Consider the following 57,671-nt stretch of genomic DNA (forward strand, 5'->3'; position numbering starts at 1 on the left):
CAGATGCAACGTGTGCAAGCGCCTGGCCTTTTACGATGTCGCCAATTGCGTAAACGCCTTCAACATTGGTTTTGTAGAAATCGTCGACCAGTACTTTGCCTTTATCGGTCTTTACTCCGTTCTCTTCCAAACCAATGCCTTCAAGGTTGGTAGAAATGCCAATAGCGGATAGTACAATATCAGCTTCTAACACAACGTTACCGTTGGTTGTTTTTACATTTACACGGCAGCCTTCACCATTAGTATCGACAGATTCAACAGTAGAACCCGTCATGATGTTAATGCCTTGTTTCTTAAGGCTGCGTAATAGTCCTTTTGATACTTCTTCATCCTCCAGCGGAACAATGTTATCAAGGTACTCTACAACAGTAACCTTAGTTCCTAAAGCGTTGTAGAAGTAAGCAAATTCAATACCTATGGCGCCCGAACCTACTACTACCATTGATTTTGGCTGCTGAGGCAACACCATGGCCTGACGATAGCCAATCACTTTCTTACCATCCTGTTTAAGGTTAGGTAACTCACGTGAGCGGCCACCTGTAGCTAATATTATGTGCTTAGCTGTAAAGTCTTTAGCTGTGCCGTCATTCATCTTAACGGTTACTGTACCTTTGCTTTTAAGCAAGCCGTGACCCATTAAAACGTCTATCTTATTCTTTTTCATCAGGAACTGCACGCCTTTGCTCATACCATCAGCAACGCCGCGACTCCGTTTAATAACTGCTTCAAAATTTACTTCGCCGCCCTGTGTGGTGATGCCATAATCGGCAGCGTGGTTAAGGTATTCAAATACCTGCGCGCTTTTAAGCAGCGCTTTGGTAGGTATACAGCCCCAGTTTAGGCATATCCCGCCCAGTGATTCTTTCTCAACGATAGCGGTTTTTAAACCCAGTTGCGATGCACGTATAGCTGCAACGTAGCCACCCGGGCCCGAACCTATAACAATCAGATCGTAGTCCATATACTTGATTTATTTTATGATTAGGAAAGCCAAAGCTAAGTAAAAAGCGGAGAATTGAAAAGTGCCCTTGTTTTTAGGAAGGTTAAATGATAAACAAGGCCTTAATAAAAAAGTAACAACTGCAAGTTGTATAAACTCAAGTTTGATGTAAATATTATAAGTAAATTTCATCGACATTTCATTATTGCCTAAATAAGCTGTAAAATGTTGATAAATATATAATTATTGTTAACACAAACTTAACATTGGCCATCAGCCGAATACCTATATTTGTGCCAAATTTTAATCACTTAACGTTTAAACTAAAAAACAGAGTATGAGGAAGCATTTACTTCTATTTATCTTCTCCCTGTTTGCTGCGGTTGCTGCATTTGCACAAACCACAACCAGTAGCATGTCAGGGGTTGTAGTTGACGAGAAGGGTTTGCCGCTGCCGGGCGTTACTATTACGGCGCTGCACACCCCAACCGGTACCAACTACGCCACCGTATCACGTGTGGATGGCCGTTACAACTTGCCTAACTTACGTGTAGGCGGCCCTTACACCGTTACGTTTTCTTTTATCGGCTTTAACACCCAAACACAGCGTGACATCAACCTTACGCTAGGCCAGGAGTTCAAGATCGACTCTAAATTGATGCCAACCAGCACTCAATTAGGCGAAGTTGTGGTAACCAGCACACAAAACAAGGTTATCAACAACTCACGTACAGGTTCACAGGAAATTATCACCCGAACACAAATCGACCGTTTGCCAACTATCAGCCGTTCTATTTATGATTACACCAAATTAACTCCATCTGCGAATGGTACCAGCTTTGGTGGTCGTAACGGTAACGGTAACAACTTAACTGTTGACGGTGCGTTGTTTAACAACTCTTTTGGTCTGTCAAGCACTTTGGGTGGCCAGGCAAACTCTCAGCCTATCTCTCTCGACGCTATCGAGCAGATCCAGGTTGCAGTTTCTCCATTTGACGTTACCCAGGGTCGTTTTGCAGGTACCGGGATCAACACCGTTACTAAATCTGGTACAAACGAGTTCAGAGGTAGCGTTTATTACTACAAACGTTCTGCAGGTTTAGTTGGCTTACACGCCGGGACTGCTGATGTACTTAAACCAAGTGTTGATTACAATCAACGCGGTATCAGCTTAGGCGGCCCTATCATCAAGAATAAATTATTCTTGTTTGTATCTGGCGAGCAGGAGCGTATAAACGACCCCGCTACATCTTACACCGCTTTACGTTCTGGTCAGTCAGCAGGTGGCAGTATTTCACAAGCTTCTTTTGACGACCTGACCAAACTGCACGATTTCCTTCAAACCAAATACGGTTACGATGCAGGTGCTTTTGAAAACTACCAGTTACGTACACAGTCTGACAAGATCACTGCTAAACTGGACTGGAACATCAACAAGAACAATACTTTATCATTTAAGTATTTCTACCTGAAATCTTTCCGTGATGTACCACCAAGCAACTCTGGTGCACAGGGTAGCCGTAGCCCTGGTTCTCAAACTTTGCCGTTCTTCTCTTCTTACTATACCATCAACAACAACTTTAATATTGGTATAATGGAGTTGAACACCCGCATTAGCGACAAATTTGCTAATAAGCTGATTGTTGGTTACCAGGCCCTGCGCGACTTCCGTTCTTCACCAGGTGGTGGTGCGTTCCCGTTGGTGGATATCTTAACCCCATCAGGTACTAACACTTTAACCTCTTTTGGTTATGAGCCGTTCACTGCAAACAACTTGCTAAACACCGATACCTACCAGGCATCAGATAACTTTACTTACTTTGCCGGTAAGCACGAGTTTAACATTGGCGCAAGCTTTGAGTTAAACAAGTTTAAGAACGGTTTTGCACCTAACTATAATGGTGGTTACCGTTTCGCCAGCTTACAGGATTTTTATGATTCTGCTAACAACGGCTTGCCTTTGGCTAAACGTTACGATTTCCGTTATTCGGCATTGCCGGGCGGCGAGTTCCCGTTTGCTAACATTAAATCTTATACAATCGGTTTCTATGTACAGGATAAATTCCAGGTGACCGATAACTTTAAGTTGACTTACGGTGTACGTGCAGATATCCCTGTATTTAATACCACCAGCGAGTTTAACTCAAACGCTGCTGCTTTAACTAAATTCCAGGGCGGTTACCAGGTGCTTACCAACCAGTATCCAAAGTCAAGCGTGCAGATATCTCCACGTGTTGGTTTCAACTGGGATGTTAACGGCGACAACAGCACTCAGGTACGTGGTGGTTTAGGTATATTCCAGGGCCCGGTTCCTTACGTGTACATATCTAACCAGGCCAGCAACAACGGTGTGCAGTTTGGTTCATATAGCCTTGTACCGGGAACAGGTGGCGTATTAGCTACTGATCCTCGCCTGATCTTCAACCCTGATGTTAATGCCAACAGGCCAAAAACAGCTGCTGCAAATACATCTTACAACCTGGTTGTTAACGATAAGAACTTCAAGTTCCCGTCAAACTTCCGTGCTAACGTAGCGGTTGACCAGAAATTACCATTTGGCGTAATAGGTACCTTAGAGGGTATTTACAGCAAGGATATCAACGCATCATACTTTGTAAACGTTGCATTGCCTACTACAGGTACAACACTTGTTGGTTCTGATCCTCGTTTCCGTTACAGCAGCACTTCAGTTTACCCTTCTATTCCTGCTGCGCAGGGCGGTAACACTGCTGCTAATCCTAACATTACTGATGCTATTGTTACCAAGAACACCAGCAAAGGTTACACTTACAGCATCACAGGCCAGTTACAGCGTACTTTCAAAAACCTGTATGTGAGCTTAGCTTACACTTACCAGGATGCACGTTCGGTTAACGACGGTGGTTCTATTGCCCAGTCAACCTGGAGAGACCGCCCGGTTACTAATGATCCTAACGCTGACATTGCACAGTACACCAACTTCCGTCAGCCAAACCGTATTATCGGTGCTATATCTTACCGTAAAGAGTACATCGGCCACCTGGCAACTTCAATTGGTTTAACTTACGAAGCTGCTAACGCAGGTTCTGCTTCTTATACCTACAGCGGCGACGTTAACGGTGATGGACAAACCAGCAATGACCTGCTTTACGTACCAAAAGATGCTAATGACATTGTGCTGATAAAAGATAATAGTGCAACCTTTACTGACCCTCGTAGCACAGGCCAGATTTGGGCTCAGCTGAACGCTTACATTAACCAGGACCCTTACCTGAGCAAGCGTCGTGGTAAATATGCTGAGCGTAACGGCTTGGTATTACCTTACTATCACCTGGTTAACCTGAACTTTACTCAGGACCTTTACCAAACTACCGGTAAAGTTAAAAACACACTGCGTTTTGAGTTCAATATCATCAACTTCGGTAACTTCCTTTACAGGAACTGGGGTAACTTTAAGTTTGTTAACCGTACCGGCATCCTTTCTTTCAAAGGTGTTGACGCCGCTACCGGTAAACCAACTTACTCTTTCCCGTTACTGGATAACACAAACCTTATACCGCTTACCAACTCATTTGGTAATGGTGTGTCACAGTCATCACGCTGGCAGGCACAAATCGGTTTACGTTACTTGTTCAACTAAACCGAACTTTATACAAAAACGAAACCCGGACAGCAATGTCCGGGTTTTTTGTTTTAGATAGTTTAATAGCTTTGCAGTATGAGAAAGCGGTTCCGTATTTACCTGTTCCTAATCATCGCATTTAGTTTTCTGCTAGGCATGCCTTACCACACGCTTGCGCTCGAGGTAACCTCAATTTCTTTTATTGGCACACCGGGGAGGGCTACAACAGACATTATAAAAATAGTATTGCTGGTTTTAGCACATTTGCTCCTCATCTCCCTGTTGTTCATAAAAGACTCACGCAGGTATAAATACTACCTTATCATTTTTCCGCTGGTATTCTTGCCGGTTTACTTTTGGAATGCATATATAATTTATTCAGTTGAACCCAAGCTATATTCATGGCTGCTGCCTTACGGGGTAGCTTACTTTTTGGCAGTAAGTACTTACTTGAGGCTGGCGAATACTTCAGCTGCTAATGGTTAAGGTTTAAAGGTGCCGAACAGCCGATCCCAAATAGAAGTATAAAATCCGAAGTTGTAATTTATATCGGCATGATGATCGTGATGAAACGACGAGGTGCCAATAAATTTCAATACAACGCTGCTTCTCCACTTAGCCGGCAGCGGCTCAATTCCTAAATGCCCGGCTATGCCAAAGGCTATATTTACGGTGAGATAAACGGCGACCGCGTAAATGTTAAAGGAATAAACAATAAGCAAGATAAGCCAAAGGGCACCAAAACTAACGGTCTCCAGCGGGTGCAGCACAAACAGGTCTATAGGCGTGGGGTGCTCGTACTGATGATGAAACCTATGGATTGGTTTATAGAACAACGAGTGATGGATGAAGTAATGGAAAACGTACATTAGGAAATCCATCCCTACAAATAGCAGAAGAAAGTGCGGCAAGACAAGCCATGAGAAGTCGAACTTGAAAACAATAAAGCCATAGTCCCACAAACGGAAGCCGAGGTACGTAATTACAGTATTAACCAGGTTGGTTAATACACAAATCCATAACTCTGCCCGGGAGGGCCAGGCTACAGGCTTGTTGCAAAACTTTAACGTAAGCCAACCGGCAAAAAGCGCAATAGCAGTTACCGTGAGGTTTTCTGCAAGAAATATCAGCCACAATCGACTTTCAGATAGTGCAGCTAAAGATTCCAGCATGTGGTGCATAACACTATCTTTTTGACTAATGGTTACTCGTACTCAAAAACGCCGAACTCAGATGTTACCGTTACCCTTTTGTTATCAGCAGCTTCTACACGGCCAACAATCTGCGCTGGAATGCCGAAGTTCTCGCTGATGCTGATCAGGTCTGCTGCTATCTCTTCTGGAACGTACAATTCCATCCGGTGACCCATATTGAACACCTTGTACATTTCCTGCCATGACGTGCCCGATTCTTCTTGTATCAACTTAAACAACGGTGGAATAGGGAAGAGGTTATCTTTTATTACGTGGAGGTTATCGATAAAATGCAGCACTTTGGTCTGAGCACCGCCACTGCAATGTACCATACCATGTATCTGTTTGCGGTAACCATCCAGCATTTGTTTTATCACAGGCGCGTAGGTGCGGGTAGGCGATAGTACAAGTTTGCCGGCCGTAATGGTTTTGCCATCGCCAATTTCTATATGGTCGGTCAGTTTTTTACTTCCCGAAAAAACAAGATCATGAGGCACGGCCGGATCAAAGCTTTCCGGGAACTTGTCGGCAATTGATTTATCAAAAACATCATGACGGGCAGAAGTAAGGCCATTGGAGCCCATCCCGCCATTGTATTCCGTCTCGTATATAGCTTGGCCGTAAGAAGCCAGCCCTACAATCACGTCGCCGGGTTGAATATTGTGATTGGATATTATGTCCTCGCGTTTCATCCTGCAGGTTACAGTAGAATCTACAATAATGGTTCGCACAAGGTCGCCAACGTCGGCAGTTTCACCGCCGGTGGAATATATGCCTATTCCTGCATCACGCAGTTCAGCAAGTATCTCTTCGGTACCGTTAATTATAGCGGCTATTACCTCACCCGGTATAAGGTTCTTGTTACGGCCTATGGTTGATGATAGCAGGATATTGTCAATGGCGCCCACGCAAAGCAGGTCGTCCAGGTTCATGATAATGGCGTCCTGCGCAATCCCACGCCAAACAGATATGTCTCCGGTTTCTTTCCAGTAGGTATAAGCAAGTGATGATTTTGTACCCGCACCATCGGCATGCATAATATTGCAGTATTCCGGGTCGTTAGTTAATATATCGGGTACAATTTTGCAGAAAGCCTTAGGGAATATTCCCTTGTCGATATTTTTAATGGCGTTGTGTACATCATCTTTTGATGCAGATACACCCCGTTGATCATATCTTTGCGGAGAAGTCATGGGCAAATATACTGCTAAATACCTTTTTAGGCGGTAATTTTGTTAATTTGCCGCACTCACCTTTCTATGTTAAGATCTTTAGGTTTCAAACTCAATCGATGGCGGTTAAACCGCACAGCTCAGCGCAATTTTTTAATGTATTGCAGTGTTGGTGCCGGCCTGTTGGGTGGCCTGGCTGCCGTAGCGTTGAAGTTTTTGGTTCACTTTATGGAGGAGCTGAGCCGCAACATTTCGTCGCATCTGCCATACCATTTCATCTATGTGTTTTTGCCCGCTTTGGGCATACTTTTAACCGTGTCGTGGCAGCACATCATCAACCGCGACAAAATGCAAAAAGGTATAGGTAATATCCTCATTAGTATAAAAAAGAACAGAAGTAACATCAGATTTAATAATGTATACGCTCACCTGGTTACCAGTTCCCTAACCGTTGGTTTTGGCGGATCTGCCGGTTTGGAAGCGCCTATTGTTTGTACGGGCGCTGCAATAGGGTCTCGCCTTGGGCAGTTTTTTAATTTAACACCATACGAAAAAACTGTGCTGCTTGCCGCCGGCACGTCGGCGGGTATCGCTGCAGTTTTTAACAGCCCGATTGCAGGTGTGCTGTTCTCTTTAGAGATACTGATTGGGGAGATCACCATTCCTACATTCATCCCTTTGCTTATTGCTTCTGCTACAGGGGTGGTTGTATCCAAGGTACTGTATTCCGGGCAATTGTTTCACCTGGTTACCGAAGGTTGGGTGATAAGCGCTTTGCCCTTTTACGTTGTGCTTGGGCTTTTGAGCGGATGGGTGTCTATCTACATTGCCAAAGTTGGTGGCACACTGGAGAAGGGTATTTTCTTAAAACAGAACCGTTATGTGCGGGCAATAACCGGCGGACTTATCCTCGGACTGATCATTATAGTTTTTCCAACCCTTTTTGGCGAAGGGTACCATTATTTGCAGGCTATACTCAACGGCAACCTTGAAGCGCTTAAAGAAGAGAACTTTTTTGGTGAATGGCTATCTGAACCATTACTTATGTTGCTGTTCATAGCCGCCTTGGTACTTATGAAAATAGTAGCAGCAGGTATCACCATTGGTGCAGGCGGCAATGGCGGCACTTTTGCGCCTACTATGTTTACTGGCGCTTTCCTGGGTTTATTCGTTGCTTTTGGTGTGAACCAAACCGGGCTGATCCATTTAAATACGAGCAACTTTATTGCCGTGGGTATGGCAGGTGCGCTTAGCGGTGTGTTGCATGCACCATTAACGGCTATATTCCTGATAGCAGAGATAACAGGCGGATATGTGTTGTTTATTCCTCTCATGATCGTGTCTGCTATATCTTATATAATATCAAGGCTCACTAACCCGCATAACATGTACTGGCACCACCTGGTACATGAGAATAATATACACCCCGGGCAGGATTACAGCATGCTTAATGCAATAAGCCTTGACAACATAATAAACAGGAACTTTACTGCTGTTACCCGGCAGACACCACTATCCCAACTTTACCAACTGCTGGCCAATACCAACGCCAACATCTTTCCTGTTTTAGATAATTCGGGAGCTTTAGAGGGAGTTATATGGATGGACGAAATACGTAAGCACATTTTCTCCCCTAACCTCGAAGATGAGACCGTGGCCGACATAATGGTGTCGCCGCCGGCCACTATACTGGTAACTGATAATATAAGTACAGTGATGGAGCTGTTTGACAAATTTGATGTATGGCAATTGCCGGTAGTTGAAGAAAATAAATTGATTGGGTTTGTCTCCAAATCTGCCCTGCTGGCAAAATACCGGGACATCATCGTAAGCCAGCAACACCAGACAGATTTGTTCGCGAACAATTAGCTTTAAAGGCATTAACAAAAAAGAGCGGCTGTCTACCAGACAGCCGCTCTTTTAATTGACAGATCATTTAGTACTTCTACACCTGTAATAAAACAATCACTTCCAAAATTACTTTGTTTTTACTTGTTTTTTCTGTGCGGTTTTTAAAGGTTGCTGAAGAAAAATAAGTATTTAAAATGCTTTAATTCTGCTTTTTATACAATTTATTACATTGATTATGTAAGCGTTCAAACAAGTGTTCATTTTTATAGGGCACAAAAAAAGCTGAACACTTTTGAACGTTAGCTCCATTATTTGATAAACAGCAACTCTCTAAATTTAGGCAGCGGCCACATAGCGTCATCTACCAGTTGCTCCAATTTGTCAACGTTATAACGGATAGGCTGGAAGTAACTCTTTACATTCTCATCGTAGCTGATAGCGCGTTCGCGAATGTCTTCGATAGCATTTGCCTTCTTACGTTCGCTTATCATCTTTTCTACATCATTCTTTATCGTATTGATGTGACCGGAGATGCGACTTATGATGTCTAGCTGAGCTGCATAAGCACTTTCATCCAAGCCGATTTCTTTTAACCCCTTTACGTTTGTGATAAGCTTAGTTTGGTACTCCAAAGCCGCTGGTATGATGATATTGAGCGTTAGCTCGCCGATAACCCGCGCTTCTATCTGCAGCTTTTTGTAAAAGCTGTCCAGTAATATTTCATGGCGGGCATGTGCCTCGCGCTTGCTGAACACGCCTGTTTCCTCAAACAGCTCTTCCGCTTTAGGGGATATTAGCGCGTCAAGTGCTTTAGGAGTTGTTTTGATGTTTGCTAACCCGCGCTTTTCTGCTTCGCGTTCCCAATCTTCGCTGTAGCCATTACCTTCAAAGCGGATAGCTCTCGACTCCTTAATGTATCGCTTGATGATGGTCATTAACGCTACATCTTTTTTCTCGCCTTTCTTAATCAGCTTATCTACATCAAACTTGAATTTTTTCAGCTGATCTGCCACTATCAGGTTCAATATGGTCATAGGGCTGGCAGAGTTGGCTGATGAGCCTACTGCGCGCAACTCAAACTTATTGCCGGTAAATGCGAATGGCGACGTACGGTTACGGTCGGTATTGTCCTTTAATATCTGTGGTATTTTAGGAATGCCTTGCCAAAGTGAATTTTCCTCTTTTATTTTTTTGCTTAGGCGGGAGGTATCTATTTCATCTAATACATCATTAAGCTGACTACCCAGGAATATGGATATAATCGCCGGCGGTGCTTCGTTAGCACCCAAACGATGGTCGTTGTTAACCGATGCAATAGATGCACGAAGCAGATCGGCATTCTCATGCACAGCCTTTATCGTGTTCACAAAAAAAGTAAGGAACTGGAGATTATTCTTTGGCGTTTTTCCGGGCGACAGCAGGTTTTTACCGGTATTGGTAATCATGCTCCAGTTGTTGTGCTTGCCAGAGCCGTTTATGCCCGCATATGGTTTTTCGTGAAGCAACACCTTAAAGTTGTGGCGGGCTGCAACACGATCCATAATATCCATCAATAGCTGGTTATGATCTATAGCCAGATTTATCTCCTCGTATATAGGTGCACATTCAAACTGTGAGGGTGCAACTTCGTTATGACGCGTTTTTAGCGGTATACCCAGTTGCAATGCCTCTGTCTCCATGTCTTGCATAAAGGCATACACACGGCTGGGAATAGAACCGAAATAGTGGTCTTCCAACTGCTGGTTTTTTGCAGACATGTGCCCGAACAAAGTACGGCCGGTAAGGTAAAGATCCGGACGCGCGTTAAACAACGCGGTATCTACCAGGAAGTATTCCTGCTCGATACCTAACGAGGCATTAACTTTTTCAATGCTCTTATCAAAGTAGTGGCAAACATCCACGGCAGCTCTGTCTAAAGCACTAAGCGCTTTAAGTAAAGGAACCTTGTAGTCCAGTGCCTCGCCGGTGTAGGATACAAATACGGTTGGTATACAAAGTGTGCGGCCTATGATAAAGGCTGGTGACGATGGATCCCACGCGGTATAGCCACGTGCTTCGAAAGTATTACGTATACCGCCGCTGGGGAAACTGGATGCATCCGGTTCTTGCTGGGCCAAAGCGTCGCCGCTAAAGCGTTCTATAGCGCCACCATCTGCGGTAGGTTCAAAAAAGGCGTCGTGCTTCTCGGCAGTACTGCCGGTAAGCGGCTGAAACCAATGTGTGTAGTGGGTGGCGCCTTTGCTCATCGCCCAGGAGCGCATGCTGGAGGCTACTTGTTCGGCAAGCTCACGCGGAATAGTTTCTCCGTTATCAATAGAATTAACAATTCCGGCGAAAGCTTCAGATGATAGATACTCTTTCATCTTGTGCTTATCAAATACATTAGCGCCGAAGTAGTCTGAAATTTTGCTTGATGGTGTTTTTAGTTCTGGTATCTCGCGATTACTTGCGTCTCGAAGTGCCTGGAAGCGAATGTTGGGCATGGTATAAGAATTGGTTACGCCAAAAGTAAAAATTCTCCTAAAATAATACTACTAAGCATTGTTGGTCTCACCATTGCGGCACCTGCCAAAATCCGCTGAAAATTCCTTTAAATTTTACATTTTTAAAATATTTTGGTTTATTTAAAATTTATAATCGTTATCATTTCCATTTTTATCTTGTATTTATCTAACTTTTGCAATGTTTTTTGGCGCATAATCTATTTAATTCTGTTTTCTAAAAATGCTAATCATAATATGTGCTATATTTTATGATTTTTGTTGACTTTACAAGCTTTTATTATTCAGCAATTATATTTTTTGCTATTATTTATTAATATTAATTTGTTTTTAGTTGTTAAATATCTATTTTCATGAAAAATTGATAAGTAATACAAAATCTATAGAGATTATTATTAATCAAAGAAGCTTTTGAGATGGATAAAGTAGGTGTGAGGGTAAATTGGTGAGAAAAGTTGATGGTATTAAGCTCCTTGTGATTTAATTGTAGTTGATTGAGTGTTTTTGTCGATTGTTAATATGCAACCCACAATTAATTACTATAAACAACAAATTCTTTATCATGAAACAAAAACTTTTACTTTTATCTTTATTTGCAGCCGCAACGTTTACAGCCAACGCACAGGAGGCGCCCAAAGTGGATCCGCCGCTGGTGATTTCAGGGTCCGTTGACACTTACTACAAATACGATTTTTCCGGTTATAGAAACCCAGCTACCAATAGCTCAAACATTGGTACCAGCTTTGCCAGCGATCAAAATTCTGTATCAATCGGTATGATAGATCTTGGTTTAAAGAAAAAGGTAGGTAAAGCAGCATTTGTAGGAGAGCTAAGCTTTGGTCCGCGTGGTCAGGCGCAGTCTATACCTGATGCCGGCAGTAATGGACAGTCGTTTCATATTCAAAACCTTTACGTATCATACGATCTTACCGACAAATTTACAGTTACAGGTGGTTACATGGCCACCTTCGTAGGTTACGAGGTAATATCGCCTGTTGGTAATTTTAACTACTCTACGTCTTACCTGTTTACCAACGGTCCATTCCAAAATGCCGGGTTAAAGGGTACCTACGCTTTCTCTGATAAGGTAAGCCTGATGGCGGGAATCTTTAACGACAGCTGGAACAATTATACATCCACTAAGGATGTGTCTACATTTGGCGCACAGTTGTTTGTGAGCCCGGTAACCGGCTGGACCGCTTACCTGAACCTGGTGTCTGGGAGTACATCGGGTACGGAGGTTGATCTTACAACCGCATACCAAATTACCAGTGCATTTAAACTGGGACTGAATGCTGCAGATTTTAACGCGCCTAACAGCAACGGCGGCTTCCAGGGTGTCGCCTTGTATCCGCAGATTGCAGCCAGTTCAGCAGTGTCCTTCGGTTTAAGAGGGGAGTACTTTAAGTATAAAGATGGTGGGCCAAGTGTTAAAGCGTTTACTTTAACATCAAACATTAAAGCTGGCCCGCTAACCGTTATTCCTGAGGTAAGACTTGATCATGCTAATACAGAATCATTCGTAAACAAAAACCTAATGGGCAAGAAATCTGCATCACAGTTTGTACTTGCTGCAGTTTACGCCTTCTAAAATACCGCGACTAATAATTAAGTTTATCTTTAAGCCATCTGTATTTATACAGGTGGCTTTATCTTTATTGTATGAAAAAAATCATCCTCTTTCTTATTTTAATAACATCCGTCTGCATTGCGTCTGCACAAACAGAATCCCTGCAATTAGATGAGAACAATAAAAACGTTTACTACGCAGTGGTGGAAAAAGCCGGTCTCAATGCCGATAGTCTGTACATGCGTGGTTTAAGTTTCGTAAAGAAGAACTACAATGGTGATCTGGCGAAAAACCAAACGCAAAATGCCATAACAGTAAAAGGCAGATACGTGGTGTATACCAGTTCGCTTGCATCAAAAAAACAAGGCGGAGATGTAACCTACAAACTGTCCATTGAAACCAAAGATGCGAGATACCGGTACAAGTTTACCGATTTTGTATTTACACCTTATAAGATAGACAGGTATGGCAATATGGTAGCAGTACCAGGTATATTAATACCTGCGGAAAAACTATCCTCTAAAGTGCCTGCAAAGGATGCGGAAAGTTACTTAATACAAATTGCTGCTGCTTGTAAGGAAACAGCTGACCTGCTGAAACAAGAGATGGATAAAGTGCCAGCTTTAAAGAAGGTTGAGGTTTTGAAGAAAGTTGATACAGAAAAGTGGTAATCGTATCCAAATAATAGTTTTAATAAAAGTAGTTTCACCATATTAAATTTGTAAATTAAAGATAATACAAATAATAATTTGGTAAAAGTTTAGTTAATGACAACCTTTTGTGTTGCAATATCGTTATATTAGAAAATTAAATTCTAAACGTTATGCTAAACACAAAATTTGATTTGTACAACACCGAGTGGCTTGATGTTGTATTTACTGACCGCAACAAGGAATACGGCGCTTACGAACTGCGAAACAGCTATTCCTCTACTATGGCAAAAGCTATGGGGCACACCTTTGGCACAGTTGCATTTTTATGCACAGTTGCTTTCATTATTGCTCGATATACGCCGATAGAAGATGTTGTTAAAATGATTCCGGTAAAAATGGATGATAAGGTCATTAAAATAATCCAACCTGAAAAAATTGCTCAACCGAAGCAACCAAAGCAAAGTAGCCCTGCAAAACAACTACCTGCATCATCTACTACAAAATATACCTCTTTTGTAGTGACAAAGCAGACCGTAACTGAAGACCCCCCGGTCATTGACCAGATTAAAGGTGATATTGGCAGCACGACCACTAAAGGTGTAGATGGTCCTGCACTAGCACCGCCGACAGATGGCCCTGTGGGCCCACCAGCTGCTCCGCCGTTTACCGGAAATGAACTGGTGCCTTTTGAAAGTTTGGAGGCAATGCCCGAGCCTATGGGCGGATTCGACGCATTCTCTAAGTTCTTAGGAAAAAACATGCATTTTCCTTCACAGGCTGAGGATGCGGGAGTATCCGGCAAAGTTATAGTAAGCTTTGTTGTCGAAAAAAATGGTGAGCTCAGCAATATCACTATAGTAAAAGGAGCAGGTTACGGGTTTGACCAGGAAGCTGCCCGGGTACTTAAGTTAGCTAAGGCCTGGAAGCCTGGCAAACAGAACGGCCAGTCGGTAAGGGTAAGATACCAGATTCCTATAAACTTTCAGTTACCAGTAGAATAATGGCCGGTGGGGATTTAGTAGCATAAGTATTTAGTAGATGTGAAGTAATAATTAACCTGATTACTTAAGTAAATTCCCATTTAGTCTTAATGTTTAGTTTAGCTCCGGTAACTTCATAGAGTCGCCGGAGCTTTTTCTTAATAGGAAAGAGGAACGTTAACTGACGTCTGGCGTAAGCTTTCGCCTTTTACCTTTCGCCTTTCACGGCTTTTTTCTACCTTTGCGCATCCTTTCATCTAAACGATAACTACATTGGAGCAGCAGGAATTAACCACCGTTGAAACCGCCAAAGATCTGGGCCTTTTACCGCAAGAATTCGACAGAATAAACGAGATAATGGGCCGCGTACCCAACTTTACCGAGCTATCCATTTTCGCGGTAATGTGGAGCGAACACTGCTCTTACAAAAACTCTATTACCTGGCTCAAGACCCTACCAAAGGATGGCCCGCGCATGCTGGCAAAAGCGGGTGAAGAAAACGCCGGATTAGTTGATCTTGGTGGTGGCATTGGCTGCGCCTTTAAGATAGAATCACATAACCACCCGTCAGCGCTTGAACCTTACCAGGGCGCAGCAACGGGTGTAGGCGGTATTAACCGCGATATATTCACCATGGGCGCCAGGCCAATTGCGCAGATGAACTCCCTGCGTTTTGGCGATCTTAAATTAGATAAAACCAAATGGCTGGTAAAAGGCGTGGTAAAAGGTATTAGCCATTATGGCAATGCCTTCGGCATACCTACAGTTGGTGGCGAACTTTACTTTGATGATTGCTTTAACATCAATCCGCTAGTGAACGCGTTCTCAGCAGGTATTGTTAAAGAAGGTGAAACGGTATCTGCAACTTCTTACGGAGTAGGCAACCCGGTTTACATTGTTGGCTCTGCTACCGGTAAAGACGGTATTCACGGTGCTGCTTTTGCGTCAAAGGACATTACTGAAGATTCTGTAAACGATCTTCCTGCCGTACAGGTAGGCGACCCGTTCCAGGAAAAATTGTTGCTTGAAGCTACACTGGAGGTTATTAAGACCGGCGCGGTTATAGGCATGCAGGACATGGGTGCCGCAGGTATTATTTGTTCAAACTCAGAAATGAGCGCCAAGGGCGAGCACGGCATGGTTATACACCTGGACCGTGTACCTATGCGCCAGGAGAACATGAAACCATACGAGATATTGCTTTCTGAATCTCAGGAGCGTATGCTGATTGTGGTAGAAAAAGGTAAAGAAGCCTTAGTTGAGGCCGTGTTTGATAAATGGGACCTTAACTGTGTTAAAATAGGTGAGGTTACTGATACAAAACGCCTTGAATATTTTATGAATGGCGAAAAGGTTGCTGACGTTCCTGCCGACGATCTTGTGTTAGGTGGCGGCGCGCCGGTTTACCAGCGCGAGTACCGCGAACCAGCTTACTATGCAGAGAACCAAAAGTTTAAAATTGAAGATATAGCCGAGCCGGAGAACTTAGTAGATATTGCCGAGCATTTGATAGCAAATCCAAACATTGCATCAAAGCGTTGGGTAACGGATCAGTATGATTCTATGATCGGCCATTCTACAATGACTACCAATCGCCCGAGCGATGCTGCCGTGGTTGCTGTACAGGATACCGAGAAAGCTATTGTATTAACATGCGATTGCAACTCCCGTTACGTTTACGCCGACCCGCAGAAGGGTACCGCTATAGCCGTTGCAGAAGCTGCCCGTAATATTACCTGTGCAGGTGGCGAGCCTGTAGCTATAACAAACTGCCTTAACTTTGGCAACCCATATGTGCCCGAAGTATATTGGCAATTTGTAGGTGCTATTAAAGGTATGGGCGAAGCTTGTACCAAGTTTGAAACACCGGTTACAGGTGGTAACGTAAGCTTTTACAATCAGTCCAGTGATGAGGGTCCTGTGTTCCCGACACCTACCATCGGTATGTTGGGTGTAATGGATGATCGTACAAACATGATGACGCTTGACTTTAAGTCACCCGGTGATTTGATTTATATGATAGGCGAGTCCCAAAACGATATCGCTTCATCTCAATACCTTGCATCATACCATAAAGTGGTTAAAGCGCCTGCTCCTTACTTCGATCTTGATAAGGAATATGCCATGCACCAGGTTGTAAAAGAACTTATCAGGCACAAGGTTGTGCAATCAGCTCACGATGTAGCTGACGGTGGTTTATACATCGCCCTTGTAGAATCGTGCCTGCCAAATGCTCTAGGGTTTGACATTGTAACAGATGATGCCTTCCGTAAAGACGCGTTCTTATTTGGCGAAGCGCAGGGCAGGGTAGTGGTAAGTATTGCACCTGATGACCAGGAGCGCTTTGTAGAAATGATGGCTACCAGCGAGGTTGAGTTTAGCCTTTTGGGTACTGTAAACGCCATAGGTAATACTAATATTGATGGCGAGCTGTTCGGCAACATTATGGATATCAAAATGGTTTACGATAGTGTGCTTCACGTAAGCCTGGGCGAAGCATAATGCTCAAGCTTAACAAGATACAGCACGTCGCAATCATCTGTTCAGATTATGAGCGGTCTAAGCACTTCTATACCGGAGTGCTTGGACTGAAGGTTGTTCGGGAAGTGTATCGCAAAGAGCGAAACTCTTACAAGCTAGACCTTGAAGTTGGCGGGCAATACCAGATAGAGCTTTTCTCGTTCCCCGATCCGCCTGCACGGCCATCCAAGCCGGAAGCGCTTGGATTAAGGCACCTGGCCTTTGAAGTAGACAACATTGATGAAGCTATTGCTCACATCAATGAAAACGGAGTGCCTGCTGAATCTGTTCGCATAGACCCAACCACCGGTAAGCGCTTTACTTTTTTTGCTGACCCTGATGGTTTGCCTTTAGAATTTTACGAGATCTAGCTGGAAACCAGAGCTTTCTCGGCATATATCTTAAAGTTATTGAGGACAGATTGACAAGCCTGTTTCTGATCCTCTGCAGGCATGCTTGAATCAGGTTCAAATGTCTCCGTAATCCTTACAGGAGAACTCCCCGTAAACAGGATAGTAGATCGCCTGCCATCATTTAAACTGTACGACATCAGCTGATTAGCTATCACATCTGTGTACTGCCCCGCAAAGTCAAAGCTGAAACTGCCATCCTTTAAACCCATCATGAAATTAAACCGGCCGCCAGTTCTGGGATCATTTTCCGCACCCGGGCAATGCCAATCATCGGACATTACATTCCATTGCATAATGTGTTCAGGCCCATTCCATAGTTGCCATATAGTTTCTATAGACGCGTTTACTTCGGTAGTTACTGTTACTGTGTTCATGTTTTGTTGCTGATGATCAAAGATCTAGGCCTTATCATTACATGCAAACGGGTAAAAGCGGCAATAGCAGTGGGCAAATGCGACTAATCCACCATCTTGTAAACGCTTATTTTGCTCATATCCAGATCAATCCTACCACTTTCTTCGCGGTCAAACATAGGTATGAACTTAGCCCCCCAAACCATATCTGCATAGGTGTAAGAGGTACGGGAGTGTACGGTCTGCGAAAAGGTATCATCAAAAGCCTTTAACAGTACCGAAAAAGATGCCTGGGTACGTTCCAGCTCTTCAGGCGTAGCATCTGCCAAGGGGCTGTTTTCATCAAGCGGATGTACAATGGTCCAGTTTAGGGTAAGTAAGCTAACTTCCTTTCGCTCAAGTTCTAACGGGAAAAATTTACGTGTAGCTTTGCCATTTACTATTTCGTTGTAGGAGAATATCACCTCCACGCCCAAGTCGATTAAAACGTTTCGGCGGAGGTTAGACAACCTGAACATCAGTCCTTTATGGTCACCATTATAAGGGCTCACTAGCAAATTATCACTATACACAATTTTTGCTGATGGCTTTGAAAATCGGCCATAAAGTAAACCTGTTGCCAGGGCAAACGCCAGTAAACCAACCATTGATTCAATGGCAGCTACTCCGTTGGCAGTCACGCTTTTAGGGTTGATATGGCCGTAGCCTACAGTTGAAATAGTTTGCGCTGAGAAGAAGAAAGCATCCAAAAAATGCCCGAGCGGTGTAGCACCATCAGCGCCTTGAAAGCTATCCATTCCTATTGATACATAGATAGTTGCAAAGAAAAGATTGGCTATAAGGTAGCCGGTCAACACAATAAACCAGAACTTACCCCAGCTCATTTTAATGAGGTTATGGTAGTTATCTGCGGTATTGAACAGGGCTAGCCCCTTGCGCTTTACATTGACGGAACCGTCTTTGTTAATAAGCGGCTGACTTTTGATAACCGGCTGAGGGCCAAAGCCTAAGTCGTTCTCCGGGTTTACTTTTTGTTCGCGTATTGCCATGTTTGTATCAGCAAAATAATTAATTATAAGCCAGGTTTTATATTGCCTGGTGACAAAACCTTGTCACCATATTTTTCAACTGTAATCCTTATCTTTATGTCATGTTCTTAGCGGCGCCCTGATGCTAATGACAGCTCTAATGAAAATCACGAGCAAAAATCTGCAAAAACCACATTTTTTTAAACCACTTTTATTCTTGTTTTTACCAATGAAAATCTGTTCCGCTTAAATGTGCAAACCTACGGTTGTAAAAGTATTATAAAGCTTGTTTTTAGAAAAAAGTATTTCCATATTTGCTGCGTAATGAACGCGAACGTAATTAACAATAACTGGTGGTGGCTTAACGAGAATTCGTAAGGCAACCTCATTTTTGTTTTCACAAGATATTTTGGAAGGGTTGCCGTAAGGCGGCCCTTTCTTGTATCCGGATTTTTCAAAAGAGGTTTACGGGTACTAACTAAGTAAAATAAACAAATAGAGAACCCCTCAAGGGACAAGGCTCATGAAACAGATACTTAACCACCTTTTCGAACATAAGACCTTCAGCCGGGAGCAGTCTAAAGAAATACTCAAGAACATAGCACTTGGGCAATACAACAACTCCCAGATGGCAGCTTTTATGACAGCTTATTGCATGCGTAGTATTACCGTTGATGAGCTGGAAGGCTTCCGCGATGCCATGCTGGAACTTTGTTTGCCGATAGATTTGCAAAATGGCGAACTTGTAGACCTTTGCGGAACCGGTGGTGACGGTAAGGATACCTTTAACATATCGACCTTGGCCTCTTTTGTGGTAGCAGGGGCAGGTTACAAGGTGGCCAAACATGGCAACTATGGTGTATCATCAGGCTGCGGATCGTCAAACGTGATGGAGCACCTGGGCTATGTGTTTACCAACGATACCGACAAACTCAAGCGAAGTATAGACGAGGCGAACATTTGTTTTCTGCATGCGCCGCTGTTCCACCCGGCTATGAAAACAGTAGCACCCATACGGCGGGAACTGGGTGTAAAAACATTCTTTAACATGCTTGGTCCCTTGGTTAACCCGGCCCGGCCGCAAAACCAAATGGTGGGTGTGTTTAACCTGGAGCTGGCGCGGGTGTACGCTTACCTTTATCAAAAGTCAGGCATTAAATACACGATCCTAAACGCACTTGACGGCTACGATGAAATATCGCTTACCTGCGATTTCAAGACCTTCTCGGCAGAAGGCGAAAAGATTAACAGTATTGAGCAGTTGGGTTTTGAGAAGCTTGCGCAAAGTGATATTACCGGCGGGCACACCGTTGCCGAATCTGCAGATATATTTATGAAGGTACTTAATGACGATGCCACCTCCGCGCAAATTAATGTGGTGCTAAGCAACGCCGCTATTGCTATCCAAACCATTGCGCCAAACAAAAGCTTTGCCGATTGTTTTTACGAAGCAGAGGCGGCGCTTATCAGCAAGAAAGCGTTGGCCAGCTTTAAACGTTTGATAGCATGAAAATAAAAGTATGCGGATTAAAGTTTCCGGATAATATTAGCAAGGTAGCGGCACTTTGCCCTGACCTGGTGGGATTTATTTGTTATGACAGGTCGCCGCGATATATACAGGGTATGGAGGAGAGCGACCTGATACCAATAGCCGACAGTATTCTGAAGACCGGCGTTTTTGTTGACGCGCCGCTGGAAGAGATAAACGAGCTGATAGAACGTTATAGCTTTAATGCCGTACAACTGCACGGCTGCGAAAGCCCGGATGATTGTAAGATATTAAAGGCACGCCTTAAAGTGATTAAAGCATTTGGTGTGGACGACTGCTTTGACTTTGCCGAACTGGGGCCTTATTATGACGTAGTAGATTACTTCCTGTTTGATACCAAGACCGCTGCGCGTGGCGGTTCGGGACAAACTTTCGACTGGACAATATTAGATAAATACACCGGCAGTGTGCCTTTCTTTCTATCGGGCGGGATAAGCCCCGACAATATAGACGAGGTAAAAAATATTAAGCACCCGATGTTTTACGGGGTAGACCTTAACAGCAAGTTTGAGGTATCACCGGCGGTCAAGGACATTAAAAAATTAGAAGACGCATTTAAGAAATTAAGAGATGAAGTACGGAGTTAACGAGCAGGGTTATTACGGTGATTTTGGCGGAGCATACATTCCCGAGATGCTGTACCCCAACGTGGAAGAGCTAAGGCAGGAATACCTCAAGATCATAAACGATGAAAGCTTTAAAGCGGAGTTTGACCAGCTGATGCGCGATTACGTAGGCAGGCCATCCCCGTTATACCATGCAAAAAGGTATTCGGAAAAGTATGGTGCTAACATCTTTTTTAAACGGGAAGACCTTAACCACACAGGATCGCACAAGATAAATAATGCTATAGGACAGATACTTTTAGCCGAGCGTTTAGGTAAAAAACGCATTATTGCCGAAACGGGTGCCGGCCAGCACGGCGTTGCTACCGCTACGGTTTGTGCGTTAAAAGGTATAGAGTGCATGGTTTACATGGGCGAGATAGACATTGAGCGGCAGGCACCCAACGTATCACGCATGAAAATGCTGGGCGCAAAGGTAGTAGCGGCAACATCTGGCAGTAAAACGCTGAAGGATGCCACCAACGAAGCCCTACGCGACTGGATAGGTAACCCTGTTGACACTCACTATATTATAGGCTCTGTAGTAGGCCCGTTTCCTTACCCGGAAATGGTGGCCAAGTTTCAGTCCATTATATCCGAAGAGACCAAAAAACAATTACTGGAGCAAACCGGTACCGAATTGCCGCAGTATGTTATGGCGTGTGTAGGTGGTGGCAGTAATGCCATGGGTATGTTCTACCATTTTTTGGATGATGAGGAGGTAAAACTGGTAGCAGTAGAAGCCGCCGGAAAAGGTGTAGATAGCGGTCACTCTGCAGCTACCACGTTTCTTGGTCGCGAAGGTGTGTTGCACGGCAGCCGTACCATATTAATGCAAACAGCGGATGGACAGGTAGAAGAACCGTATTCCATTTCGGCAGGGTTAGATTATCCGGGCATAGGGCCACAGCACGCGCATTTATATAAAATAAACCGTGCGACCTACGTAAGCATAACCGACGACGAAGCTTTACAGGCAGGCTTGCTTTGCTCACAGATGGAAGGCATTATACCGGCAATTGAAACCGCGCATGCATTGGCTTATCTGGACAAGATGACCCTTAAAGCCAGCGATAATGTTGTAATATGCCTATCCGGAAGGGGAGACAAGGACCTGAATACTTATATAAAGTATTTCGGCTTTTAGTGGTGTTAGTCACAATACATCAATGACCAGACCTCCCGAGTATCGGTTTTAAACTGTAATGGAAGACGTGTTCGACTTGTTCCAGTAGGTTGAGTCGTTCCTTAGGTAAAGAGTAAGGCGCAAAATAAAGAGTCAGCTTCAAGTCAAAGTTTTTTGCCCATTGAGCGAGTTGTAAGGCATATATCTTGTTTGGAGTAATACCGATGTGGGTTTTAAAGCGATGCAGAAAATTACTGTTAGTTTTACCAACATAAAGCACCGATGAGCTTTCATTGTGAGTAGGATTTATTTTTGGTAGCATTATCAACGACGAGCCTTCGCATTTACGTTTCATCTCGTTAATATGCGAATGAATTTTGCTGCAGTCAAAGGTAGATTCTATATTAAAATAGTACAAGACAGGCATTTGATTGTTAATCCCTTTTTTAAGTAATTTTTCAATCCAGCTGTTATAATTTTCTACATTAATGTCCTTGGTGTGGAATTGCAAAGATTCAAATTTAGGTGGAGGAAGTTGTGCAACCAATTCCAGGCCGGTGCGCTGCAAGGTCAGCCACTTTTCAAGATAGTTAGTATATTCGTGCATTGTGCAGCTAAGTTAAAAATCAGCGTTAATTCTTAAAGTACTCTGAGTTGCCCCTTTGACCTATCTAAGGTGCACTCTTCCTTCCACCACTAACGATTAAATACGACATCGAAAATTTAGATGTGTAAGTCATTGTAAACTTTTACATGCACCCAACCACTGTATCGTTACCGAACAGTGTGTGTTACACTTGCGTACATAGTGTACATGGTTAATAGTTCACAAGATATTGTTATACAGTTATTTATAAAATTGGTACGGCATTAACTAAGTTAGTGCAAATACCGGTTTTATGTTACAGAACTACTTTAAAATAGCATGGCGCAATATTGTACGCCATAAAGGTTACTCCTTCATCAATATAGCGGGCTTGAGCGTAGGCATAAGCGCCTGTCTGCTCATTTTCGTAATACTGCAGTTTGAGTTAAGCTTTAACACCAGCTTCCCCAATTACAAAAACATCTACCACATTATTACCCAGCAGAAGGGCGAAGACGGGGTGACTTATAATCCGGGTGTATCCGTGCCGGCTGTAGAGGCATTAAGGCTTGATTTTCCACAGGTAAAGTTTGCCGCGTTCAACACCAGTTACGGCAGTCAGCTCACGGTTCCCGGATCAGACCCTAATAATGCGGCGGACGCCAAGAAGTTTACAGAGCAAATCGGCGTGTTCTTTATGGAGCCGCAGTTCTTCGATATATTTCAGCACCAATGGCTGCAGGGCAGTAAAGATGTCTTGAATCAGCCCAACATGGTGGTTATTGATAAGAGCACCGCAACCAAATATTTCGGTGACTGGAAGAACGCAATGGGTAAAACCTTACGTATGGATAACGTACTTACGCTTAAGGTGGCAGGTATTATCGAAGACTCACCAGAGAACACTGATTTTCCGCTCAAAGTACTGGTATCTTACAGTACCTGGAAAGAACACCCGGCAGATTATAATTGGGACGGAACCTGGGATTCGTTAAGCAGCAATCACCAGGTATTTGCAATGCTGCCTGAGGGTATGACTGCCGCCCAAATGGATAGCCGGCTTATCCCTTTCACAGCTAAATTCACTAAGGATAAAACCCGTGTTACCAAAGTGCATTACCTGCAGCCACTATCTGAACTGCACTTCGATACCAGGGTAGGCGACACCACGGGAGACCACCTTACCAGTAAGGCCACCATTAAAACGCTTTCTTTTATTGCCATCCTCATTATTGTGATGGCGTCTATCAACTTCATTAACCTGTCTACTGCGCAGTCGGTAGGCCGTTCAAAAGAAGTGGGTATTCGCAAGGTATTGGGTAGCAGCCGCAAACAGCTTATCTTCCAGGTAATAGGAGAGACAGCGCTGATCGTTTTATTCTCCGTATTAATTGCCGCCGCCCTTGCTAAACTTGCTTTACCTCAGCTAAAGAACATAGCGAGTGTGCCTGATGATATCGGCCTTTTCAACGTAGGCACAGTTTTGTTCTTGCTGGTTGTTTTTGTAGCTGTTATCCTTTTATCCGGCATTTACCCTGCATTGGTAGTATCAGGCTTTAAGCCGGTATTGGCCATAAAAAATAAGATCACTGCTGCATCAATTGGTGGTATACCGTTGCGCAGGGCGCTGGTAGTAGCGCAGTTTGTAATAGCGCAGGTACTTATCATAGGCACATTGGTAGCCGTGAGCCAGATGGATTTTGTAAATAAGGCTGACCTCGGCTTCAACAAAGATGCCATACTGATCCTTCCGGGCTATACCGACAGCGTGAGCCTGACCAAAATAGAATCGTTTAAACAGCAGTTATTGCAAAACCCGCAGGTGAAGGCGGTAAGCTTTGCGTCAGATGCGCCGTCGTCAGACAACAACTGGGGCCAGAACTTCTATTTTAACAACTCACCCAAGGATCCAACGTTTAGCACCTTCCTGAAATTTGCCGATGCGGACTATTTCAAAACCTTCGGTTTTAAGTTTGCTGCGGGTAAAGGATACGACCAAAGCGACACTATACGGCAGGTTGTGGTGAACGAAACCTTCATACATAAACTAGGCATCCAAAAAGCTGAGGATGCAATTGGTAAAACAGTGAAGTTAGGCGGGCGTGGCTTTTGGGCGCCAATCACGGGGGTAGTAAAAGACTTTAAAACCAATTCCTTGCGTGACGCGGTTAAGCCAATAGTTATAGCTCCAAGGAAAAGATATGAATCATTAGCAGGCGTAAAGATACAAACCACTAATTTAAGCCGCACGGCTGCAGATATAAAAGCCCTATGGGAACGCACGTATCCGGAGTATGCCTATACGGGCTATTTCCTGGACGAAAACATAGCACGCTTTTATCAGCAGGAAAACCAGCTGGCCTTAGTCTACAAAGTATTTGCGGGCATAGCCATATTCATTTCATGTCTTGGCTTATACGGTTTGGTGTCGTATATGGCGGTTCAGCGCACTAAAGAAGTTGGTGTACGAAAAGTACTTGGCGCTTCGGTAGCCAGTATAGTGCTTATGTTCTCTAAAGAGTTCATGATCCTGATCACTGTTGCGTTCTTAATAGCTATGCCGCTGGCGTGGTACACTATGTCAGAATGGTTGCAAAACTTTGCTTACCGCATATCACTTGGCGCAGGCGTGTTCGTACTGGCTATTGTTGGTTCGCTGGGTATTGCCTGGTTAACGGTAGGGTATAAGGCAGTAAAGGCAGCTTTGGTGAACCCGGTAAAGAGTTTAAGGAGCGAGTAAAACCCGAAGCCTCACCCTAGCCCCGCTCTTTAGGAGAGGGGCTATAAATGGTTTAAATTATTATATCTGTGTAATCAATAATTGTATGATAAAGAGCTATTTTAAAGTTGCGTGGCGCAACCTCATGAAGAACAAGTTCTTCTCGTTCATAAACATCTTTGGTCTCTCGGTAGGTTTGGCGTGTTGCATGCTTATTGCGCTATACCTCAATTATGAAACCAGTTATGATACACAGCATAAGAATGCTGCTAACATTTACCAGGTAATTACGGCATTTGTGATGAAGGGGCAGTCGGCCACCAAAATGGCTAACACACCTGCACCAATGGCGGGCGCGCTGAAACAGGAGTACCCGGAAATACTGGAAACGGCGCGACTGCTAAAGCTATTTACAGAGGATAAGACCATTGTAGAATACAATCAGCCAAATGGTGAGCGAAAGGCCTTTCTTGAAGAAAAAGGCTACCTGGCAGATGCATCCTTCTTTAAAATGTTCACCTACAACTTTGTAGAAGGAAAACCTGACGGCGCGCTGGCTAACCCGCGTACTATTGTGCTATCACAAAAACTGGCACAAAAACTCTTCGGCTCACAATCTGCCATTAACAAAGTAGTTCATGTTAACAGCAATACCAACGGCGAACAGGACTATACAGTTACAGGCGTATTTAAAACAGGCAATACACCATCACATATAGATGGCAATTTTTACCTCTCCTTCATGGGGGGCGAAATGGAGAAGTATATAAAGCAACAGGGTGCCAATTTTGCTAACAACAATATGTTTTACACTTACCTGCTGCTTAAGCCGGGCGCCAGTGCCTCCGCCATGGAAGCTAAGCTGCCGGCGTTTATTGATAAATATGCAGGTAAGGACCTGGCGCGTTCGGGTTTCGGCAAAAAGCAGAGCTTAATGGCGTTAAGGGATATTCACCTGAGCAGCGAGGTGCCCACCAACGTAACACCGGCTGCAAGCAAAACTTACCTGTACGTGCTGTTATCCATCGCGATATTCACGCTGGTTATTGCCTGTATCAATTTCATGAACCTGTCTACCGCGCGGTCCTCAAAACGGTCGTCAGAAGTAGGGGTGAGGAAAGTATTGGGTGCGGAGAAATCTACCCTGGTGCGTCAGTTCCTTGGCGAATCTATACTGATGGCGCTCATTGCTTTTGTATTCGCACTCGCTATTACATTAATATTGCTGCCGGTGTTTAATGAAGTATCCGGGCGCGACATAGCAATTATGTTCCCGCAGGACACCACTATGCTGATCGGCTTCTTGTTAATGGCACTTTTGACAGGGGTTCTGGCAGGTAGTTACCCGGCGTTTTACTTGTCTTCCTTTAACCCGGTTAAGGTGCTTAAAGGCAAGCTTACCAACTCGCTGGCTGTAGTTGCGGTACGTAAGGGATTGGTAGTGTTCCAGTTTATTATATCGGCAGTCCTTATTATTGCTTCAGTAGTTATTGCCAGGCAAATGAACTATATGCGCACCACAGATTTGGGTTTTGCCAAAGAACAGCAGATAGTTTTGCCACTAAGAACAACCACCTCCAAAAACGCCTACGCAGCTATCAAAGCCGACCTGGAGAGCAATAGCCGCGTGAGTTCTATCGGTGGTTCGGCTTACTACCCGGGCATCTTCAACCCGAGCGACAACCTTATGTATGCAGAAGGCAAAACCTCTGCAGAAAGCAAGCGCACACGGATGAACTATGTGGATCCGGATTTTCTCACCACAATGAACATCAAGCCCGTTGCCGGCAGGTTGTATTCCAAAGAATTTATGTCTGACACGAGCAATGCGATGATCATCAATGAAACGGCTGTAAAAGAGCTAGGCTTTGCATCGCCCAAAGACGCTGTAGGTAAAAAGATACTGAACAACTTCCAGGATCAAAGCTCATCCTACAACATTGTAGGCGTGGTTAAAGATTTTCACTACGAAGACCTTCATCTGCCCGTTACCCCGTATGGCTTCCGTTTAAGTACAGGCGGTTTCAATTACATGATGATACACGTAAAAGCCGGCAACATGGCTGATATGCTGAAAACAGTAGAAGCAACCTGGAAGAAGTACGACCAGAATGACCCCTTTGATTATTCCTTTCTTGACGATGATTTCAACAAGAACTATAAAGCAGATGCCCGCCTGGCGGCGATAGTAAGTTACTTTACTATAGTAGCTATATTAATCTCCTGCCTGGGCTTGTTCGGTTTGGCTGCTTTCAGTGCAGAGCAGCGCACTAAGGAAATAGGCGTACGCAAGGTATTGGGCGCAAGCGTAAAAACAATAGTTAGCCTGCTTTCGGTTGATTTTCTGAAACTGATCATTGTATCGGTGGTAATCGCATCGCCGATAGCCTGGTGGCTGATGAACAAATGGCTGCAGGAATTTGCTTATCGCAGGGATATAGACTGGACAATATTCGCTTATACAACTGTAATCGCCATTGTTATCGGTATGATCACCATCGGTTCGCAAGCGCTTAAAGCTGCGCTCGTGAATCCGGTAAAGAGTTTGAGGAGCGAGTAAAGCCCGAAGACTCACCCAATCCCTCTCCTAAAGGAGAGGGACTTAAATCAAATAGAATCGGATCTGTTGAATTCATAACGATATGATAAAAAACTACTTAAAAACAGCATGGCGCAACCTGGCCCAAAACAGGTCTACTTCTATCATCAGCGTGGCCGGGCTTGCAGTCGGCATTTGCTGTTTCATGCTTTTAGCAACGTATCTTATTAACGAGTTAAGGTATGACCGTTTTCACGAGAAGGCTAACCGCATAGCCAGATTAACCAGCGGCTATCAATCATCTGACGACCCCGAGCCACGGGTATTTGCAGTGACGCCGACTGCGCCTGCTGTGGTGCTTAAACAACAGATACCCGGTATAGAAGACGCCGTGCGAATATTCCCTTACAGCAATTCAAGTCCATCGGTTATAAAGCTGGGAGATAACTTGTTTAAAGAAAAGAAGGTGCTGGTGACTGATCCATCATTCTTTAACATCTTTGATTTTAAGTTTGTAAGGGGGGACAGGAAAGCTGCGTTAAACGGACCTGCTTCTGCAGTTTTAACAGCATCTTCCGCAAAGAAATACTTTGGCAGCGATGATATTATTGGTAAAGTAGTAGTGCTTGATGGTATTAACCTTACTGTTACCGGAGTTATTGAAGATGTACCCGAATACTCGCAGATAAAGTTTAACGTACTTGCCAGCTACGCTATTATGCCCCGTTCTAAAGAGCTAAAGTGGAACTCATCAAGCGATTACTCGTACTTTTTGCTGAAGCCAGGCACCAGCATTGCTAAAGTTCAGGCGCAAATTGATGCCTTTACAAAAAGCAGGCTTAAAGAAGAGGTACGCCCCGGTGCACGCCAGTGGTATACGCTGGAGCCACTTACAAAGGTGCACCTGTATTCGGAAGCGGGTTATGGTTTGGAGCCATCAGGTAACGTAAAGTACATCTACATTTTGGGTGCTGTAGCTATTATACTGCTTGTATTGGCCTGCGTAAACTTCCTGAACCTGGTTACCGCCCGCTCTGCAGAACGTGCCAAAGAAATAGGCGTGCGTAAAGTAATGGGCGCGCAGCGTAAACAGCTATTCTTCCAATTTATTACCGAGGCAGGCATTATTACGCTTACTTCTCTGTTAATAGGACTACTGATGGCTGGTCTTGCTTTCCCGTGGTTCAGCAACTTTAGCGGGCAAACACTTGGCTTTAGCACATGGAACATCAACTGGTTGGTACTTGCTATAACCACGTTATTTATATTAGTAACGCTGCTTGCAGGTACTTATCCGTCGCTGTACCTATCAGCGTTTAAACCTGTGGTTACGCTAAAGAGCAGTTCGCCCGGGTCGGCAGGTGGCAATGCGCTGCGTAAATCGCTGGTAGTATTCCAGTTCATTGTCTCGGTATTCTTTATCATCAGTACGCTGATAGCCGGCAGCCAGCTTCAATACATCCAGCACCTTAATACGGGTATGAACCGTTCGCAGGTAATGGTAATAGACATAGGTGGCATGGGCTACAACGAACTTGAAGCATTCAAGAACGAAGTTGCACAGCAACCCGGCGTGAAAGGTGCCACAGCTACTTATAACTCTCCTATAAACGTTACCGGAGGTTACTCCATAAACTCTGCCGACGGTAAAAATGCTGACTTCAGCTTATCCGTTGTTGCAATGCCGGTAGAGAAGACCTTTATCAGCACAATGGGTATTCAGCTGCTGCAGGGCCGCGACCTTGACCTGGGCGACGAACAGCAGGTAAGGGTAAAAGAAGACTCCCTTCGCAAATACAGCTTTATCCTGAATGAAACAGCAGTTAAGGCAATGGGGTGGAAACCCGAGCAGGCAATAGGGAAGCATATTGGTCTTAACGGCAGGATGGGGATAGTAAAAGCAGTTGCCAAAGATTTCAATTTCACCTCATTGCACGATAAGATATCGCCAATTGTAATATTCCCGGAATATAGCTGGTTTGCTAAAGTTTTGGTAAAGACCGATGACCGTAACACAGCGGCAACCATTGCAGCCGTGCAAGCTAAATGGCACACCTTTTACCCTAACGCGCCAATAGAGTACCATTTCCTGGATCAGGAGTTTGAAGAGATGTATAAGGCGGACCAACGCACTGGTGACATCTTAAAAGCATTTACTTTTGTCACCATTTTCATATCCTGTTTAGGTCTGTTTGGCCTGGCGGTATTCTCTACCCGTTTACGCCTGAAGGAAATTGGTATCCGTAACGTGCTGGGTGCAAACGTACCGGGAATAGTTGCACTCATATCATCAGACTTTTTGAAGCTGGTGCTGATAGCAGTTGTGATATCTTCACCATTGGCCTATTACGCCATGACTAACTGGCTGCAGGGTTTCGCCTACCGCATAAACATACAATGGTGGGTGTTCCTGCTCGCAGGTGGCTTAGCAATTGTTATTGCGTTTGTAACGGTGGGTTACCAGTCTATAAAGGCAGCGCTTGCAAACCCAATAAAAAGCCTTCGATCAGAATAGCCCTTTACTATCATCATCTACTTAAAAAAACTATAACCATGTTCAAAAACTATTTTAGAATAGCCGCCCGTAATATCTGGCGCCATAAAGGATTTTCTGCTATTAATATTTTTGGCCTGGCTATAGGCCTGTCGGTTTGTTTACTGATCACCTTATTTGTTGTAGAGGAATTGAGCTACGACAAGTACAATACCAGATCGGCAGACATCTACCGGGTATATTCAGATTTTAAAGTAAATGGAAGCGTTTTTAAAGATCGGGAGTCGCCTGCGCCATTGGCTGCAATTATGATGAAGGAGTACCCGCGCGTAGAACAAGCTACACGCATAAAAGAAAGCGGGAAAACACTCGTTAGGAAAGGCAATCAAACCATAATAGAGCCAAATAGCTTTTACGTGGATCCTAACATATTTACCGTATTTACTTTGCCCATGATGGCTGGTGACCCCAAGACAGCATTGCTGGAGTCTCACTCGATCGTTATCACTAAAAAAGTTGCACTTAAGTATTTCAATTCAACAGACGTAATAGGGAAGACCCTGCACCTGGATAATACCGACGACTATAAGATAACTGGCGTTTTACAAGATGTTCCCGAAGAGTCGCACATCCATTTTAACATTTTAAAATCAATGACCGGCAACACGGAAAGCCGCAGCACCCAGTGGACCAATGTTGAGTTCAATACCTATGTCCTGGTGCGTAAAGGAACTACACAAGTACAACTTGATGGTTATCTAAAGCAAGCAACCCGCAAATATGCCGATGCCGAATTGCAGCAGTTTATACACACTTCAATTGCTGCGCTGGAGCAAAAAGGCGATCACTTTAGGTTTGCTACAACACCTTTAACAGCAATACACCTCCATTCTCCATTAACTACTGAGTTGGAGCCCGCAGGCAATATTCAGTACGTATACATATTTACTATCATTGCTATATTCATCCTGGTAATAGCCTGCATTAACTTTGTTAACCTCTCCACTGCAAGTTCTGCCGGGAGAGCAAAAGAAGTAGGCGTACGCAAAGTTTTAGGTTCAAACAGGTTATCCCTTGTTTACCAGTTCCTCACAGAATCTGTCCTCACCAGCTTCATGGCGCTGTTAATAGCTGTTGCTGTCGCCATGGTTCTGTTGCCTTATTTCAACGGTTTAGCAGGCAGGCAGCTTGTGATCAATTTATCGCCATCTAATTGGACAACTCCTGTGCTGATCGCAACCGCGCTTATAATAGGCATACTGGCGGGCCTTTATCCGGCATTTTACCTGTCGGCATTTCAGCCTATACATGTTTTAAAAGGAAAGCTTACCTCAGGTTTTAAAGGCAGTTTTCTTCGTAACGGGCTTGTAGTTTTCCAATTTGCCGCGGTTATTGTCCTTATTGTAGGTACGCTGGTCATCTATACTCAACTGGATTATATCAGAAATAAAAATCTCGGTTATAACAGGGAGCAGGTACTTGTGCTTAGGAATACATATTCACTCGGTAATCATATAAAAGCATTTAGAGAAGAAGCGTTGAACCTGCCGGATGTTAAATCAATTACTACCACCGGTTTTTTACCTACAGAAGGAAAAACACAAACCCAGGTTTACCACACTAACGAAGGGTCTAACGCAGGACAGTCCCTGTCTTTGGCAACATGGCAAGTAGACTGCGGCTATATACCAACGCTTGGAATGAGAGTAGCGAAAGGAAGGAATTTTTCGCCGGCGATGAAGACGGATTCTGATGCTGTTATTATTAATGAGTCGGCTGTAGCTATGCTCGGACTCAGAGACCCGCTGAATAAAAGTATATACATGTCTGGCGATGACCAGGTAACGCCTCATAAAATAGTTGGTATAGTTAAAGATTTTAACACCGGATCGCTGCGTAATAAAGTGCAGCCGCTTCTTCTGCGGCTCAGGACCAACAACGCTTCGATGGCCTTCAGGATAGATACTAAGAACGTTTCTTCAACCATCAACCGCATCAAGGATATTTACTATAAAGCCGACGCAAACATGGCCGGCCAACCTTTTGACTTTTCGTTTATGGATGACGACTTCAACCGCTTGTACCGTTCAGAGCAAAATACCGGTAAAATTTTCATGTCTTTTGCATTCTTTGCTATACTTATTGCTTGTTTAGGCTTGTTTGGCTTAGTAACCTACGCGGCAGAGCAGCGCACCAAAGAAATTGGTATACGGAAGGTACTAGGTGCCAGCATTAGCAGCGTAGTTGGCATGTTATCAACCGATTTTCTTAAACTGGTGGGTATTGCAGCTGTTATTGCATGCCCTGCAGCATGGTGGGCAATGAGCAAATGGCTGCAGGACTTTGCCTACCGCACAACAATAAGCTGGTGGGTATTTGCAGTAGCCGGCATGCTTGCTGTAATTATAACTCTTGTCACAGTAAGTTTCCGTGTAATAAAAGCCGCACTGATGAACCCGGTTAAGAGTTTGAGATCAGAATAGACTAATCTGCTTATAAATACGCGTTAAACTCTTACTTAAGCTTTACTTTAAATACCATATATGAAGAGGTACGTTTATTAACGCCGTTGTTGTAATCGGGTTGTTTGTTTATTTGCGATGTGGTAATGTAAAGGTAGCCGTTGGCAATAGAGTAACTATCAGGCCAGATCAGGCGTTTATCCGAAATCCATGTGGTTACTTTTAAGTCAGGTGATATCTTCACCATTCGATAGTTTTGAGGATCGCCAAAATAAAGGTTGCCGTCCTGGTCGAAAATCATACCATCTGTGCTTGGGAAATTGCTGCCAAGGTCATTCACTCTGCCCGCAAGCTGCTGCCTCGTTAAAGTACTGTCCAGCAGGTCGGCGGTCTTAATCCTGTACAGCTTATGATCAGTAATTGATTTGTAGTATAGCCAAGCTCCGTCGGGCGTTAATGCCAGTCCGTCTGAATTGAATTTCGCCGGAACGCCTTCCTTTGTAAGCTCACGGCCATCAATAATGTATTTGAAATATGGGTCGGAAAGTACTGACTTATGTCCCTGTAAAACCTGCCTGCTGCTGCCGGTATTTAAATCTAATATTACTATACCACCTTCATTTGAGTTGGTTAGGTAAGCAACTTGTTTTTTCACATCAACCCTGATGTCGTTTAAATAACTGCCGTTGTCAGTTGTTCCGGTGAAAAAGTACGTACGTTCTACCTTGTTGGTCTTTAAATTTATCTTTACTACTTTATTGCTGTTCTGATAAACTTTTTCCAGCTTGGGCGATGCAGGATCAACCACATACATAAAGTCGTTTTTATCTATGTAGGGCGATTGTACACACACCCACTTGTTTTTACCGTCTTCACCTGGCTTCCAGCTGTTCCATTCCTCGTTAGGGTAGGGCTTAACCTGGTTGTTGGGAAGCACTTCTACCAAAGCATATTTATAAGTTGATGACCATAGTGGATAGTTGACAAATACCCTTCCTGTTGATGAGGCAGCTACGCCTGTTAACTCATAAGTGTTATCAGAAAATACAGGTTCAAGCTTTGACTGTGCAGATGCTTTATAAGTGGGTAACAATGTTGCCATGCTCATCACGGCGGTTGTCAGCAGCAATACTTTCATTTTCATGCAGGTATAACCACTGCCAAAAACAAAATGTTTACCGTTGGGTAAAGTATTTAATTTAGAAGATAGATTTTCATGGCTTAAAATTCTTTCTTCATCAACAAGTCGGTTTGTTCTTCGTTACCGAGCCAAAAGGGATGGCTGCCAAACACGCTGAAGCCTTGGCGTTGATAGAAACGTATCGCATCATGATTTTGATCCCAAACACCCAGCCACATATAATCAAGATTTCTCTCCAAAGCCGTATTTAAAGCAAATTGAAGCAATTGCGAACCAATTTGCATCCCCTGGTATTCATTTAAGAGGTAAATGCGCTCAAGCTCCATGGTATAAGGGTCCTGCAGCTCTGTTTGAGCGTTATAGAAGTTTAGTTTGATGTACCCGGCTATATTCCCGTCAACAAGGGCGTAGTAAAATTCTGATTTAGGGTTAGTTAGCTGTTGAGTAAAGCTTTCTTTTGTAAATGCCGTTTGGGCGAAACCTTCCATTTGTTCCTGACCGTTGCGGGATGCAAATGCATCAAAAAACGTTTGACGGCTTAACTGCATTAGCCGATCAACGTCATTAGACAGTACTCGCTCAATTGAAATTATAGGTGACATGATAGCTAATTATTGCTGACGTGTACTTAGTCGAACTGTTCCTGTAACCTCACCAGGCGATCTATCATTACGTTAAGCTTCTCCTGCTCACTGGCGAATATGCGGCCTTTAAGGTAGAAAGTACAGAACAACAACCAGCCAGCGGTAAGCCCGTAAGCAATTACTTTAAACCTTATTGATGCACTTGCCAGCACTTCGTAAAAATACATGGCAAGACCTATGCTCAACAATAACACATACAAATAATATAGCCAGCCGTAAATTTTAGTGCGGCTTTTTTGGTACTCTTTTAAACTTTGCAGGTATTCGGTAGGATGGGTGGTTACATCCCGCTGGTGTATCAGTCGGTAATCGCGTATCATCATCACTACATAAACTACCATGGTTAATATAATGATGGCCATGCCCGCGTAAGTTACCCAAGAGGTGAATACAAAGAAAAGCATTACTGCCACTATCCCGGCAAGTGCTCCAATCATGCCCGTAATACCCCAAAATAAGTTGCGGGTAATACTGTTCATTCCTTTTTTAACCTGCTTTAATACTTCGTCTGCCGCTGCCGGCTCCTGTTTTGGCTGTCCCTGCCAAACCATCATCAAATGATCAAAGTCTTTCATAATGGTTGTATAATTCTGTTAACTTCTGTTTAATACGAAATATCTTCACTCTCAGGTTTCCTTCTGATATGCCCGAAATGTCTGCAATTTCGGGGTATGGCAACTCATCGAGCACCATAGTTATAATAATCCTTTCCGACTCCTCCAGCTTGGATATACACTTATAAAGCAGTGCTACCTGCTCGTTCTTCTCAGAGAATTCCTCGCGTTTGGTTTCGGCTATTTGCGGTGTTAGCTCGTCTTTTGCCTGCCGTTTTTCCGACCGCAAATAAGTTAAGCAGGTATTCACCGCTATGCGATAGATCCAGGTGGATATGAGTGCCTGGTTACGAAACTTGTGCAAGTTTTGCCAAACCTTTAAAAAGGTTTCCTGCAACAGGTCGTTGGCGGCATCGTCGTCGCCGGTATAACCGTAGCACAAATGGTAAATTTTTTTTGAATTGGCTTGATATACCTTACGGAAAGCTTCTTCTTTATTATCGGCCACCTGTTAATAGTTTAGATGTTTGTCGGTTTGACTTCGGCAATAGGTAATTGTTACAACACATAACTATTTTTATTGAACCACGGCAGTTTTTTGCCGGCATCATCCAGTAAGTTGTTGTAATCCTGCGTGTAATCATGCTGTAAATCTTCATGCAGTTTGCTAATGGATACCTTTATTTTTTCCAGTTGCCGGGTAAGTATCATCCTGATAGGTTTGTAGGATGATTGCTTTGCCGCATATTGTACATAGCCATGGCAAAAGGCAAGCAACATTTCTATCTCAGCAGTTTTAGATCCAATAAACTTGATGTACTTGCTCAACAACTTCAATATTTTACGGAGTGCTTTGGCTGCAAAGTAGTTTTGAGGCGGTAGCTGGCTGAACATGAAACCAGCTTCGGCCTTTACACTTTCAATAAAGTCGTGCTCGTTATGTGATTCGAAGAGCAGGTATGCCAGCAGTTCCTTGTTCTCTTTTTTATAGCGGGTAAGGCGCAGGCACAGCTCGGCCAAATCCTCTTTGGACAGGTGTTGTAGCTCCTTTTTTATTTGTTGTAAACCGTAGGTAGTAACACTCATTTAGGGCCGTATATTAAACTTTACGCAACATAGTAATTTTTGTAGTTTAGCAAACTGAACTAACCAAATGCAAAAAAACAAACTTACATTATATATTTTCTTAGCTCTGGTACTCGGCGTAATTGCCGGTTATATTTATAATAAAACGGTTATTGACAGCATCAATGCAAAAATGAGCACTGCCGAGGCAGCCATTAAAACCATTGATAAACAGGTGCTAGCCATGCCTGATACTACAACCGCCGCTTTTAAAGCACTTAAAACAGAACGCGCGGCACAGGTAAAAGTTCGGAAAGAAAACGACACCCTGCGTGAGGATAAACTTACAGGCTTTACTGTACTAAGTGACATTTTCTTACGGTTGATAAAGATGATTGTGGCGCCACTGGTTTTCACCACGCTGGTGGTAGGTGTAGCCAAGGTTGGCGATATCAAATCGGTAGGGCGCATTGGCGGTAAAACATTGCTTTGGTTTTTGAGCGCTACGCTGGTGTCGTTGTTGCTGGGTATGGTTTTAGTGAACTTCTTCCGCCCGGGGGAGGCCATGCACCTCCCGCTACCGGATAGTCACCTTTCTACAGGTATACAAAAAACTGCATTGTCGCTTCGCGATTTCATCGGCCACGTTTTCCCAAAAAGCTTTATTGAGGCTATGGCCAACAATGAAATACTACAGATAGTGGTTTTCTCACTGTTCTTTGGTGTGGCAACAGCAGCCATTGGCGAGCAAGGCCAAATAGTAATTAAGGCTCTGGATGCAATTGCACACGTTATATTAAAGATTACAGGTTATGTTATGCAATTAGCGCCGCTAGCAGTGTTCGGTGCTATTACAGCTATTATTGCCAAGCAAGGATTGGGGATACTATCTACCTACGCCATTTTTATAGGTGAGTTTTACTTTTCGTTGTTGCTGCTGTGGCTGGTGATTGTACTGGCAGGTTTTGCTGTATTACAAAAGCGCGCGTTCAAATTAGTTGGCAGAATAAAAGATGCCATGCTCATAGCTTTTAGTACATCCACCAGTGAGGCTGCCTACCCAAAAGTATTGTTGGAGCTGGAGCGGTTTGGCTGTAATAATAAGATTGTAAGCTTTGTACTGCCCCTGGGCTACAGCTTTAACCTGGATGGCTCCATGATGTACATGACGTTCGCCTCACTGTTCCTGGCGCAGAGTTACGGTATACACCTTTCTTTTGAACAACAACTATCTATGCTGTTAGTGCTCATGCTTACCAGTAAGGGTATTGCGGGCGTACCGCGGGCATCGCTGGTGGTGATAGCGGGTACCATATCGCTGTTTAACATACCCGAAGCAGGACTGGCGCTACTTATCGGCATAGACCCTCTACTGGATATGGGCCGTTCTGCTACCAACGTGTTGGGTAACGCTATGGCGACTGCCGTAGTGAGCAAATGGGAGGGAGAGCTGGATAATTAGTGATTTATTTCGGATAACGTTTTTGAATGCCGAATTTTGCAGCCTTTTAAATCATTAATTAGCTAACTAAATGTCCTTACGTTCCAAAAAAATATTTTTTATCCTCAGCGTTGCTGTGCCCTTTCTGCTGTACTGTGTTTACTATTATGGTATGATGGTAAAGAACGCGCCGTATAAGTTTTCGGAGTTCCAGTCATTTACCATAGAATATGGCTACCGCGACAGCCTTTTTAATAAGTACAACTCTGAAACAGGCGCGTACCAGTTCGTAAACAAAAAAGACTCTATAGTAAAGAAAAAGCTTTGGCTTACCAAAGACGACTTATTATACCTTCACCGTAAGGCAGCTGAACTTGGCTATTGGGATTTCCCGAGTAACGAAATAGGGGACACTACCAAAAAGCACGTTCCCCGTTTTATAGTGCAGTTTAATTATAAGCGCAAAAGCAAGCGCGTAATTTACGATGCCAATTACGATGGGCATGAGAAACTCAGGGATGCTAACGAGCGCCTGATCAAAGAGATACAAGGTAAGTTGACCGAAGCATCTGCCAGGTACGATAAATAGTTTTGAATACGTTGATATTTAAATTATTAATATCTATATTTGCACCTCAAAATTTAAAACAATAATAAATAACAATGTACGCAATAGTAAGTATAGCCGGACAGCAATTTAAAGTTGCAAAAGACCAGCAGATCTTTGTACACCGTTTACAGGGGGATGAGGGCGCTAGTATTGAATTTGACAGCGTGTTATTAGCAGAAAACGAAGGTAGCTTTAAGTTAGGTGCAGACCTACAAGGCGCTAAAGTATCAGCTAAGATCGTGTCTCATTTAAAAGGTGATAAAGTAATTATCTTCAAAAAGAAAAGAAGAAAAGGTTACAAAAAGAAAAATGGTCACCGCCAGCAGTTTACCAAGATAGAGATCACCGGTATCACATTATAATTAAATTTTAACCGACCCGATCTGATCTGGTCACAAAAGAAATTAAGAAATGGCACATAAAAAAGGGGCCGGTAGTTCAAGAAACGGCCGCGAATCACATAGCAAACGTTTAGGTATCAAAATTTTCGGTGGTCAGCCAGCTATTGCAGGTAACATCATCGTTCGTCAGCGTGGTACTAAACACAACCCGGGCCTTAACGTAGGTTTAGGTAAAGATCACACTTTATTTGCATTAGCTGACGGTCAGGTAATCTTCAAAAAGAAAGCTGATAACCGCTCATACGTATCTGTAGTTCCTTTCGAAACTGCAGCTGTTGCAGAAGTTGCTGCTCCGGCACCAGAAGCTGCTGCTGCTACTGAAGAAGCACCTGCAAAGAAAGCTCCTAAAGCAAAGAAAGAAGCTGCTGCTGATACTGAAGAAGCTGTTGCTGAGTAATTAGCCTAAGCTAAGATATTAATAAGGCCCTTATCGTATGATAAGGGCCTTATTGTTTCATTGAGTATTGTTGTTATATCTGGCTATTCTATACTAAATTCGTCCGCATCCTTTAAGAAAGGCAGGGCTCGACGCGTTTTTTTAACTTCATCATAAATAATAGAGAACGTGTATACATCCTCTTCATCACGTTTGTAATAAACTACCTTTCCGTTAGGATCTATACAGGTAGAGTCTCCGGAATGGTATATTTCGTTAGCATCGTGCCCAACACGGTTTACCGCGATTACATAGCTTTGGTTTTCTACAGCCCTTGCCGGAACGAGCGTGCGCCAGTGCAAAGCCCGCTTTTCGGGCCAGTTGGCAACTATCAGCAAAACATCATAAGCTTCATCTACATTGCGCAGCCATACCGGGAAACGCAAGTCATAACATATAGCAGTGCTTACTTTCCAACCATTAAGGTCTACCACCAGTTTTTCTGTACCGGCAGTATAGGTCTCATGCTCTTTACCTAAGGCAAAGAGGTGGCGCTTGTCGTATTTTTCGTGAGTGCCATCCGGGCGCATCCATATTAATCGATTGTAGTATTTACCCTCTTCTTTAATAATAAGGCTGCCGGTTACAACTGCATCGTACTTTTGTGCGGTTGTATGCATCCACTGCATGGTTCTGCCGCCCATTGGTTCAGCCAGCGCCTCAGCATTCATGGTAAAGCCGGTATTGAACATTTCGGGCAATACGATCAGATTGGTCTTTTCGCGTATGTTGGATAATTTTAGGGTTATATTCTGAAGATTTTTATCGACATTTTCCCAAAATAAATATCCCTGGTAAACGGTAATTTTTAAATTATCCATAAGAGCAGATGTTAGGTAACGGCTAAGTTAAGTGTACGTAAATTTAGCAGTAAGGTTAAACCTTAATTAATCTTTCAACGGCTTTATCGAGCGTTTCTTGCCTTTTAGCAAAACAAAACCTTAATACATGGTTGTCTGTCGCTTTACGATAAAACGCCGAAACAGGTATAGCAGCGACCCCAAACTCCTTGGTTAAACGAATAGCTAAATCGCTGTCTTTCTCGTCAGAAATAGCACTGTAACTGACTGATTGAAAATATGATCCGGCACACGGGAGTATCTTAAAACGGCTGTTTTTTAGGCCTTCTCTGAAGTAGTCCCTTTTCTGCTGGAAAAAATCTGGCAAACCCAAATAAGTATTTTCATCTTTCAGGTATTCTGCAATGGCGTGTTGCATAGGTGCGTTTACACTGAACACCAGAAATTGATGTATTTTCCGGAACTCCTGCATCAGGTAGGCAGGGGCGAGGCAATAACCTACTTTCCAGCCAGTAGCGTGGTACGTTTTACCGAACGAAGCAACGATAACACTGCGTTGCTGCAGTTCGGGATAGCGGGCCATACTGTGGTGCTGCGCGCCGTCGTAAACAAGGTGTTCATACACCTCGTCGCTTAGTATCAAAATATCCTGGTGTTTTACAAGGGCGCTTAACTCATCTATGTCTTCCTTACTCAGGATGGTGGCCGTAGGATTGTGCGGAGAGTTGAGGATGATCATCCTTGTTTTGTTGTTGATGAGCCTTTTAACCATGTCCCATGCTATGCGGTAGTTTGGCGGATCGAGCTCAAGTGATTTTACTACACCGCCCATTAGCTTAATAGCGGGCGCGTAGCAGTCGTAAGCGGGCTCAAAGATAATTACCTCATCATTTGGATGGATAAGGGCGCTTATAGACGTAAAGATAGCCTGAGTGGCACCGGCGGTTACCGTTATCTCTGTGTCCGGGTTGTAAACGGCACCATAAAGCTTTTCTGTTTTAATGGCTATTTGTTCCCGGAGCGACATAAGGCCCGGCATAGGAGCATACTGGTTGTGCCCATCTTTCATGGCTTTGGTAACCAGTTCAATCAGTTCGGGTGAGCTTTCGTAGTCAGGAAATCCTTGTGAGAGGTTGATAGCACCCACCTCTGCGGCCAGGGCCGACATGGTGGTGAATATCGTTGTTCCAGTTTGGGGTAGTTTAGAAATCACAGGTATCATCAGCGGCTAAAATACCCAAAATATGTACGCAACGATGGTTTTATTGTAAAATGAAATAGATTTTATTGCTAGTTACAGTTTTTAACAAGCGCTTATTAAATCAATATAAACTAGCTGTAAAACTTAGCTATTAGCAGCTTCAATTATGTCTTTTACCAGCTCGGCACTTGTTACATCTATGCCGTGTTCATCCGTGTAGCCGTTGCTAAGCAAAATATGATCGTTCCTGTAAATCATTTTACTCGAGACATGACTGCGCGCGGAGCTGTGTACCTCTGATGCTCCTGTAAAGTGAACCAGGTCTGCAACGTTCTTATTGTTTATACCACTACCGGGCATTATTATGATGCGGCCATTGGCTTTCTCAATCAAGTGATTCAGCACATTAGCGCCTTCCATGGCGGTGCTTTTACCGCCCGATGTAAGTATGCGGTCGCAACCAAGTTCTATTGCATCCTCAAGTGCCTGATAAAGGTCAGCACATAAATCAAATGCGCGGTGAAAAGTTACGCCAAGGCCATGTTCTTTTGCCATTTGAACCAGCTCGGCACAACGTGGCTTGTCAATGCTGCCATCAGCATTTAGTATACCTATAACAACGCCGTCACAGCCTGCTGTTATACAGTTTTGTATATCCGCTTTAATTATGTCAAACTCCAGTTCCGAGTAAAGGAAATCGCCGCTGCGCGGACGGATAAGTACAAACAAGTCAATAGTGAGGTGTTTACGAGCCAGCAGTATTTGCCCGTAGGAGGGCGTGGTGCCGCCTTCTGAAAGATTCTCGCACAGTTCTACACGCCTTGCTCCGCCTTCCTGCGCGGCAATAGCCGATAGGACAGAGTTAGCGCAAACTTCCAGCATCACCTGCTGTGGCATTACTTCTTAACCTCCTTGTACACGCTTTTACCAGGAATGATCAGGTCCTGTTTATCCTTATTGCATACGGCAAAGCTAAAACCCTCCTGTAAGGCATAGGCACCATACTCGCCTTTTTTATTTATGGCGAGAAAGCCCACCTGTATTTCTTTAGATTTCTCTGGCTTTTTATGGATGATGCGATCTACAGCTTCTTTACAAGCTGCCTCAGGAGACATTCCCTGCCGCATCAATTCTACTACCAAAAAACTGCCTACGTTGCGTATAACTTCTTCACCAACTCCGGTAGAGGTGGCCCCGCCAACTTCGTTATCTACATATAGTCCGGCACCTATAATAGGGCTGTCACCTACACGGCCATGCATTTTAAACGCCATGCCGCTGGTGGTACATGCGCCGCTAATGTTCCCCTTAGCGTCAATAGCCAGCATACCGATGGTATCGTGGTTGTACTTGCTTCCGGGTTTCATCATTTCGTTCTCGATATTTATTTTAGGAGAGTAAACGGCCTTTTTCAACCATTTTTTCCATTCTTTCTCTGATTCTTTGGTCAGTAGTTTTTCGGCTTTAAAACCCTGTTCTATGGCAAATTGCCTCGCTCCGTCGCCTACCAACATTACGTGAGGTGTTTTGTCCATTACCAAACGCGCCACCGAAATTGGATGTGCAATGTCCTCAATACCCGCTACCGATCCGCAATTGCCCAATTCATCCATAATGCACGCATCGAGTGTTACAAATCCGTCGCGGTCAGGATAACCTGCCCGGCCTACGGAATGGTTTTTCATGTCTGCCTCAGGTATCTTTACGCCTGCCTCCACAGCATCAACCGCCCGGCCACCTGTTGACAGTGTTTTCCAGGCCTCCTTGTTGGCTGCCACGCCAAAATCCCAGGTAGATATAACGATAGGATAGTTAACAACTTCTGCTTTAACAGCGGGTTTTGCAAGTGTATATTTTGATACTGCTGCAAGTGAGGCAGTAGCTGCAGATAACTTTAGAAAATTGCGACGGCTATACATTTGGCTAAGATATGAAAGGCGGCCAATTAAATATAATTGTAGCGGTTTTAATACAATTATGAATTGTTATATACCGATTATTGCTCATCAGGCAAGGTGTTGTCTCCTGCAAGTATTTGTTGGCATTTTTCCAGGTCACGTTCGAATATCTTTATCTTAACTCCGCCAACCGCCTGATTATAGAATGGCTGCGCAACAAGTGTATTCTCGTCTGCGATAAAGCAGGGAATACCGGCATCCTCCAGCCGGGTACGGATGATGTGCGCCAGCATTGGATCGTAATAAGAATCGAAGGTAATGATCTTGTCGTTTTGGGTGTCGCTCATATTTGATAAACTATGATAGCGCTAAATTAGTTTATTTTACTTACTTAGAGACATGAACCGTGTCGATAGGATATCAGCTATATTAATACAACTTCAATCAAAACGGGTGGTAAAGGCCTGCGATATTGCCGATCGTTTCGGCATAAGTCTCCGCACGGTTTATAGAGATGTTCGCTCTCTGGAAGAGGCTGGCATACCTATCATTGGAGAGGCAGGAGTGGGGTATTCGCTTGTGGAAGGGTATCGGCTTCCGCCAATTATGTTCACCAGGGAAGAGGCGACAGCCTTTTTAACCGCCGAAAAATTTGTGGAGAAGCTGACCGATACCTCAACTGCAGCAAAACATAAATCGGCCATGTACAAGATACGGGCTATACTAAAAACCTCTGAAAAAGACCTGCTGGAAAGCATGGATAATAGTATTGAGGTGCTGAAAAGCCATAGCCAGCACCGGGTAAATAGCAATGATCATTTACAAGGTATATTAAATGCTATAGCAGATAAAAAAGTACTTCGTATCGATTATAAAGCAGGGTATAGTCAACTGGATACGCAACGGGACGTAGAGCCGGTAGGTGTGTTTTACCTTGACAGCTACTGGCACCTAATCGCCTGGTGCCGTATGCGTAAAGATTACAGGGATTTTAGAACAGACCGTATACACGCGCTTACAGAAATCAATCAGACCTATAGTGGAAAGCATCCTACCTTAAAAGCGTACATAGCACAAACAGCATTTGAGAAAAAGCTGGAGACCATTGTTATTAAAGTTGATAATAAAGCTGCGCGATACATTAACGAGCAACGCTATTACAATGGTTTCGTGTCTGAAAAGGTTGATGACGAACAGACGGAAATGACCTTCCTGACCATTTCCGTTGAAGGTTTTGTGCGATGGTTTATGATGTTTGGTGATTGCGCGGAAGTAATAAGCCCTCAAGCAGTAAAAGATAAGGTCAGAGTATTAGCTGAACAGATTGGTCACCGGAATAGATAAATGTTTTCCGATATGTAAATAAAACTTCTTATAAGTTAATTACGTAAGTAATTGATATCCCGGAGTAAACAAAATCAACCCGGTTCATAAGGAGCTTTAATGAAGTACGATGGAAAATTGATTGCCACGATCATTCGTGAACGGAGGCTGGAACTGAACTATTCGCAGGATTATGTAGCATCCAAACTGAGTATGTCGCAAAATGCATACAGCAAGCTGGAGCAGGGGCAAACTGGCATTACCCTTGGAAAGTTTATGGTTATCTGCGAAACACTAAATTTAAACACAGCTGATTTTATGCTGATCTACGCTAAACGGCTTAACTAAAGCTTCACCTGCATAATTCCAAAATATTGCAGGTGAAGCTTTTAATGTTTTTATTCTTCTTCGTTAGGCTCACCGTCATCTTCTTTAAGTTGATCAAGCGAGAGGTTGGTAGTACCTCCAAGGTTTTCTTTCAATTCTGCTACATCGCCCTGAGTTGAGAGATCGTCGCCAAGTTGTTGTGACGGATCCTCTACGTGGTTGTTTGCCGTTCGGTTAGTCTCGTTGTCTGTTTGTTCGTTATTTTTCAAGAAATCTTTATCGTTATCCATGACATTTCGTTTATTAAATAAACTCATAAGTAAATAGGAGGTTTTAACGCATTAGATTTATTTGTTGCGCTTGCATATTGATAAGCTTATATTGAGGGCCAATCTCAATTTAAACCTTAAAAATGAAACCCCATTATCCGATACTGGACGGCTTGCGTGGTACCGCAGCGTTACTTGTAGTGATTTTTCACCTGTTAGAAGGCTATTACCCTGAAATGCCTAAGCACCCAATTCACCACGGTTACCTCGCAGTAGATTTCTTTTATCTGTTATCGGGCTTTGTGGTAGGGTATGCTTACGACGACAGATGGGCAAAAGGGATGACCATAAAAGAATTCTTTAAAATAAGGCTGGTCCGCCTTCATCCGCTGGTAATATTGGGCACAATCATAGGGGTCATAGCTTTCTGGTTTGATCCGTTTAAAGATGCCCAACATGTAGTAATATGGAAGCTAATAGCGCTTACACTCATCGGTATGACTTTGCTGCCGGCTCCGCTGGATGTTAGGGGATGGGGCGAATCACACCCGCTTGACGGCCCTTGCTGGAGCTTAATGCAAGAGTATATAGCCAATTTGATTTACGCTGTTTTTGGCAAAAAGATGAGCAAGGTGGTTCTTTGGACAGTTGTTATCATCAGCGGCATTGTATTAACCGTAGTTGCTGTGGACCATGGTGATGTAGGCACCGGCTGGGGCTATGGGCCAATAAAATCGAAATTTCTTGCAGATTTGTTTGGTAGTTCTACACCCGGGCAATATCCTAATATCTGGGTAGCTCCGGTACGGATGATGTTCCCTTTCTTTGCCGGCCTGTTACTTTATCGTACCGGAAAGCTTATCTGCATACCTATGGCTTACACGGTTTGTTCAATAGTGTTATTAATCCTCTTTTCTCTTCCGTACTTCTCATGGAACGGCTATTACGAGGCCGCAGTAATAATTATTGCTTTTCCGTTAATTGTTGCGGCCGGGGCAGGAGGTACCATCAATGGCAGATGGGCAAAGCTATGCAAGTTCTCAGGTGATATATCATATCCCATTTACATTACCCACTATCCCTTCATCTACGTCTATACCTTCTGGATCATAAAAGCCAAGCCTGAACCATCGCAGGTGATATTAGTTGCAGTAAGCCTCTTCTTCTTTTTTATACTGCTTGCTTATGCCGCGTTGAAGTTATATGACGAACCGGTACGCGCATGGTTAAAAAAGAAGTTACTGGTGAAAAGAACCGCGCGGTAGCTGTTTATTGTATCGTTATTTCATCGGCAAAAATGTAGGATGGGTTTCCTTTGCTTTCGTGCCAGTCAGGTAAAGGGCCGTATTGTTTGGCTATTATTTTTATATAGCGGGCTTTGGTGTTTACTGTGGCAGTGAACTCCTGAGTACTTACATCAAGGTTGTCTACCGCTGTCTTTGTGTTTACCCTCGATGCAAGTTTGTAGTTCTTGCCGTCCTCAGATGTCCAATACTCTACATACTTGGGGAATACGATCCATGCGCGCGAGTCTTGCAGTGTACCCAGGCTTAATTGCTTTATGGGTTTGCTCTGGCCCATGTCTATCACTGCTTCAAGGTCTTTTCCCTGGTAACCCTGCCAGTTACCCAGCCGCCAGTTGGCTGTGCCGTGTATACCATTAATCAAAGTCTCGTCGCCCTGGGCCGAGTAGTTGGGCAGATACTTATTAATCAACGTTAATTTGATATCGCTTCGGATTTTAGTAAACGTTGCTTGATCTACAAAACTTTCCCGGCCATTATTCAAGGCAATCGCCTTTACCGTAGTATTTACCAGTATTTGTATGGGTTTATTATATTGAGCCGATGATGCTGATGGTGTGCTGCCATCCAGTGTGTAATAAATTTTAGCCAGGCTGTCGGCACATTTAATCTCTACAGTAATAGGCTGTTTGAAAGTTTTTGTACCCGATATAATGTAGGGATTAGGAACAATTAATTCGTCGGTAATGGCTGATGTTGGCTTTTCCAGATCCTGCACAAACAGCTTGTTGGCCAACCTGCCGGTGAATACTTCAAAGTCGCCGCCTTTTGCTATCGTTTCATAATCCAGGTAAAGCTTATTGTATGAAGACTTATTCAGATTCATGCCTTGCAGATAATAATTCTGACGGCTTACTGTAGCGCCCGGGTTGCTGATGTTAAAGCGCTTACCATTCTCCAGGCTGATCACGATCGACTCGAATTGCGGGGTACCCACAAGGTATTGCTGCTGACCTGTGGCAATGTTGTAAAAGCCCAGGCAACTCATCACATACCACGCAGACATCTGCCCGCAGTCCTCGTTACCAGACAGGCCATCAGGCTTGTCGTTATATTGCTCGTTTAAGATCCTGTTGAGGTAATATTGTGTTTTGTCGGGTGAGTTGGTAAAGTTGTAGAGGTACGCAATATGATGGCTTGGTTCGTTGCCATGCGCGTACTGACCTATTAACCCGGTAACATCTGCCTGTTCTCGTCCGCTTAGCTTGGCGTTGGTGCTAAACAGTTCATCCAGTTTCATTTCTAGGTTAAGCCGTCCACCCATATACTTCATTAACCCGCTAACGTCCTGCGGAACCAAAAAGGTGTATTGCCAGCTATTGCCTTCGGTGTAGTTGTTATTGATCTCCGTTGGCTCAAATGGAGCATACCAACCACCGTTATCACGCGCCTGCATGAAGTTATTCTCGTTGTTAAAAACGTTCTTCCAGTATTGAGCCCGCTTGATATACTCGGTATATTCCTGTGGCTTGTTTAGCATTTTTGCCATTTGAGCAATACACCAGTCGTCGTAGGCATATTCAAGAGTTTTAGACACTGATTCATGTTCAACATCGCCGTTAACGGCGCCTGTGCTGCGGTAGTTGTCTAAGCCAAACTGGTTGCGGTTTACAGCAGCCTTCATAGCCGTAAATGCTTTTTCCGCATCAAAGTCTCTTATCCCTTTTGCATACGCATCAACAATAACAGGAATAGAGTGGTTGCCCACCATGCAATAGGTTTCGTTTGAAGCCAATGGCCATATAGGAAGAAGGCCGCCTTGGTCATACATTGCCAAAAAGCTTTTAATGAAATCCGAGGTGCGCTTACGGTCTATCAGGTTTAATAAGGGGTTTTCTGCCCTAAAAGTATCCCATAAGGAAAATACCGTATAGTAGTTAAAGCCCTCTGCCGTGTGTATCTTTTGATCAAGCCCCCGATATTGACCATCTACATCGTTGTAGATATTTGGCGCAACCATACAGTGATAAAGAGCGGTATAAAATATAACCTGCTTTTTATGTGCCTGATCCGGAAGCTGAACCTGTTTAGCTGTGTTAGTAGGATAGCCGTAAGCATTGGTTTGCTGTGCCGGCCTTGAGTTCGGTGGTGCACCGCCTTCAACCTGTATCTTATTAAGCTCGTTGTTCCAGGTAGCTTTGGCTGCCTTTACAATTTTTTTAAAGTCAAAATCGGGTACCTCCGTATCAAGGTTCTTTAAAGCGCCTTCTGCACTTACTGATGATATACCAACTTTGGAAACTACCTCGCCGGGGTTATCAAATTGTATGTACATCTTGATGTTTTTACCCTGCATCTTATTCTTGCCTTGCTGTAACTGATCGTTCAGAGCTATGCCGTAGGTTTTAAAGGGCTTAGAAAACTTTGCATAAAAGAAGAGGTGCTGATCATTTGCCCACGATTTAGAACGACGATACCCGCGGATCTCATGATCGTTAACCACCTCTATCCATGAATCTAAAACCTCGTCGCGGTGCTGCAGGTCTATAATGATATTTGCTTTGTCTGTAGTGGGGTAGTCGTACTTATGTACACCAACGCGGGTTGTAGCTGTTAGTTCAACATCTATGTTATACTTATTAAGCCTGGTGCTGTAATAGCCTGGTGCGGCAGTTTCATTCTTTTTGTTAAAACCGGAGCGATAATCGGTATTCTTTAGCTTTGGTTCGCCAATAGTAGGCATAAACAGCACGTCGCAGTAGTCGGCAATTCCGGTACCACTTAAGTGGGTATGAGAAAATCCATAAACGGTGGTATCGTTGTAATGATAACCTGATGAGCCGTCCCAGCCTTCCAACCGCGTATCTGGACTTAACTGAACCATGCCGAACGGTACCACTGCGCCCGGGTAAGTGTGGCCGTGACCGCCTGTGCCTATAAATGGATCTACAAATTGGGTGAGCTCTTTTTTCTTAAGCGGCTTTTCTTTTTTTTGCGCCCATGCGTTCAATGTAAACAGCAGGACAAATACAACCGGCACGCCGCGTAAAACTGATCTCATTTATGATTGAAGTTAATTTGTTTCAATAACGCAAAATAGCAAGTTTTATTTAGTTGAGTACGTTGCTGCGTTTATAAATGCGACAGGTAACATGTCTCGGGTATGTATAAACAAAAAAGCATCGCTGTTTGCGATGCTTTAGAAGTGCTAGGTAATCTACTTAAGTAGTATAACCTAATATCTTTAATACTTGTTTGCTATTCTGTTCTTCGCCGAATACTTCAAAATTGAAAGTTTCATCGCGATTGCGACGTATGATAACGTGCTTTGGAGATGGCAGCAGGCAATGGTGTATACCACCATATCCGCTTAATACTTCCTGATAGGCACCTGTATTGAAAAAGCCGAGATACTGCACCTTACGGGTTTTAGGCATGAATACGCTATTCATATGCGCTTCCTGATTGTAGTAATCCTGACCGTCGCAGGTGATGCCACCAAGGTTAACACGCTCGTACTCGCTATCCCAGTTATTTACCGGCAGCAAAATGTATTTTTGGTTAAGCGCCCAAACATCCGGCAGGTTGGTGATGAAAGAACCATCCAGCATCAACCAGCGTTCGCGGTCGTTTTGCTGTTTGCGGCCCAGTACTTTGTATAAAATGCCAGATGCTTCTGCAACGGTGTATTTACCAAACTCTGTGATAATATCCGGTTCTATCGTGTCGTTCTCAGCGCAGATCTCTTTTATACGGCTAACAATCTCATTGATCATGTACTCGTAGTCGAAATCAAACACCAGTGAATCCTTGAACGGCATACCGCCACCGATATCCAGCGTATCCAAATGAGGGTTCACCTTTTTGAATTTGCAGTATAGTGTTACGTACTTCTCCAGTTCGTTCCAGTAATATGGCGTATCAGAGATGCCGGAATTAATGAAGAAGTGCAGCAGTTTTACCTGAAAGTTGGGATTATCCTCAATTTTGTTGTGGTAGAAGTCTATCACGTCTTCCATACGAACGCCAAGGCGTGAGGTGTAGAACTGTGAATCAGGTTGCTCCTCAGCTGCTATACGAATACCGAGGTTACATGGAGTGTCCATCTCGATCTCATCGTCGTACAGGTTGAACTCTTCTTTGTTATCCAGTACAGGTATAATGTTCTTAAATCCGTCATGAAGCATATCAATGATATACTGCTTATACTGAAAGGTTTTAAAGCCGTTACATATAACCGTCATATCCTTGCTCAATGCGCCTTTCTTCTCCAGCGCATCTATCATCGGCATATCGAATGCTGACGATGTTTCAAGGTGTATGTCGTTGCGTAAAGCCTCTTCTACAATATGGCGAAAGTGCGAGCTTTTAGTACAGTAGCAATATTTGTAGCTGCCGCGGTAGTTATTTTTAACAATGGCCTGCTGGAAAAGTAACTTAGCCTGCTGTATCTTTTTGGATACCATAGGCAGGTAAGTAAAGCGTAACGGCGTGCCGTATGTCTCTATCATTTCCATCAGGTTAAGGTCCTGAAAGTAAAGTTCATCGTCGATGATCTCGAAGCCATCTTGCGGGAAACCAACACTCAGGTCAAGAAATTCCTGGTAACTCTGCATTCTTTAAAATTTTGGCAAAAATGTAATTTTTAAACGGATATTTTGCCACTTTATTAGCGCATTTTTTGTGGGCAGATTGTAATTTGTTGTGAACTACTGTAACATGATAAGGTGTTACACGTGATACACCTTTCATGTTCAAAAATGATATAAAACGTTGCTTAATAGATATTTAGCTGTTTTTCATGTTACAGTTTTTTCAAGTATGTTACAGTAGTAATACTTTAACTAAAGTTACTCACATATCTGAAAATCAGATAATAATGTAAAATACGACTTGTATCAGTATTATGCTGTTACAATGAATTTCTATATGGCTTCCAGGTGTACTTCGGCCATCATGCACCTTGCGCTGCCGCCGCCGTTTGTTTCAATTGTGCTTATATCAGCATAAACAAGCTCACCATATTTTCCTAATGTGACTTTCTGTTCATCATTAAGGGAGTTAAACGCCGTTTGTGACATCACGATCAAACTTGCTCCCTGAGCGTTTTTTACCTCCAGCATGTTACCCGCAAAATGAGCCATCTGATCAAAGCTGATGTTGATGACTTCTTTACCGCTGAATATCAACGACGCGATAACCGCATCCTGTTCATCTGCGTTTGATATACTGCTTAAACATATTACTGCAAACCGACTGCCTACACACATAAGTACATTGGTGTGGTAAATCGCTTTTCCACCCTGGTCATGCGCTACAAAGGTAACTGCCGTGTAGCCGGTGTATTCGCAAAAGGCTTTTAGCACTTCAGCATTCGTTCGGGGCGAAATACAGGCGTAAGCTATTTTGTTCTCCCTGTCCAGCACCATGCTGCCGGTGCCTTCCAAAAATTGTTCCTTCACCTCAAACCTGCTCAGGTCTATTACATGGTTGGCCTTAAAGTTTTCTTCCAGTTGCCTGATGATGTCTTCCCGGCGTTCCAACCTGCGGTTCTCGGCCTGCATAGGGTAAAGGATAATGTCGCCGTTATCATGAAAACTGATCCAATTGTTAGGAAAGATAGAGTCCGGGGTATGTGGTTCAGGTGTGTCCTCTATTACGGTAACATTCACGCCGTTATCACGCAGAATCTGCACAAACCTGTCAAATTCTGCCAGAGCTTTCTGCTGAACAGTGCTTTGATCTGCGCCCTGAACCTGGAAAGCATTACTGTCGGCCGTTTGCGTATTAAACCTGAAGTTAACCGGGCGTATCATCAAAAGATTACTGGTAGTTTGCATGTGTCTGAATCAGATATAGAATAATGGTATATGGTTGGCTGACACTTAGTGGACCTTGTCCCTCATTAATGGCATACTCATGCAATGGAAACCTCCCCGGGCACGCGAAAGCTCTGCTGAAGGCATGAGAATGAGCGTGTCAGTCATTTCCTGGGGGGTCAGTTCGCCGGCCTCAAACTTTTGAAGCAGCTCCTGCACTTTAATGATCTCGAAACCGCTTTTCTGAAATGCCGCAACCGTTTTATCATTGCGGTCATAACCCAATACTACGCCTTCTTTCAGCGCAAGCAGGTTACAGCTGTCCGTCCATTGTTCACGGGCATCAAACGGAAACTCGTCATTACCCGAATAGATGAATCTTGTCGGCTCGGTGCTTTGCAGGTCCTTTTGGCTGATGTTGTCCAGCAATGCTTCCAGCGTACCAAAAGTTTTAGGCTTTTTACCCTTGCGAAACTGTACTATCTCTGGTTTATCCTTGTTCTTCTTATCGGCAAACCAGGCAATCGGTTCACTTTCATCCTGTGCCGGTTCTGCTATTGTAAGCGAGCGCAGTAACACCCATACGTTGCGTTTTACCTGGGTAAATACCGTATCAATGTGCATGTAATCCCGCTTATGAGGGATTTTAACTACTGTTACCTTCTCAACTACATTGTTTGCGAACAGCAGTTTTATGGCTTCGTTAGCGCCGCTTACAGATGTACGTTCACTGCAGCCTATAAGTAAATGCTGTGGACTAACCATCATCACGTCGCCGCCCTCCAGTGTAGTTTTGCCTTCCTGTTCTTCTCCGGGGCGTAAAAAGTGCTGTACGGTATCTGGTATCTCCAGTATGTTGTTCCGATAACCTTCGAACAGCGGATGGTTAAAGAATATGTACTTCACGAGCAAGGTTTCGCGGGCACGAGCCTTTTTTGCAGGCTTATTAAGCAGCATATGGTTGTTTATGGCAATACCAATGTCGCGAGAAAATATCATGTTTGGTATGGGAGCAAAGATCATCTGCTCATCATTCAATGATCCGGAGATGAATATTTTTGCCAACTCTACCGGCTCTATGTCTATCAGCTGTAACTGCAAACGATACGTACACCCCTCAATAGCGCACACCGCTGCGACAAGTTTCTTACGGATATCTTTCTGCTGTAAAATGTCGCTGAGCAGGGTTTGTATCTCCACCACCTTGCCTGAATTGTGAAAAGCCTCATTATCAGGCTTAAAAAAAGCCCGTTTACTTTCCGGGTTATCTATCTCGGCCAGTTTACCCTTTATCTTACCCGGATCAAGGAAGTACATCAGCAATTTAATGTAGTAATCGTACTCCCCCGTACGCATGGTATCCAGGTGCACAATGTCTTCGAACAACCAATCCTGCGCTTTTGAGGGCACCACTTTGCCCAAGCCGCTATCCGGACTGTGAATTAACAGCACCCGCAGGCGTCCTATCTCGGAAGTAACATCAAGCTTAAAATTTTCGTTTTCAAGTATCATAAAAGGTGTTAGCAGAACAAAGCTAGTCTTTTTAGCGAATAGTTGTAGGTGGCTTACCAACTCACCCCGGCAACGCTATCGCTAGCCGACCCTCTCTCCGCTGCGCGCAAAGAGGGTGGAAGAGAAGAGGAACATCCTTAGCACCCCTCGGTTATCAACTCACCCCGGCAACGCTGTCGCTCGCCGACCCTCCCTTCGCTACGGGCAGAGAGGGTTTAAAACACGAAATCATTATACTATGTAATATATTACAGACAGCACCCCCTCTTTCCGCGATAGCGGAGAAAGGGGGCAGGGGGGGAGTAGACTAGCAAAGCGGAGCTCATAAAGTGACAGACAGCACCTCCTCTTTCCGCAATAGCGGAGACAGGGAGCCGGGGATGAATTGTCTTTTTTCAAAAATTATTTGAAGAAGCAATATTATCTATATATTTGTCTACTTATTCTATAGACAATGTATTATTTACTTGCTTGCACATCAATACCAATGTCTTACATGCAGCGCCCTGCTGCGTGCTGTTGTTGTTAATGGCCTTATTAACATCAAATAATAGTATTAACATACCTTTCTTCAACCTTATACCATGACTATTTCTACGAAATTTTTTAAACTAATTGCGCTCTTTTTGCTCCTTGTCCCCGCGCTGGCAAATGCGCAACTTAACGGAAGTTACATTTTAAGCGGCAAAGTAAACAGCGACCAGGGCAAACCGCTTGTTGGTACAACCGTAACTATAAAAGGAACCACTAACGCCGCTGTTACAGATAGCACCGGTAAATTCTCGCTTACTACAAGTGCTAAACTTCCGTTTACACTGGTGTTTACAGCAGTGGGCTACCAGCCACAGGAGTTCCTGATCAGGAATGCTAACAGCGCAGTCAATATTCAACTCACCTCCCAATCTTTGTTGTTAAACGAAGTTGTGGTTACCGCATCGCGCCGGGAAGAAAAGCTGTTGCGTTCGCCGGTTGCCATTGAAAAGCTAAGCATTAACGCACTAAAGCAATCGCCCGGGCCAAGCTTTTACGACGCTTTGGAGAATGTAAAAGGTGTGCAAATGACCACTACCAGCATCACCCTTAAAGTGCCTAACACCCGGGGCTTTAACAGCCCTAACAACTTCAGGTTTATGCAATTGGCCGACGGGGTAGATATGCAGTCGGCTACGCTGGGCGTACCCCTCGGCAACGCGATTGGCCCTACCGAACTGGATATCGCCAGTATTGAAATTACGCCCGGCGCAGCTGCAGCGTTGTACGGTACTAACGCCATTAACGGTTTATCAAACCTGTTCACTAAGGATCCATTTAAGTACCAGGGAGTGAGTTTTTATCATCGTACCGGCATCAACCATGTAGACGATCCGCGCCTTGGTGCAAGTGCAATAAACGAGGATGCTTTCCGGTTTGCTAAAGCGTGGAACGACAAGTTCGCGTTTAAGGTGAATGCCAGTTACCTGACAGGGAAGGACTGGCAGTCGGACACCCGGCTGGATCAAAACCCAACTAACCTGAAAACGGCCAATCCGGCCTACCCGGAACTTACGGGTAACAGCAACGCTGCTTACGATGGCTGGAACAAATATGGCGATGATGCGCTTGCCGGCAGTAATACAGTATCTATAAAGGGCATTACGGTTGATGGCGTTGCCCGGCCAAATCTTACTGTTGCACGTACGGGCTATAACGAGGTGGACCTGGTAAGCCCAAGAGTGAGCAACCTGAAACTAGATGGTACACTTGCTTATAAGCTTACACCGAACACTACGCTATCTTACACTTACCGTTATGGCAAGATGGATGGTGTTTTCCAAAGGGGCAACAAAATATCACTTAATGGCGCAAGCGTACAGAACCATAAAGTGGAACTAAAGGGCAAAGACTTCCTGATAAGGGGGTATGAATCCATCGAGAAAACCGGTAACTCTTTTAACGTAAAACCGTTGGCTGATAATCTGGACCTGAACCATGCCAGCAACTCGGCGTGGGGCACTACCTTTAAAAACGCACTTACTACGTATGCTAATGCTAATGGTGGCTTGAAAGCAACAAACTTGGCTGCTGCCGAAGCCTTCGCCCGCGCTGCTGCCGACAAAGGTAGGGTAGAACCGGGTACCCCCGAGTTTGATGCATTGCGTAAAACTATTATCGGCATTAACAACTGGGACATAAAATCCAGCCTTATACCGGATGCGCCTGTAACCGGTGGTGCAGCTCTGGTACAAAAAAGCCACTTGTTCAACGGCGAAGCACAGTGGGATTTAAGCAGCAAGGTGAAATTTGTAGATCTGCTGGTAGGCGGTGACGTAAGGGTTTACCAGATTATCCCGGATGGAAACAACTTTGTAGATTTTAACAGATCTATTGCCGACAGAAACAAACCCCTTGAAGACGGTAGCTTTGGCGATAATGTGATATATAAGAAATACGGTGCTTTTACACAGGTAACCAAGACCTTTTTTGATGAGAAACTAAAGCTGTTTGGCTCTGTACGCTGGGATTATAACCCTTACTTCGACCCAAAGTTTACCCCTCGTTTGGCGGCCGTTTATTCGCCCAACCAAAACCATAACTTCAGGTTTACTTTCCAGAATGGGTATCGCTTCCCATCCTTGTTTGAAGCGTTATCATACGTGAACAACGGCCGTGTTAAACGCGTAGGTAGCCTGGGCTTCATCAACGAGGGATTGGGCTATCTGGATAATAGCTATACGCAATCATCAGTAACGGCCTTTAATGCCGCGGTAAAGGCACAGTCAACTACAAGTGACGATGCCACTGCATTAAAAAACCGCGGCCTGCTGCAGGTAGCCGATCTTCCAAAAGCCCGCCCGGAGCAGATTACCTCATTTGAAGTTGGCTACAAAGGCATATTACTGGATAATAAAGTGTTTTTAGATGTAGATGCTTATGCCAACCGCTACAACGGCTTTTTAGGGCAGGTACAGGTGTTTGTTCCAAATGGAACAACAGTTGGTACAGACGCCGCAGTATTGGCTATGCTCGACGCAAACAGAGACCCTACAACAGCTACCGCAACCAATGCTGCTAGCCAGGGCCAAAGCCGCTACCGTGTTTATACCAACGCTAAAAATGTTTACAACAATTATGGCTCATCCGTAGGGCTTACCTATAATTTCTATAAACGTTATACGGTGTCTGGAAATGCTAGTTTTAACAAGCTTAAAGCACAAAAGTCGTCGGACATCTTTGTGACGGGCTTCAATACACCAAAGTGGTCTGGCAACCTGTCGTTCGGTAATCGTGAGGTGGTAAAAAACTTCGGCTTTAACATTGTTTATAAATGGCAGGAATCTTACCTGTGGGAGAGCCCGCTGGTAACCGGTACAGTGCCGGCTATACACACCGTTGATGCCCAGGTTACCTACCATGTACCAGTTTACTATGCTACTTTCAAGCTGGGGGCTACAGATATATTTAACAAGCGTTATATACAGTATGCCGGCGGACCAACCATTGGCGGCATCTACTATGTATCTGTAACGCTGGACGGACTGCTCAGCGGTCAGCGTCCGCAATAATATTTAAAATTGTTTTTAGGTTTAATTTAGTTTTAGAAAAGCGGGCGGGCGAGCTGCCCGCTTTTTTTTATTACCCAAAGGGTGAATTAATGCCACTTGTGAAAATCGTACATTACAACAAATTATTAAACAATAAACCCCGTACAAGTTGCACCTTGCCGGGGTTTTCACTTAACTGAGTATATAATTGATAATTCTCCTTGGTTAGTCCACAGCCTGGCGCAGCATAAGCGCGCCTACGGTGACATTTGTGCGGCTGTCAATCATGATAGCGCCACCGTTAGCTTTATTGACCTGGTAAGGATCAAACGCCAGCGGTTCGGCAGTTTTGATGACCACGCGGCCAATATCGTTTAGCTTAAACTCCTCATCAAAATCTTTCTCCAACGTGTTGATATTTACTTTATACAGCACTTCACTTATTTTGCAGCGTACTGTTTTGGTATTGTGCTGAACCAGATAGGTGAGGGACGTGTCTAAAACTCGTGTGTCCATCCAGCAAAGGTCGGCCTCTATGAGGTTTGACACTTGCGGCTGGCCGGCACTGCTCACTATAATGTCGCCCCGGCTAATGTCGATATTATCTGCC

The 57,671-nt window shown here is 44.0% G+C and carries 47 protein-coding genes (2 of these 47 running past the window's edge); 23 read left to right on the plus strand and 24 right to left on the minus strand.

From position 1 onward, the window contains the following. Positions 1 to 961, minus strand: the 5' portion of a protein-coding gene (gene lpdA, locus AC59GT_RS07125; protein ID WP_497236982.1) for a dihydrolipoyl dehydrogenase. It extends 428 nt beyond the left edge of the window; the window shows 961 of its 1,389 coding nt (coding positions 1-961); the start codon lies at positions 959 to 961; the stop codon falls past the left edge of the window. 316 nt (positions 962 to 1,277) lie between these two features. Between lpdA and AC59GT_RS07130 the strand changes: the two genes are divergently transcribed. Both AC59GT_RS07130 and AC59GT_RS07135 read left to right on the plus strand, forming a co-directional pair. Continuing rightward, positions 1,278 to 4,559 carry a TonB-dependent receptor gene (locus AC59GT_RS07130; RefSeq protein ID WP_497236983.1) on the plus strand — a complete coding sequence of 1,094 codons (3,282 nt, stop codon included), beginning with the start codon at positions 1,278 to 1,280 and terminating at the stop codon, positions 4,557 to 4,559. A 78-nt stretch (positions 4,560 to 4,637) separates the two neighbouring features. Next, complete coding sequence (locus AC59GT_RS07135) at positions 4,638 to 5,027, plus strand: hypothetical protein (protein WP_497236984.1); 390 nt, start codon at positions 4,638 to 4,640, stop codon at positions 5,025 to 5,027. Here AC59GT_RS07135 and AC59GT_RS07140 read toward each other — a convergent pair. Beyond that, complete coding sequence (locus tag AC59GT_RS07140) at positions 5,024 to 5,713, minus strand: sterol desaturase family protein (protein WP_497236985.1); 690 nt, start codon at positions 5,711 to 5,713, stop codon at positions 5,024 to 5,026. The genes AC59GT_RS07135 and AC59GT_RS07140 overlap by 4 nt on opposite strands. 32 nt (positions 5,714 to 5,745) lie before the next feature. After that, on the minus strand, positions 5,746 to 6,927 hold the full coding sequence (locus AC59GT_RS07145) for an AIR synthase related protein (RefSeq protein WP_497236986.1): 1,182 nt from the start codon (positions 6,925 to 6,927) through the stop codon (positions 5,746 to 5,748). Positions 6,928 to 6,993: 66 nt separating this feature from the next. On the opposite strand from AC59GT_RS07145, the gene AC59GT_RS07150 reads away from it, so the two are divergent. Then, complete coding sequence (locus AC59GT_RS07150; RefSeq protein WP_497236987.1) at positions 6,994 to 8,775, plus strand: chloride channel protein; 1,782 nt, start codon at positions 6,994 to 6,996, stop codon at positions 8,773 to 8,775. A 290-nt stretch (positions 8,776 to 9,065) separates the two neighbouring features. On the opposite strand, the gene AC59GT_RS07155 is transcribed toward AC59GT_RS07150, so the two are convergent. Continuing rightward, positions 9,066 to 11,240, minus strand: a complete 2,175-nt coding sequence (locus AC59GT_RS07155) for a glutamine synthetase III family protein (protein WP_497236988.1) — start codon at positions 11,238 to 11,240, stop codon at positions 9,066 to 9,068. 580 nt (positions 11,241 to 11,820) lie between these two features. Between AC59GT_RS07155 and AC59GT_RS07160 the strand changes: the two genes are divergently transcribed. The 5 genes from AC59GT_RS07160 (at position 11,821) to gloA2 (ending at position 17,352) form a co-directional block, all read left to right on the plus strand. Next, a complete protein-coding gene (locus AC59GT_RS07160; protein ID WP_497236989.1) occupies positions 11,821 to 12,849 on the plus strand; it encodes a porin in 1,029 nt (342 codons plus the stop codon). Between the two features lie 71 nt (positions 12,850 to 12,920). Further along, positions 12,921 to 13,499 (plus strand): DUF4468 domain-containing protein, encoded by a 579-nt coding sequence (locus tag AC59GT_RS07165; RefSeq protein ID WP_497236990.1) that lies wholly within the window; start codon positions 12,921 to 12,923, stop codon positions 13,497 to 13,499. Between the two features lie 152 nt (positions 13,500 to 13,651). After that, positions 13,652 to 14,482 (plus strand): energy transducer TonB, encoded by an 831-nt coding sequence (locus tag AC59GT_RS07170; RefSeq protein ID WP_497236991.1) that lies wholly within the window; start codon positions 13,652 to 13,654, stop codon positions 14,480 to 14,482. A 252-nt stretch (positions 14,483 to 14,734) separates the two neighbouring features. Beyond that, complete coding sequence (gene purL / locus AC59GT_RS07175) at positions 14,735 to 16,963, plus strand: phosphoribosylformylglycinamidine synthase subunit PurL (protein ID WP_497236992.1); 2,229 nt, start codon at positions 14,735 to 14,737, stop codon at positions 16,961 to 16,963. Further along, positions 16,963 to 17,352, plus strand: a complete 390-nt coding sequence (gene gloA2 / locus AC59GT_RS07180) for an SMU1112c/YaeR family gloxylase I-like metalloprotein (RefSeq protein WP_497236993.1) — start codon at positions 16,963 to 16,965, stop codon at positions 17,350 to 17,352. Before purL ends, gloA2 begins: the two co-directional genes overlap by 1 nt. Here the strand turns inward: gloA2 and AC59GT_RS07185 are convergent. Both AC59GT_RS07185 and AC59GT_RS07190 read right to left on the minus strand, forming a co-directional pair. Further along, entirely contained in the window at positions 17,349 to 17,768 is a 420-nt protein-coding gene (locus AC59GT_RS07185; protein WP_497236994.1) for an SRPBCC domain-containing protein, read from the minus strand. The genes gloA2 and AC59GT_RS07185 overlap by 4 nt on opposite strands. Positions 17,769 to 17,851: 83 nt before the next feature. Then, positions 17,852 to 18,796: an ion channel gene (locus AC59GT_RS07190; RefSeq protein WP_497236995.1), complete on the minus strand. Its 945-nt coding sequence runs from the start codon at positions 18,794 to 18,796 to the stop codon at positions 17,852 to 17,854. 502 nt (positions 18,797 to 19,298) lie between these two features. On the opposite strand from AC59GT_RS07190, the gene trpD reads away from it, so the two are divergent. Genes trpD through trpB form a run of 3 tightly spaced genes read left to right on the plus strand, consistent with a single transcriptional unit; the run spans position 19,299 to position 22,076 of the window. Further along, complete coding sequence (gene trpD / locus AC59GT_RS07195; RefSeq protein WP_497236996.1) at positions 19,299 to 20,285, plus strand: anthranilate phosphoribosyltransferase; 987 nt, start codon at positions 19,299 to 19,301, stop codon at positions 20,283 to 20,285. Continuing rightward, complete coding sequence (locus AC59GT_RS07200) at positions 20,282 to 20,911, plus strand: phosphoribosylanthranilate isomerase (RefSeq protein ID WP_497236997.1); 630 nt, start codon at positions 20,282 to 20,284, stop codon at positions 20,909 to 20,911. Before trpD ends, AC59GT_RS07200 begins: the two co-directional genes overlap by 4 nt. Further along, the gene (trpB, locus tag AC59GT_RS07205) at positions 20,895 to 22,076 is read left to right on the plus strand and encodes a tryptophan synthase subunit beta (RefSeq protein ID WP_497236998.1); all 1,182 of its coding nucleotides are present in this window, start codon (positions 20,895 to 20,897) and stop codon (positions 22,074 to 22,076) included. Before AC59GT_RS07200 ends, trpB begins: the two co-directional genes overlap by 17 nt. A 19-nt stretch (positions 22,077 to 22,095) precedes the next feature. Here the strand turns inward: trpB and AC59GT_RS07210 are convergent, their stop codons facing one another. Continuing rightward, positions 22,096 to 22,662, minus strand: coding sequence for a hypothetical protein (locus AC59GT_RS07210; protein ID WP_497236999.1), 567 nt, complete (start codon positions 22,660 to 22,662; stop codon positions 22,096 to 22,098). 292 nt (positions 22,663 to 22,954) lie between these two features. Between AC59GT_RS07210 and AC59GT_RS07215 the strand changes: the two genes are divergently transcribed. From AC59GT_RS07215 to AC59GT_RS07230, 4 genes are all read left to right on the plus strand, one after another. Next, complete coding sequence (locus tag AC59GT_RS07215; protein ID WP_497237000.1) at positions 22,955 to 25,381, plus strand: ABC transporter permease; 2,427 nt, start codon at positions 22,955 to 22,957, stop codon at positions 25,379 to 25,381. Between the two features lie 85 nt (positions 25,382 to 25,466). Next, complete coding sequence (locus AC59GT_RS07220) at positions 25,467 to 27,920, plus strand: ABC transporter permease (protein WP_497237001.1); 2,454 nt, start codon at positions 25,467 to 25,469, stop codon at positions 27,918 to 27,920. Positions 27,921 to 28,002: 82 nt separating this feature from the next. Continuing rightward, positions 28,003 to 30,414, plus strand: coding sequence for an ABC transporter permease (locus tag AC59GT_RS07225; protein WP_497237002.1), 2,412 nt, complete (start codon positions 28,003 to 28,005; stop codon positions 30,412 to 30,414). A 38-nt stretch (positions 30,415 to 30,452) separates the two neighbouring features. Next, positions 30,453 to 32,876, plus strand: a complete 2,424-nt coding sequence (locus AC59GT_RS07230) for an ABC transporter permease (RefSeq protein WP_497237003.1) — start codon at positions 30,453 to 30,455, stop codon at positions 32,874 to 32,876. A 31-nt stretch (positions 32,877 to 32,907) separates the two neighbouring features. On the opposite strand, the gene AC59GT_RS07235 is transcribed toward AC59GT_RS07230, so the two are convergent. The 5 genes from AC59GT_RS07235 to AC59GT_RS07255 all read right to left on the minus strand — a co-directional run bounded on the left by AC59GT_RS07235 (position 32,908) and on the right by AC59GT_RS07255 (position 36,280). Beyond that, positions 32,908 to 33,999, minus strand: a complete 1,092-nt coding sequence (locus AC59GT_RS07235; RefSeq protein ID WP_497237004.1) for an L-dopachrome tautomerase-related protein — start codon at positions 33,997 to 33,999, stop codon at positions 32,908 to 32,910. A gap of 77 nt (positions 34,000 to 34,076) precedes the next feature. Beyond that, positions 34,077 to 34,598, minus strand: a complete 522-nt coding sequence (locus AC59GT_RS07240; RefSeq protein WP_497237005.1) for a GNAT family N-acetyltransferase — start codon at positions 34,596 to 34,598, stop codon at positions 34,077 to 34,079. A 26-nt stretch (positions 34,599 to 34,624) separates the two neighbouring features. Beyond that, complete coding sequence (locus AC59GT_RS07245; protein WP_497237006.1) at positions 34,625 to 35,215, minus strand: hypothetical protein; 591 nt, start codon at positions 35,213 to 35,215, stop codon at positions 34,625 to 34,627. Continuing rightward, on the minus strand, positions 35,202 to 35,702 hold the full coding sequence (locus AC59GT_RS07250; RefSeq protein ID WP_117381829.1) for an RNA polymerase sigma factor: 501 nt from the start codon (positions 35,700 to 35,702) through the stop codon (positions 35,202 to 35,204). Before AC59GT_RS07250 ends, AC59GT_RS07245 begins: the two co-directional genes overlap by 14 nt. Before the next feature lie 50 nt (positions 35,703 to 35,752). Then, the gene (locus AC59GT_RS07255) at positions 35,753 to 36,280 is read right to left on the minus strand and encodes a hypothetical protein (RefSeq protein WP_497237007.1); all 528 of its coding nucleotides are present in this window, start codon (positions 36,278 to 36,280) and stop codon (positions 35,753 to 35,755) included. 67 nt (positions 36,281 to 36,347) lie between these two features. On the opposite strand from AC59GT_RS07255, the gene AC59GT_RS07260 reads away from it, so the two are divergent. From AC59GT_RS07260 to rpmA, 4 genes are all read left to right on the plus strand, one after another. Beyond that, on the plus strand, positions 36,348 to 37,721 hold the full coding sequence (locus AC59GT_RS07260) for a dicarboxylate/amino acid:cation symporter (RefSeq protein ID WP_497237008.1): 1,374 nt from the start codon (positions 36,348 to 36,350) through the stop codon (positions 37,719 to 37,721). A 70-nt stretch (positions 37,722 to 37,791) separates the two neighbouring features. After that, positions 37,792 to 38,289 carry a hypothetical protein gene (locus AC59GT_RS07265; protein WP_497237009.1) on the plus strand — a complete coding sequence of 166 codons (498 nt, stop codon included), beginning with the start codon at positions 37,792 to 37,794 and terminating at the stop codon, positions 38,287 to 38,289. Positions 38,290 to 38,363: 74 nt separating this feature from the next. Further along, positions 38,364 to 38,672, plus strand: a complete 309-nt coding sequence (gene rplU, locus AC59GT_RS07270) for a 50S ribosomal protein L21 (RefSeq protein ID WP_117381824.1) — start codon at positions 38,364 to 38,366, stop codon at positions 38,670 to 38,672. A 49-nt stretch (positions 38,673 to 38,721) separates the two neighbouring features. Beyond that, positions 38,722 to 39,108, plus strand: coding sequence for a 50S ribosomal protein L27 (gene rpmA, locus AC59GT_RS07275; protein WP_497237010.1), 387 nt, complete (start codon positions 38,722 to 38,724; stop codon positions 39,106 to 39,108). A gap of 83 nt (positions 39,109 to 39,191) precedes the next feature. Here the strand turns inward: rpmA and AC59GT_RS07280 are convergent, their stop codons facing one another. The 5 genes from AC59GT_RS07280 to AC59GT_RS07300 form a co-directional block, all read right to left on the minus strand. Beyond that, on the minus strand, positions 39,192 to 39,968 hold the full coding sequence (locus AC59GT_RS07280; RefSeq protein ID WP_497237011.1) for a nitrilase family protein: 777 nt from the start codon (positions 39,966 to 39,968) through the stop codon (positions 39,192 to 39,194). A gap of 55 nt (positions 39,969 to 40,023) precedes the next feature. Continuing rightward, complete coding sequence (locus tag AC59GT_RS07285) at positions 40,024 to 41,169, minus strand: methionine aminotransferase (protein ID WP_497237012.1); 1,146 nt, start codon at positions 41,167 to 41,169, stop codon at positions 40,024 to 40,026. A gap of 123 nt (positions 41,170 to 41,292) precedes the next feature. Beyond that, entirely contained in the window at positions 41,293 to 42,045 is a 753-nt protein-coding gene (locus AC59GT_RS07290; protein ID WP_497237013.1) for a copper homeostasis protein CutC, read from the minus strand. Beyond that, positions 42,045 to 43,067 (minus strand): glycosylasparaginase, encoded by a 1,023-nt coding sequence (locus tag AC59GT_RS07295; RefSeq protein ID WP_497237014.1) that lies wholly within the window; start codon positions 43,065 to 43,067, stop codon positions 42,045 to 42,047. The genes AC59GT_RS07290 and AC59GT_RS07295 overlap by 1 nt, the downstream gene beginning before the upstream one ends. 77 nt (positions 43,068 to 43,144) lie before the next feature. After that, positions 43,145 to 43,393 carry a putative signal transducing protein gene (locus AC59GT_RS07300; protein WP_497237015.1) on the minus strand — a complete coding sequence of 83 codons (249 nt, stop codon included), beginning with the start codon at positions 43,391 to 43,393 and terminating at the stop codon, positions 43,145 to 43,147. A gap of 52 nt (positions 43,394 to 43,445) precedes the next feature. Between AC59GT_RS07300 and AC59GT_RS07305 the strand changes: the two genes are divergently transcribed. Further along, positions 43,446 to 44,390: a helix-turn-helix transcriptional regulator gene (locus tag AC59GT_RS07305; protein WP_497237016.1), complete on the plus strand. Its 945-nt coding sequence runs from the start codon at positions 43,446 to 43,448 to the stop codon at positions 44,388 to 44,390. 99 nt (positions 44,391 to 44,489) lie between these two features. Then, positions 44,490 to 44,717: a helix-turn-helix domain-containing protein gene (locus tag AC59GT_RS07310; RefSeq protein WP_117381816.1), complete on the plus strand. Its 228-nt coding sequence runs from the start codon at positions 44,490 to 44,492 to the stop codon at positions 44,715 to 44,717. Positions 44,718 to 44,767: 50 nt separating this feature from the next. Here the strand turns inward: AC59GT_RS07310 and AC59GT_RS07315 are convergent, their stop codons facing one another. Then, entirely contained in the window at positions 44,768 to 44,986 is a 219-nt protein-coding gene (locus AC59GT_RS07315) for a hypothetical protein (protein ID WP_497237017.1), read from the minus strand. Between the two features lie 122 nt (positions 44,987 to 45,108). On the opposite strand from AC59GT_RS07315, the gene AC59GT_RS07320 reads away from it, so the two are divergent. Further along, positions 45,109 to 46,230, plus strand: a complete 1,122-nt coding sequence (locus AC59GT_RS07320; protein ID WP_497237018.1) for an acyltransferase family protein — start codon at positions 45,109 to 45,111, stop codon at positions 46,228 to 46,230. A 4-nt stretch (positions 46,231 to 46,234) separates the two neighbouring features. On the opposite strand, the gene AC59GT_RS07325 is transcribed toward AC59GT_RS07320, so the two are convergent. The 5 genes from AC59GT_RS07325 to AC59GT_RS07345 form a co-directional block, all read right to left on the minus strand. After that, positions 46,235 to 49,270 carry a GH92 family glycosyl hydrolase gene (locus AC59GT_RS07325; protein ID WP_497237019.1) on the minus strand — a complete coding sequence of 1,012 codons (3,036 nt, stop codon included), beginning with the start codon at positions 49,268 to 49,270 and terminating at the stop codon, positions 46,235 to 46,237. A 160-nt stretch (positions 49,271 to 49,430) separates the two neighbouring features. Further along, a complete protein-coding gene (locus tag AC59GT_RS07330) occupies positions 49,431 to 50,825 on the minus strand; it encodes an arginine decarboxylase (protein ID WP_117381812.1) in 1,395 nt (464 codons plus the stop codon). Further along, entirely contained in the window at positions 50,800 to 50,961 is a 162-nt protein-coding gene (locus AC59GT_RS07335; RefSeq protein WP_497237020.1) for a hypothetical protein, read from the minus strand. Before AC59GT_RS07335 ends, AC59GT_RS07330 begins: the two co-directional genes overlap by 26 nt. A gap of 173 nt (positions 50,962 to 51,134) precedes the next feature. Beyond that, complete coding sequence (ctlX, locus tag AC59GT_RS07340; RefSeq protein WP_497237021.1) at positions 51,135 to 52,049, minus strand: citrulline utilization hydrolase CtlX; 915 nt, start codon at positions 52,047 to 52,049, stop codon at positions 51,135 to 51,137. 45 nt (positions 52,050 to 52,094) lie between these two features. Beyond that, positions 52,095 to 53,540, minus strand: coding sequence for an arginine deiminase family protein (locus AC59GT_RS07345; protein ID WP_497237022.1), 1,446 nt, complete (start codon positions 53,538 to 53,540; stop codon positions 52,095 to 52,097). Between the two features lie 584 nt (positions 53,541 to 54,124). Here AC59GT_RS07345 and AC59GT_RS07350 point away from each other — a divergent pair. After that, positions 54,125 to 57,082, plus strand: a complete 2,958-nt coding sequence (locus tag AC59GT_RS07350) for a TonB-dependent receptor (RefSeq protein WP_497237023.1) — start codon at positions 54,125 to 54,127, stop codon at positions 57,080 to 57,082. Between the two features lie 204 nt (positions 57,083 to 57,286). Here the strand turns inward: AC59GT_RS07350 and AC59GT_RS07355 are convergent, their stop codons facing one another. Continuing rightward, positions 57,287 to 57,671 carry the end of a sulfate adenylyltransferase subunit 1 gene (locus tag AC59GT_RS07355; protein ID WP_497237024.1) on the minus strand. It continues 866 nt past the right edge of the window, so only the last 385 of its 1,251 coding nucleotides appear in the window; its start codon lies off the right edge, out of view — the gene reads right to left on this strand; it ends in the stop codon at positions 57,287 to 57,289.

The sequence above is a fragment of the Mucilaginibacter sp. 320_HR genome (assembly GCF_059691875.1).

Bases quoted from the DNA above. Each gene is read 5' to 3' on its own strand.
- rpmA (WP_497237010.1), top strand. From the start codon at position 38,722: ATGGCACATAAAAAAGGGGCCGGTAGTTCAAGAAACGGCCGCGAATCA.
- AC59GT_RS07145 (WP_497236986.1), bottom strand. From the start codon at position 6,927: ATGACTTCTCCGCAAAGATATGATCAACGGGGTGTATCTGCATCAAAA.
- AC59GT_RS07200 (WP_497236997.1), top strand. From the start codon at position 20,282: ATGAAAATAAAAGTATGCGGATTAAAGTTTCCGGATAATATTAGCAAG.
- AC59GT_RS07130 (WP_497236983.1), top strand. From the start codon at position 1,278: ATGAGGAAGCATTTACTTCTATTTATCTTCTCCCTGTTTGCTGCGGTT.
- AC59GT_RS07170 (WP_497236991.1), top strand. From the start codon at position 13,652: ATGCTAAACACAAAATTTGATTTGTACAACACCGAGTGGCTTGATGTT.
- AC59GT_RS07215 (WP_497237000.1), top strand. From the start codon at position 22,955: ATGTTACAGAACTACTTTAAAATAGCATGGCGCAATATTGTACGCCAT.
- gloA2 (WP_497236993.1), top strand. From the start codon at position 16,963: ATGCTCAAGCTTAACAAGATACAGCACGTCGCAATCATCTGTTCAGAT.
- AC59GT_RS07285 (WP_497237012.1), bottom strand. From the start codon at position 41,169: ATGATACCTGTGATTTCTAAACTACCCCAAACTGGAACAACGATATTC.
- AC59GT_RS07160 (WP_497236989.1), top strand. From the start codon at position 11,821: ATGAAACAAAAACTTTTACTTTTATCTTTATTTGCAGCCGCAACGTTT.
- AC59GT_RS07305 (WP_497237016.1), top strand. From the start codon at position 43,446: ATGAACCGTGTCGATAGGATATCAGCTATATTAATACAACTTCAATCA.
- trpB (WP_497236998.1), top strand. From the start codon at position 20,895: ATGAAGTACGGAGTTAACGAGCAGGGTTATTACGGTGATTTTGGCGGA.
- AC59GT_RS07315 (WP_497237017.1), bottom strand. From the start codon at position 44,986: ATGGATAACGATAAAGATTTCTTGAAAAATAACGAACAAACAGACAAC.
- AC59GT_RS07300 (WP_497237015.1), bottom strand. From the start codon at position 43,393: ATGAGCGACACCCAAAACGACAAGATCATTACCTTCGATTCTTATTAC.
- AC59GT_RS07240 (WP_497237005.1), bottom strand. From the start codon at position 34,598: ATGTCACCTATAATTTCAATTGAGCGAGTACTGTCTAATGACGTTGAT.
- AC59GT_RS07165 (WP_497236990.1), top strand. From the start codon at position 12,921: ATGAAAAAAATCATCCTCTTTCTTATTTTAATAACATCCGTCTGCATT.
- AC59GT_RS07225 (WP_497237002.1), top strand. From the start codon at position 28,003: ATGATAAAAAACTACTTAAAAACAGCATGGCGCAACCTGGCCCAAAAC.
- AC59GT_RS07265 (WP_497237009.1), top strand. From the start codon at position 37,792: ATGTCCTTACGTTCCAAAAAAATATTTTTTATCCTCAGCGTTGCTGTG.
- ctlX (WP_497237021.1), bottom strand. From the start codon at position 52,049: ATGCAAACTACCAGTAATCTTTTGATGATACGCCCGGTTAACTTCAGG.
- trpD (WP_497236996.1), top strand. From the start codon at position 19,299: ATGAAACAGATACTTAACCACCTTTTCGAACATAAGACCTTCAGCCGG.
- AC59GT_RS07140 (WP_497236985.1), bottom strand. From the start codon at position 5,713: ATGCTGGAATCTTTAGCTGCACTATCTGAAAGTCGATTGTGGCTGATA.
- AC59GT_RS07330 (WP_117381812.1), bottom strand. From the start codon at position 50,825: ATGCAGAGTTACCAGGAATTTCTTGACCTGAGTGTTGGTTTCCCGCAA.
- AC59GT_RS07150 (WP_497236987.1), top strand. From the start codon at position 6,994: ATGTTAAGATCTTTAGGTTTCAAACTCAATCGATGGCGGTTAAACCGC.
- AC59GT_RS07245 (WP_497237006.1), bottom strand. From the start codon at position 35,215: ATGAAAGACTTTGATCATTTGATGATGGTTTGGCAGGGACAGCCAAAA.
- AC59GT_RS07310 (WP_117381816.1), top strand. From the start codon at position 44,490: ATGAAGTACGATGGAAAATTGATTGCCACGATCATTCGTGAACGGAGG.
- AC59GT_RS07280 (WP_497237011.1), bottom strand. From the start codon at position 39,968: ATGGATAATTTAAAAATTACCGTTTACCAGGGATATTTATTTTGGGAA.
- AC59GT_RS07220 (WP_497237001.1), top strand. From the start codon at position 25,467: ATGATAAAGAGCTATTTTAAAGTTGCGTGGCGCAACCTCATGAAGAAC.
- AC59GT_RS07210 (WP_497236999.1), bottom strand. From the start codon at position 22,662: ATGCACGAATATACTAACTATCTTGAAAAGTGGCTGACCTTGCAGCGC.
- AC59GT_RS07255 (WP_497237007.1), bottom strand. From the start codon at position 36,280: ATGAGTGTTACTACCTACGGTTTACAACAAATAAAAAAGGAGCTACAA.
- AC59GT_RS07260 (WP_497237008.1), top strand. From the start codon at position 36,348: ATGCAAAAAAACAAACTTACATTATATATTTTCTTAGCTCTGGTACTC.
- AC59GT_RS07290 (WP_497237013.1), bottom strand. From the start codon at position 42,045: ATGCCACAGCAGGTGATGCTGGAAGTTTGCGCTAACTCTGTCCTATCG.
- AC59GT_RS07345 (WP_497237022.1), bottom strand. From the start codon at position 53,540: ATGATACTTGAAAACGAAAATTTTAAGCTTGATGTTACTTCCGAGATA.
- AC59GT_RS07185 (WP_497236994.1), bottom strand. From the start codon at position 17,768: ATGAACACAGTAACAGTAACTACCGAAGTAAACGCGTCTATAGAAACT.
- AC59GT_RS07335 (WP_497237020.1), bottom strand. From the start codon at position 50,961: ATGAAAGGTGTATCACGTGTAACACCTTATCATGTTACAGTAGTTCAC.
- AC59GT_RS07235 (WP_497237004.1), bottom strand. From the start codon at position 33,999: ATGAAAATGAAAGTATTGCTGCTGACAACCGCCGTGATGAGCATGGCA.
- AC59GT_RS07230 (WP_497237003.1), top strand. From the start codon at position 30,453: ATGTTCAAAAACTATTTTAGAATAGCCGCCCGTAATATCTGGCGCCAT.
- AC59GT_RS07320 (WP_497237018.1), top strand. From the start codon at position 45,109: ATGAAACCCCATTATCCGATACTGGACGGCTTGCGTGGTACCGCAGCG.
- AC59GT_RS07350 (WP_497237023.1), top strand. From the start codon at position 54,125: ATGACTATTTCTACGAAATTTTTTAAACTAATTGCGCTCTTTTTGCTC.
- rplU (WP_117381824.1), top strand. From the start codon at position 38,364: ATGTACGCAATAGTAAGTATAGCCGGACAGCAATTTAAAGTTGCAAAA.
- AC59GT_RS07155 (WP_497236988.1), bottom strand. From the start codon at position 11,240: ATGCCCAACATTCGCTTCCAGGCACTTCGAGACGCAAGTAATCGCGAG.
- AC59GT_RS07135 (WP_497236984.1), top strand. From the start codon at position 4,638: ATGAGAAAGCGGTTCCGTATTTACCTGTTCCTAATCATCGCATTTAGT.
- AC59GT_RS07295 (WP_497237014.1), bottom strand. From the start codon at position 43,067: ATGTATAGCCGTCGCAATTTTCTAAAGTTATCTGCAGCTACTGCCTCA.
- AC59GT_RS07190 (WP_497236995.1), bottom strand. From the start codon at position 18,796: ATGGCAATACGCGAACAAAAAGTAAACCCGGAGAACGACTTAGGCTTT.
- AC59GT_RS07325 (WP_497237019.1), bottom strand. From the start codon at position 49,270: ATGAGATCAGTTTTACGCGGCGTGCCGGTTGTATTTGTCCTGCTGTTT.